At 74.5% G+C, this 48,396-nt stretch carries 42 protein-coding genes and 1 pseudogene (1 of these 43 only partly in view); 20 read left to right on the top strand and 23 right to left on the bottom strand.

Annotated elements, in window-relative coordinates:
• From KDL28_RS18020 to KDL28_RS18000, 5 genes and pseudogenes are all read left to right on the top strand, one after another.
• Positions 1-408 (top strand): annotated as a pseudogene (locus KDL28_RS18020) (hypothetical protein); the annotation flags it as partial.
• A gap of 350 nt (positions 409-758) precedes the next feature.
• Positions 759-1,670, top strand: a complete 912-nt coding sequence (locus KDL28_RS18015; RefSeq protein WP_252440079.1) for an IniB N-terminal domain-containing protein — start codon at positions 759-761, stop codon at positions 1,668-1,670.
• 167 nt (positions 1,671-1,837) lie between these two features.
• Positions 1,838-3,676, top strand: a complete 1,839-nt coding sequence (locus KDL28_RS18010) for a dynamin family protein (protein ID WP_252440077.1) — start codon at positions 1,838-1,840, stop codon at positions 3,674-3,676.
• Positions 3,673-5,172 (top strand): dynamin family protein, encoded by a 1,500-nt coding sequence (locus KDL28_RS18005; protein ID WP_252440075.1) that lies wholly within the window; start codon positions 3,673-3,675, stop codon positions 5,170-5,172. The genes KDL28_RS18010 and KDL28_RS18005 overlap by 4 nt, the downstream gene beginning before the upstream one ends.
• Before the next feature lie 139 nt (positions 5,173-5,311).
• Complete coding sequence (locus KDL28_RS18000) at positions 5,312-6,448, top strand: S1 family peptidase (RefSeq protein WP_252440073.1); 1,137 nt, start codon at positions 5,312-5,314, stop codon at positions 6,446-6,448.
• Positions 6,449-6,466: 18 nt separating this feature from the next.
• On the opposite strand, the gene KDL28_RS17995 is transcribed toward KDL28_RS18000, so the two are convergent.
• Complete coding sequence (locus KDL28_RS17995; RefSeq protein ID WP_252440071.1) at positions 6,467-6,841, bottom strand: MerR family transcriptional regulator; 375 nt, start codon at positions 6,839-6,841, stop codon at positions 6,467-6,469.
• Positions 6,842-6,933: 92 nt separating this feature from the next.
• Here KDL28_RS17995 and KDL28_RS17990 point away from each other — a divergent pair, with 92 nt between their 5' ends.
• Positions 6,934-7,893 (top strand): NAD(P)-dependent oxidoreductase, encoded by a 960-nt coding sequence (locus KDL28_RS17990; RefSeq protein ID WP_252440069.1) that lies wholly within the window; start codon positions 6,934-6,936, stop codon positions 7,891-7,893.
• On the opposite strand, the gene KDL28_RS17985 is transcribed toward KDL28_RS17990, so the two are convergent.
• The 3 genes from KDL28_RS17985 to KDL28_RS17975 form a co-directional block, all read right to left on the bottom strand.
• The gene (locus tag KDL28_RS17985; RefSeq protein WP_252440135.1) at positions 7,839-8,735 is read right to left on the bottom strand and encodes an META domain-containing protein; all 897 of its coding nucleotides are present in this window, start codon (positions 8,733-8,735) and stop codon (positions 7,839-7,841) included. The genes KDL28_RS17990 and KDL28_RS17985 overlap by 55 nt on opposite strands.
• An 82-nt stretch (positions 8,736-8,817) precedes the next feature.
• Positions 8,818-11,544, bottom strand: coding sequence for a helix-turn-helix transcriptional regulator (locus tag KDL28_RS17980; RefSeq protein WP_252440067.1), 2,727 nt, complete (start codon positions 11,542-11,544; stop codon positions 8,818-8,820).
• 127 nt (positions 11,545-11,671) lie between these two features.
• A complete protein-coding gene (locus KDL28_RS17975; RefSeq protein ID WP_252440065.1) occupies positions 11,672-12,715 on the bottom strand; it encodes a peptidoglycan recognition protein family protein in 1,044 nt (347 codons plus the stop codon).
• 246 nt (positions 12,716-12,961) lie between these two features.
• On the opposite strand from KDL28_RS17975, the gene KDL28_RS17970 reads away from it, so the two are divergent.
• Positions 12,962-14,794 (top strand): acyl-CoA dehydrogenase, encoded by a 1,833-nt coding sequence (locus KDL28_RS17970; protein WP_252440063.1) that lies wholly within the window; start codon positions 12,962-12,964, stop codon positions 14,792-14,794.
• A 1,028-nt stretch (positions 14,795-15,822) separates the two neighbouring features.
• On the opposite strand, the gene KDL28_RS17965 is transcribed toward KDL28_RS17970, so the two are convergent.
• The 5 genes from KDL28_RS17965 to KDL28_RS17945 form a co-directional block, all read right to left on the bottom strand.
• Positions 15,823-16,248, bottom strand: a complete 426-nt coding sequence (locus KDL28_RS17965) for a CBS domain-containing protein (RefSeq protein ID WP_252440061.1) — start codon at positions 16,246-16,248, stop codon at positions 15,823-15,825.
• A 113-nt stretch (positions 16,249-16,361) separates the two neighbouring features.
• Positions 16,362-19,091 carry a VanW family protein gene (locus KDL28_RS41550; RefSeq protein WP_308216023.1) on the bottom strand — a complete coding sequence of 910 codons (2,730 nt, stop codon included), beginning with the start codon at positions 19,089-19,091 and terminating at the stop codon, positions 16,362-16,364.
• Positions 19,092-19,210: 119 nt separating this feature from the next.
• Positions 19,211-19,528: a GroES family chaperonin gene (locus KDL28_RS17955; RefSeq protein WP_252440059.1), complete on the bottom strand. Its 318-nt coding sequence runs from the start codon at positions 19,526-19,528 to the stop codon at positions 19,211-19,213.
• Between the two features lie 243 nt (positions 19,529-19,771).
• Positions 19,772-20,962, bottom strand: a complete 1,191-nt coding sequence (locus KDL28_RS17950; RefSeq protein WP_252440057.1) for a DUF8462 domain-containing protein — start codon at positions 20,960-20,962, stop codon at positions 19,772-19,774.
• A 125-nt stretch (positions 20,963-21,087) separates the two neighbouring features.
• Positions 21,088-21,918, bottom strand: coding sequence for a DUF1206 domain-containing protein (locus KDL28_RS17945; RefSeq protein WP_252440055.1), 831 nt, complete (start codon positions 21,916-21,918; stop codon positions 21,088-21,090).
• 131 nt (positions 21,919-22,049) lie between these two features.
• Between KDL28_RS17945 and KDL28_RS17940 the strand changes: the two genes are divergently transcribed.
• Positions 22,050-22,679 carry an SIMPL domain-containing protein gene (locus KDL28_RS17940; protein WP_252440054.1) on the top strand — a complete coding sequence of 210 codons (630 nt, stop codon included), beginning with the start codon at positions 22,050-22,052 and terminating at the stop codon, positions 22,677-22,679.
• 96 nt (positions 22,680-22,775) lie between these two features.
• Positions 22,776-23,303, top strand: coding sequence for an Rv1733c family protein (locus tag KDL28_RS17935; RefSeq protein WP_252440052.1), 528 nt, complete (start codon positions 22,776-22,778; stop codon positions 23,301-23,303).
• A 6-nt stretch (positions 23,304-23,309) separates the two neighbouring features.
• On the opposite strand, the gene KDL28_RS17930 is transcribed toward KDL28_RS17935, so the two are convergent.
• From KDL28_RS17930 to KDL28_RS41545, 5 genes are all read right to left on the bottom strand, one after another.
• Positions 23,310-23,807 (bottom strand): FxsA family protein, encoded by a 498-nt coding sequence (locus KDL28_RS17930; protein ID WP_252440050.1) that lies wholly within the window; start codon positions 23,805-23,807, stop codon positions 23,310-23,312.
• A 183-nt stretch (positions 23,808-23,990) separates the two neighbouring features.
• The gene (locus KDL28_RS17925; protein WP_256502017.1) at positions 23,991-25,343 is read right to left on the bottom strand and encodes a dihydrolipoamide acetyltransferase family protein; all 1,353 of its coding nucleotides are present in this window, start codon (positions 25,341-25,343) and stop codon (positions 23,991-23,993) included.
• 23 nt (positions 25,344-25,366) lie between these two features.
• Entirely contained in the window at positions 25,367-26,347 is a 981-nt protein-coding gene (locus KDL28_RS17920; protein ID WP_308216022.1) for an alpha-ketoacid dehydrogenase subunit beta, read from the bottom strand.
• On the bottom strand, positions 26,344-27,516 hold the full coding sequence (gene pdhA, locus KDL28_RS17915) for a pyruvate dehydrogenase (acetyl-transferring) E1 component subunit alpha (RefSeq protein ID WP_252440127.1): 1,173 nt from the start codon (positions 27,514-27,516) through the stop codon (positions 26,344-26,346). Before pdhA ends, KDL28_RS17920 begins: the two co-directional genes overlap by 4 nt.
• A 274-nt stretch (positions 27,517-27,790) precedes the next feature.
• Complete coding sequence (locus KDL28_RS41545; RefSeq protein WP_308216021.1) at positions 27,791-28,168, bottom strand: antitoxin; 378 nt, start codon at positions 28,166-28,168, stop codon at positions 27,791-27,793.
• Between the two features lie 258 nt (positions 28,169-28,426).
• Here KDL28_RS41545 and KDL28_RS17905 point away from each other — a divergent pair, with 258 nt between their 5' ends.
• From KDL28_RS17905 to KDL28_RS17895, 3 genes are read left to right on the top strand one after another with little or no spacing between them, the layout of a single operon-like run.
• Positions 28,427-29,197, top strand: a complete 771-nt coding sequence (locus KDL28_RS17905) for a transporter substrate-binding domain-containing protein (RefSeq protein ID WP_252440048.1) — start codon at positions 28,427-28,429, stop codon at positions 29,195-29,197.
• 20 nt (positions 29,198-29,217) lie between these two features.
• Positions 29,218-30,024 (top strand): amino acid ABC transporter permease, encoded by an 807-nt coding sequence (locus tag KDL28_RS17900; protein WP_252440046.1) that lies wholly within the window; start codon positions 29,218-29,220, stop codon positions 30,022-30,024.
• A complete protein-coding gene (locus KDL28_RS17895) occupies positions 30,021-30,791 on the top strand; it encodes an amino acid ABC transporter ATP-binding protein (RefSeq protein ID WP_308216020.1) in 771 nt (256 codons plus the stop codon). The genes KDL28_RS17900 and KDL28_RS17895 overlap by 4 nt, the downstream gene beginning before the upstream one ends.
• Before the next feature lie 12 nt (positions 30,792-30,803).
• Here KDL28_RS17895 and KDL28_RS17890 read toward each other — a convergent pair whose 3' ends face one another.
• Complete coding sequence (locus KDL28_RS17890) at positions 30,804-31,886, bottom strand: glycosyltransferase (RefSeq protein WP_252440044.1); 1,083 nt, start codon at positions 31,884-31,886, stop codon at positions 30,804-30,806.
• Positions 31,887-32,037: 151 nt separating this feature from the next.
• Here KDL28_RS17890 and KDL28_RS17885 point away from each other — a divergent pair, with 151 nt between their 5' ends.
• Complete coding sequence (locus tag KDL28_RS17885; RefSeq protein ID WP_252440042.1) at positions 32,038-32,532, top strand: hypothetical protein; 495 nt, start codon at positions 32,038-32,040, stop codon at positions 32,530-32,532.
• Positions 32,533-32,551: 19 nt separating this feature from the next.
• Here KDL28_RS17885 and KDL28_RS17880 read toward each other — a convergent pair whose 3' ends face one another.
• A complete protein-coding gene (locus KDL28_RS17880; protein ID WP_252440040.1) occupies positions 32,552-33,139 on the bottom strand; it encodes a peroxidase-related enzyme in 588 nt (195 codons plus the stop codon).
• A 38-nt stretch (positions 33,140-33,177) separates the two neighbouring features.
• Here KDL28_RS17880 and KDL28_RS42410 point away from each other — a divergent pair, with 38 nt between their 5' ends.
• On the top strand, positions 33,178-33,477 hold the full coding sequence (locus KDL28_RS42410) for a DUF3024 domain-containing protein (protein ID WP_443698375.1): 300 nt from the start codon (positions 33,178-33,180) through the stop codon (positions 33,475-33,477).
• Between the two features lie 13 nt (positions 33,478-33,490).
• On the opposite strand, the gene KDL28_RS17870 is transcribed toward KDL28_RS42410, so the two are convergent.
• Complete coding sequence (locus KDL28_RS17870) at positions 33,491-35,323, bottom strand: hypothetical protein (protein ID WP_252440036.1); 1,833 nt, start codon at positions 35,321-35,323, stop codon at positions 33,491-33,493.
• Between the two features lie 262 nt (positions 35,324-35,585).
• On the bottom strand, positions 35,586-37,412 hold the full coding sequence (locus KDL28_RS17865; RefSeq protein WP_252440034.1) for a phosphoenolpyruvate carboxykinase (GTP): 1,827 nt from the start codon (positions 37,410-37,412) through the stop codon (positions 35,586-35,588).
• 460 nt (positions 37,413-37,872) lie between these two features.
• On the opposite strand from KDL28_RS17865, the gene KDL28_RS17860 reads away from it, so the two are divergent.
• Positions 37,873-38,499, top strand: a complete 627-nt coding sequence (locus KDL28_RS17860) for a hypothetical protein (RefSeq protein ID WP_252440032.1) — start codon at positions 37,873-37,875, stop codon at positions 38,497-38,499.
• 15 nt (positions 38,500-38,514) lie between these two features.
• On the opposite strand, the gene KDL28_RS17855 is transcribed toward KDL28_RS17860, so the two are convergent.
• The 4 genes from KDL28_RS17855 to KDL28_RS17840 form a co-directional block, all read right to left on the bottom strand.
• Positions 38,515-38,826, bottom strand: a complete 312-nt coding sequence (locus KDL28_RS17855) for a hypothetical protein (RefSeq protein ID WP_252440030.1) — start codon at positions 38,824-38,826, stop codon at positions 38,515-38,517.
• A 218-nt stretch (positions 38,827-39,044) separates the two neighbouring features.
• The gene (locus KDL28_RS17850; protein WP_252440028.1) at positions 39,045-39,926 is read right to left on the bottom strand and encodes an alpha/beta fold hydrolase; all 882 of its coding nucleotides are present in this window, start codon (positions 39,924-39,926) and stop codon (positions 39,045-39,047) included.
• A 133-nt stretch (positions 39,927-40,059) separates the two neighbouring features.
• The gene (locus KDL28_RS17845; RefSeq protein ID WP_252440026.1) at positions 40,060-41,481 is read right to left on the bottom strand and encodes a metallopeptidase TldD-related protein; all 1,422 of its coding nucleotides are present in this window, start codon (positions 41,479-41,481) and stop codon (positions 40,060-40,062) included.
• Complete coding sequence (locus KDL28_RS17840; protein WP_252440024.1) at positions 41,478-43,004, bottom strand: TldD/PmbA family protein; 1,527 nt, start codon at positions 43,002-43,004, stop codon at positions 41,478-41,480. The genes KDL28_RS17845 and KDL28_RS17840 overlap by 4 nt, the downstream gene beginning before the upstream one ends.
• A gap of 469 nt (positions 43,005-43,473) precedes the next feature.
• On the opposite strand from KDL28_RS17840, the gene KDL28_RS17835 reads away from it, so the two are divergent.
• From KDL28_RS17835 to KDL28_RS17815, 5 genes are all read left to right on the top strand, one after another.
• Positions 43,474-44,331 (top strand): glycosyltransferase family 2 protein, encoded by an 858-nt coding sequence (locus tag KDL28_RS17835; protein WP_252440022.1) that lies wholly within the window; start codon positions 43,474-43,476, stop codon positions 44,329-44,331.
• 49 nt (positions 44,332-44,380) lie between these two features.
• A complete protein-coding gene (locus tag KDL28_RS17830; protein WP_252440020.1) occupies positions 44,381-45,535 on the top strand; it encodes a glycosyltransferase family 2 protein in 1,155 nt (384 codons plus the stop codon).
• Positions 45,528-46,262, top strand: coding sequence for a tRNA (guanosine(46)-N7)-methyltransferase TrmB (gene trmB, locus KDL28_RS17825; protein WP_252440018.1), 735 nt, complete (start codon positions 45,528-45,530; stop codon positions 46,260-46,262). Before KDL28_RS17830 ends, trmB begins: the two co-directional genes overlap by 8 nt.
• A gap of 120 nt (positions 46,263-46,382) precedes the next feature.
• Complete coding sequence (locus tag KDL28_RS17820; protein WP_372497006.1) at positions 46,383-47,543, top strand: nitric oxide synthase oxygenase; 1,161 nt, start codon at positions 46,383-46,385, stop codon at positions 47,541-47,543.
• A 270-nt stretch (positions 47,544-47,813) separates the two neighbouring features.
• Positions 47,814-48,284, top strand: a complete 471-nt coding sequence (locus tag KDL28_RS17815) for a hypothetical protein (protein WP_252440016.1) — start codon at positions 47,814-47,816, stop codon at positions 48,282-48,284.
• A 39-nt stretch (positions 48,285-48,323) separates the two neighbouring features.
• On the opposite strand, the gene KDL28_RS17810 is transcribed toward KDL28_RS17815, so the two are convergent.
• Positions 48,324-48,396 carry the end of a DUF6545 domain-containing protein gene (locus tag KDL28_RS17810; RefSeq protein WP_252440014.1) on the bottom strand. The gene runs 1,136 nt beyond the window's last position, so only the last 73 of its 1,209 coding nucleotides appear in the window; the start codon falls outside the window, past its right edge; the stop codon is at positions 48,324-48,326.

Here is a 48,396-nt window from a genome sequence, read left to right as displayed (position 1 = left end):
AACGTCCGCGGCGACGGCAACATCGTCGGCGACGACAACGACGGCAACCTCGTCGGCGACGGAGACGGCAACGTGGTCGGCGACGACAACCAGGCCGTCACCGGCGACGGCAACACCACCTCGTTCGGCTCCGGCGACGCCACCAGCGTCGACGTCGGCGGCGACTTCAGCGCCGACGACGGCTCCTCGATCGCCATCGGCGGCAACTCGCAGGTCGACAACAGCGACAACTCGGTGAACGACTCGTTCAACGACCAGAGCGACAACTCGGTCAACGACTCGTTCAACAACGACACCGACGTGGACGTCGACATCGACGACTCGTTCCAGGACAACAGCGACAACTCCACGGACGACTCGTTCAACGACAACAGCTCCAACTCCGTGGACAACTCGTTCACCTCCTGACCCACCGGGCGCACCCGCGTCGGCCCCGTCCTCCCGTGCGGAGGGCGGGGCCGACGCGCGTCCGGAGCCGGACGGCGCCACGCCCACCCACCGGGACCCGTCCGGGTGATCCGCCGCTCGCCGCAGGCCACCTGACCTGCGACGTCCACAGACCACCCCGGAACACCCCGCAGCTGCGGGCGGCGCGATCCCCCGATCCCCCTACGATCGCGCCCCAGCACCCCGAAGCACCGCGGTGAGCGGACTCTGGCCGATCCCCGATGGCCCGGGGCACCGCCCGCCCTAGCTTTGTCACCACGACGCCGGGACCGCCTCCCGGCACCAGGTAGCGACACACCTAGGAGAACGCGATGACCACCTCGACCTCGCTGATCGAGTTCCTGCTCAGCCTGCTGCGCGACCCCGACGCCCTGGCCGCCTACCAGGACGACCCCGAGGGCTACCTGGCCTCCTGCGGCCTCGAGGGCATCTCGCCCGCCGAGGTGCACGACGCGCTGGTGCTCATCGAGGACAACCAGGAGGCGGACTTCAGCCGCGACTACAACACCGGCGGCAACCAGCAGGTGCACGTCCCGCCGCCGCCCCCCGCGCCGGCGCCGGCCCCCGGCCAGTCCGAGCACGAGGCCGCCATCCAGTACATCAACAACTACGTCACCAACAACTTCATCGACGACCGCGACACCATCACCGACAACTCGATCAACCAGCAGATCGACACCGGTGGCGGCGACTTCGACCAGGACATCGACGTCGACTCGGTCGTGGCCTCCGGCGACGGCGCGGTGGCCGCGGGCGACGACATCTCCGGCTCCACCATCGTGACCGGCGACGACAACCAGGTCGGCGACGGAAACGTCCGCGGCGACGGCAACATCGTCGGCGACGACAACGACGGCAACCTCGTCGGCGACGGAGACGGCAACGTGGTCGGCGACGACAACCAGGCCGTCACCGGCGACGGCAACACCACCTCGTTCGGCTCCGGCGACGCCACCAGCGTCGACGTCGGCGGCGACTTCAGCGCCGACGACGGCTCCTCGATCGCCATCGGCGGCGACTCGACCGTGGACAACACCGACAACTCGGTGAACGACTCGTTCAACGACCAGAGCGACAACTCGGTCAACGACTCGTTCAACACCGAGACCGATGTGGACGTCGACGTCGAGGACTCGTTCCAGGACAACTCCGACAACTCGGTCGAGGACTCGGGCAACGACAACAGCGAGAACAGCATCGACAACTCGACCACCTTCAGCTGAGCACCATCTACGAGGCGCTCCGCCACGCGGGGTAACCTGCCGTGGATGCGACTGTCGGCCCCGCCAACCCGGGAGTTCCCGCGGTGGCGGGGCCGGCTGCGTCGCCGGCCCGGGGAGCGCGTCGCGGGCCCGGTCCGCGGCGCCGAGCGTGAGGAGGCGGGGACGCCGTGGCGGTTCCGGCAGCGGTCGAGCTCGTCGACCTCGCCCTGAAGGCGACCGCCGCGTACGGGCGCCCCGACCTCGGCAGTCGGCTCGAGCACACGCGCAAGCGGCTGATCGACCCCGACGTCCGGGTGCTCATCGTCGGCGAGTTCAAGCAGGGCAAGAGCCAGCTGGTCAACGCGCTGGTGAACGCCCCGGTCTGCCCGGTCGACGACGACATCTCCACCGCCGTGCCGACGGTCGTCAAGCACGCCGAGACCGCCGTCGCGTGGGTGGTCCGCGAGCCGGAGGGCGAGGGCACGCCGCAGCGCACCGAGGTCCCGGTGGGCAAGCTGGCCGAGCACGTGTCCGAGGGCGGCAACCCGGGCAACCGCAGCCGGTTGAGCTACGCCGAGGTGGGGCTGCCCCGCAAGCTGCTGGCCGGCGGGCTGGTCCTGGTCGACACCCCCGGTGTCGGCGGGCTGGCCTCGGCGCACGGCGCGGCCACGATGTCGGCGCTGCCCAGCGCGGACGCCGTGCTGCTGGTCTCCGACGCCGCCCAGGAGTACACCGGCCCGGAGCTGGAGTTCCTGCGCTCGGCGATGGCGCTGTGCCCGAACGTGGCCTGCGTGCTCACCAAGACCGACCTCTACCCGCACTGGCGGCGGATCCGGGAGCTCAACGAGGGCCACCTGCGCACCGCCGGGATCGAGGCCGACATCCTGCCGATCTCCTCGGCGCTGCGGCTGCACGCGGCGAAGACCCAGGACAAGGAGCTGATGGAGGAGTCCGGGTTCACCGAGCTCATCCAGTTCCTGCTGCGCCGGGTGGTGGCCCGCGCCGACGACCTGGACCGCCGCTCGACCAGCCAGGACGTGCTCGCCGTCGCCGACCAGCTCAACACCGAGTTCAAGTCCGAGCTGGCCGCCCAGGAGAACCCCGAGCGCGCCGCGGCGCTGGTCTCGGAGCTGCAGCGGGCCAAGGCCCGGGCCGACGAGCTCAAGCAGCGCACGTCGCGCTGGCAGATCACCCTCAACGACGGGGTGGCCGACCTGCAGTCCGACATCGACTACGACCTGCGCGACCGGCTCCGCGCGACCGGCCGGGAGGCCGAGGAGCTGATCGACGCGGCCGACCCGGCCGACATCTGGGAGCAGTTCTCCGAGTGGCTGCACCAGCAGGTGGCCGCGGCGGCCTCGGCCAACTTCGTGTGGGCGGCCGAGCGGGCCCGCTTCCTGGCCGGGCAGGTGGCCGAGCACTTCGCCGAGGGCGCCGACATCCCGCTGCCGGACCTGCGCTTCGACCAGTCGCAGAGCATCGCGGGCAAGGTCGAGGCGCTGGCCAAGCCGGAGGTCGAGAAGTTCGGGGTCGGGCAGAAGCTGTTCACCGGCATGCGCGGCGGCTACGGCGGCATGCTGATGATCGGCATGGCGACCACGGTGGCCGGCCTCGGCCTGCTCAACCCGGTCTCGCTGGGCGCCGGCCTCCTGTTCGGCGGCAAGACCGTCCGCGACGAGCGCAAGCGCCTGCTGGCCAAGCGCAAGAGCGACGCCAAGCAGGCCGTCCGCAGGCACATCGACGAGGTGACGTTCCAGGTGGGCAAGGGCTCGCGGGACATGCTGCGGCGCACCCAGCGCTCGCTGCGCGACCACTTCTCCAGCCTGGCCGACGAGGTCAGCACCTCGCTCGCGCAGTCGGTGATGGCCGCGCAGAACGCCGTGAAGACCGACACCAGCCAGCGGGAGCGGCGCATCCGCGACCTCAAGGCCGAGATCGCCCGGCTCGACGCGATGGCCGAACGCGCCCGCAAGCTGGCCGCGGGCGTCAAGCCGCAGGCCGCGGTTCCGGTGGGGAAGGCTTCGTGACCCACCCCCCGATGTCGCACGCCGCCCCGCCGCTCGGCTCCGTCGTCCGGATGCTGCTGCGCCGCACGATCGACACCTACCGCGACAGCCCGCAGGCCGCGGGCTGGCTGGAGCACAACCTGTCCCGGTTCGACGAGCCGCTGCGCGTCGCCATCGCCGGGAAGGTGAAGGCAGGCAAGTCCACGCTGCTCAACGCCCTGGTCGGGGAGCAGATCGCGCCCACCGACGCCGGCGAGTGCACGCGCATCGTCACCTGGTACCGCGACGCCCAGGTGCCCAAGGTGATGATGTTCCCGCGGTCGGCGCCGCCCCGGCAGCTGACGATCTCGCGCGGTTCCGGCGGGCTCAGCTTCGACCTGCAGGGCACGCCCGTGGAGCAGGTCGACAAGCTCGACGTGCAGTGGCCGTCGCAGAGCCTGCGCACCCAGACGCTGATCGACACGCCCGGCATCGCCTCGCTCTCCCGGGACGCCTCGGCCCGCGCCGGCGCCTTCCTGGCCCCGGACGACTCCCCGAGCCAGGCCGACGCCGTCATCTACCTGATGCGCCACCTGCACGCCACCGACGTGCGGTTCCTGGAGTCGTTCTACGACCAGGGCGTGGCCAAGGCGACCCCGATCAACACCATCGCGGTGCTGTCGCGGGCCGACGAGATCGGCGTCGGCAGGCTCGACGCGCTCAGCTCGGCGCGCCGGATCGCCCGCCGCTACCGGGCCGACGAGAAGATCCGCGGGCTGTGCCAGACGGTGGTCGCGGTGGCCGGGCTGCTCGCCGAGACCGGGCGCACCATGCGCCAGGACGAGTTCGCCGCGCTGACCCAGCTGTCCGCGCTGCCCCGCGCCGAGATCGACGCCATGCTGCTGTCGGCCGACCGCTTCTCGCGCACCGATCCCGACAGCACCGACGTCCCCGACCGCGAGGCCAGGGCGAAGCTGATGGAGCGGTTCGGGCTGTTCGGGGTGCGGCTGTCCACCACGCTCATCCGCCAGGGCATGACCGACCCGACGGCCATCTCCACCGAGCTGGTCAAGCGCAGCGGGCTCGACGACCTGCGCACCGTGCTGAGCACCCAGTTCGCCGAGCGGCGCGACCTGCTCAAGGCGCGCTCCGCGCTGCTGGCGATCGACCTCGTGCTCACCCGCGAGCCGCGCCCGGCGTCGGCACCGCTGGCGGCGGAGGTCGAGCGGATCCTGGCCGGCGCGCACGAGTTCGCCGAGCTGCGGCTGCTCTCCACGCTGCGCTCGGGGACGGTCAAGCTGGCCCCCGACGTGCTCGCCGAGGCCGAGCGCCTGCTCGGCGCCGACGGCGGCTCCGCGGCGGCGCGGCTGGGGCTCGACCCCGGCACCGGCCCGGACGAGCTGCGCGCGGCCGCGCTGGACGCCGCGACCCGGTGGAAGCGCCGCTCGGAGAGCCCGATGTCGGGCCGCGCGGTCGCCGACGTGGCCCGGCTCGTGGTCCGCAGCTGCGAGGGCGTGCTGGCCGGTCTGCAGCGCTGAGGCCCGCCGCTCGAACGGCGCAGCCGATCGGCTCGATCGTGGCCTTGTGGGGCCACCGGCCGTGCGGCACCGTCGTCCGGGGCCCTCGGCCCCCCGGCCCTCCTGGGGGCCGTGCGGCACGCTCCCCGGGAGAACGACCATGACCCACCGCTCCGCGCTGCGCGCGGTCGCAGCCGCGGCGCTCGGCCTGCTGCTCACCACCGCGGGCGCCACCTCGGCCGCCGCCGAACCGGCCGCGCCCGACCCGCTGAACCGGGCGCTGCAGCAGGAGCTCGGCGTGTCGGCCGCCCGGGTCGACGAGCTCCTGGCCGCGGAGTCCGCGGCCGCCGCGGCCGTCCCGGGCTGGCGCGACCGGCTCGGGGCCGCCTACGGCGGCGCCTGGGTGCGGGACGGCGCGCTCGTCGTCGCCACCACCGACCCGGCCTCGACCGCCGTCATCGAGGCCGGCGGAGCCCGGCCGCGGCTCGCCGCGCACTCCGCAGGCGAGCTGGACGCCGTCCAGGCGAAGCTGGACGCCGCCGCGACCGCCGTGGCCGAAGCCGTCGGCACCTGGTACGTCGACCCGGTCACCAGCTCGGTGGTCGTGACCACGACCGACCGGGCCGCGGCCGAGTCGTTCGTCGCCGCGGCCGGGGCCGCCGCCGACCCCGTGCGAATCGAGGTGGTTGCCGACACCCCCGAGCCCTTCGCCGCCCTCGTCGGCGGCGCGGCGATCCTCGCGGTGGCCGGCGGGCGCTGCTCGATCGGGTTCTCCGCCACCTCGACCGCCGGCACCGCCTTCGTCGTCACCGCGGGGCACTGCACCGAGGTCGGCGGCGACTGGACCGGCGCCGACGGCGTGGTCATCGGCCCGTCCGCGGCCACCGACTTCCCCGGCGACGACTTCGGCGCCGTCCGGGTCGCCGACACCGCCGCCTGGACCCCCACCGCCGAGATCGCCGGTTCCCTCCCGGTGACCGGGTCGCGGGAGGCCGCGATCGGCGCCTCGATCTGCCGCTCCGGCTCGACCACCGGGCTGCGCTGCGGGACGGTCTTCTCCCACAACGCCACGGTCAACTACGGCCGCGGCGACGTCGTGCGCGGCCTGACCGGCACCACCGCCTGCGCCGAACCCGGCGACTCCGGCGGCTCGTTCGTCGCCGGCACGCAGGCGCAGGGGATGACGTCGGGCGGTTCGGGGGACTGCCGGATGGCGGGGCTGACGTACTTCCAGCCCGTGAACGAGGCGCTGGGCCGGTACGGGCTCGACCTGGTCACCGCGGCCCCGCAAGCCTAGAACAGGGCAGGAACCCCGTCAGTCCGTCGCCGGTGCGGCCGCGGCCCGCTCGGTGACCTCGATGTAGTGCCGCAACGCCCGCCGGGACGCCGAGAGCGCGTCGATGCGGTCGTCGAGCCCGCGCAGCCGCACGCGGAGCGTGTCCAGCAGCTCGGGGCAGGGCTCCAGGTCCGGTCCGTCGCCGGTGGCGCAGGGCAGGACGACCGCGATGTCCTCCGTGGAGAGCCCCGCCTCCAGCAGCCCGCGGATCTGCAGCACCACCAGCTCGGCGTCCTCGCCGTACTCGCGGTAGCCGTTGGCGCCCCGCTCGGCCCGCAGCAGGCCCTTGGCCTCGTAGTAGCGCAGCAGGTGGGCACCGACGCCGGTGCGCCTGCTGAGGTCGCCGATCAGCACCGCGACCCCCTGGGGTTGACCTTCACACCGGTATCAACGTCGACGATCCTGCCACGGCTGCCGCCGCCACCGGAACGACACGGGAGCATGCGATGCACGACGTGGACACGACCACCCCCAGCAGCGTCACCGTCCTGGGACTCGGGCTGATGGGACGCGCCCTGGCCGGCGCGTTCCTGGACGCCGACCTGCGCACCACGGTGTGGAACCGCACAGCCGCGAGAGCCGATCCGCCGGCCGGGGCGCTGCGGGCGGGCTCCGCCCGGGAGGCCGCGGCGGCGAGCCCGTTGGTGGTGGTCTGCGTGACCGACCACGACGCCGCCCGCGCGGTGGTCGAGCCGCTGGCCGACGTCCTCGCCGGGCGGGTGCTGGTGAACCTCAGCTCGGGCACGTCCGACCAGGGCCGGGAGCTCGCGGCGTGGGCGGCCGCGCACGGCATCGGGTTCCTCGACGGGGTGATCTCGGTGGCGCCCGCCGCGATCGGCGGGCCGGAGGCGGTGGTCCTCTACAGCGGCTCGCGCGCCGCCTTCGACGCCCACGAGCCGGTGCTGCGCAGGCTGGGCGGGGGCACCGGGTACGTCGGGGAGGACGCCGGCTCCGCCGCGCTCTACGAGATGGCGACGCTGAGCCTGATGTGGGGCACCCTCAACGGCTTCCTGCACGGCGCGGCGCTGCTCGGCGCGGCCGGGGTCGACGCGGTGTCCTTCGCCCCGGTCGCCGACCGGGCGGTGGCCACGACGGCGGGTTGGCTCGCGGGCTTCGCCGGGCAGATCGACGCGGGCGACTACCCGGCCGACGGCTCCCCGATCGACGTCCACCTGGCGGCGATGGGGCACCTGGTGCGGGAGAGCGAGGCCCGTGGCGTGGACGCCGAGCTGCCGAGGCTGTGGCGGGCCGTCGCCGAGGAGGCGGTCGCCCGGGGCCGCGGCGGGGAGGGCTACGCGGCGCTGGTCGACCGGTACCGCCCGGGCGCGCGGGGACGCGGCCCCGCCGGGGCTCAGCCGCCGGTCGGCGGGTCGATCGGGCCGGTGCCCGCCGCGGACGCGCGGTAGTAGCGGCCGAGCGGGGCGCCGTCGGCGTCGAGCAGCACGAGGTCGGGGCCGTCGAGTGCGACCCGGCGGGCCAGCTCCACCTGGGTGGCCACGTCGACGTTGCCCTCGCAGCCGATCAGGGTGCGGAGCTGGGGCGCGGTGGCCAGGAACCCGCCGTCGGCCCCGACCAGCCAGCTCCCGTCGGCGGCGTTGCAGCCGTCCGAACCGGTCCAGGTGCCGGCCTCCTCGAAGGTCAGGAAGGCCGGGGAGGTGGCGCCGCGCGGGAACCAGTGGCCGAGCAGTTCGGGGGCGGTCAGCGGGACGAGCGGCGCGGGGACCGGGGCCGCCGGCGCGGTGCGCCGCCGCTCGGCCGGGTCGGGCTCGCGGTCGGGGTCGACCATGTCCGCCGGCTGCGGCAGCGGCCGGGTCGCCGACCGGTCGGGCAGCAGCCGGGCGACGGGCGCGCCGGAGCGGTCCAGCAGCACCCGGGCGTCGCCGTCGACCCGGAACCCGGCCGCCGCGGCCAGCCACCGCGGCGTCGGGTCGGCCGGATCGATGTGCGCGCTGCCCCCGGCGGCGCCGATGCGCGCCAGGAAGCGACCGGTCGGGTCGGCCCGCCAGGTGCCGGTCAGCGTCCGGACGCCCTCCCGCACCTCGATGGCGCGCGGGTCGATGAGCACCCGGTGGTCGGTGCCCTCGAGCAGCCACCGGCCGGGCAGCGCGGCCGGGTCGGTGTCGGTGGCGTCGACGGGCGCGCCGGTGGGGGTCCGGGCGGCGGCCACGGTCAGCGCCGGGGCGGCGCCCGCGCAGCCGGCCGGCAGGGTCAGCGCGGCGAGCAGGATCAACAGCGGGAGGCGCGGCATGCCCGGGAGACGGACGGGGGGCACCCGCCGGTTGGGCGGCGCGGCGAACCCGCCCCCCGGTTCACCCGCGCGGCGCACCCGGTCAACCCTCGCCGCTGCCCACGATCTGGCGCAGGTGCGCGAACAGCTCGCCGCGGCTGCCCGAGCCGAGGCGCTGGCGCATGCGGGCCACGTGGTGCTCGACCGTCTTCGCCGAGATGAACAGCTGCTCGCCGATCTGCTTGTAGGTCATCCCCTCCAGCACCAGCGCCGCCACCTCGCGCTCGCGGTCGCTGAGCGGGCCCTCGCCCTCCGGCGCCGCGTCGACCGGCTCGGACCGCGCCGGACCGGGCACCGGCCCGGGGCCCGCCTGGTCGGCGACGTCGCCGCCGGTGGGCGCCGGGCGGGTCGGCGGGCCGCTGCTCTGCAGGGCGCGGGCACAGCCGAGCAGGTCGCTCATCGCCTTGCGGTCGCGCGTGCGGATGGCGGCCTGGCCGGCCAGCTTGCCGCCGTCCCAGGTGAGCCCGACGGCGTGCAGGCCGCGGGCGGCCGCCTCGACGCCCTCCGCGTCGACCTCGGAGGCCAGCAGCCGCACCCAGTGCGGTGCGGCCGCGGCCATCGCGGCCGCGTAGCGGCTGCCCCCGGCGGCGGCCTGCACGGCCGCGGCGTGCTGGGCCGCGGCCTCGGCGTCCTCGGCGAGGATCGCGGCCTGCAGCGCCGACCAGTGCAGCGACGCCGCCCACAGGGCCGGGTTGCCGAGGCGGTCGAGCAGCGCGGCGGCCTCGTCGAGGTGCGGGCGGACCCAGCTGGCCTCGCGCAGCCGGGTGGCCGCGATCGACAGCTCGCCCAGCTGCTGCAGGACGAAGAGGTCGACGGGGTGCCGCACGATCGCCTCCCTGGCCCGGCTCCATGCCGGCATGAGCGAGGCCAGGTCGCCGGTGCGGCGGGCCAGCGCCACCTCCAGGGCCGCGGCCAGGAACTCGTCGCGCGGCTCCAGGTCGGTCCCGCAGGCGGTCAGCGCGGCCCGGGCGGCGGGCGTGGCCCCGCGCATCAGCGCGATCCACCCCAGCAGCAGCCGGTGGCGCAGCACCGCGGACCGGCCGCCCAGCTCCACCCGCACCGCCCGGTCGAGCACCGACTGCGCGACGTCCAGCTCGCCGCAGTGCACCGCGACCAGCGCGGCCAGCGCGGCCGGTGTGTCGGGCAGCAGCGGGGCCCGGTGGCTGGACTCCAGCAACGACGCGGCCCGGGTGAGCTGGGACAGGGCGGCGGTCGGCGAACCGGCCACCGAGTCGTAGACGCCCTGCGCCATCAGCTCCTCGGCCCCGGCGAGCAGGGTCGGCGGGCGCGTCGGGCGCCCGGGTGCCGGGACCGGGCCGCGCAGCACCTCGCGGGCCTCCTCCAGCGCCCCGGTGCCGATCAGCGCGGGCACGGCCGACACGGCCGCGCTGCCCATCGAGGCGCTGCCCAGCCAGCGGTAGACCTCGGCGCTGCGGGCCAGCATCCCGCGCCGGGCCAGCACCGCGGCCGCCACCGTCCCGGCGCGCACGACGTCGGCCGGGGCGACGTCGTCGGCGGCGGAGAGCACCAGGTCGGCCTGGGTGAGCGCGAGGTCGAGGTCGCCCTGCAGCACGGCGACCTCGGCCCGCCTGCCGGCCAGGTCGACCGCCGGGGCGCCGGCCGCGACCGCGGCCTCCAGCAGCTCCCCAGCGCCCGGCGCGCCGGTGCGCACCGCCTCCTCGGCGGCCGCGGAGTAGACCTCGGCGACCCGGGCCCCGGCGGCCCCGGTGCCCAGCAGGCCGCGGGCCACGGCCAGCAGGCTGCCGCCCCGGTTGAGCTCGATCTCGGCCAGCGCCCGGCGCACCTCCAGCTGGGCGGCGGGCGGGGTGCGGGTGAGCACAGCGGTGGACACCAGCGGGATGGCCCGGCCCTCCATGGTGAGCAGCCCGGCCGCCCTGGCCCGTTCCAGCAGGGCGTCGAGCCGGGCCCCGCCCTCCTCCTCGGGCAGCCCGAGCAGCGGGACCAGCACCTCGGTCTCCAGCGGTGCGCCCAGCGCGACGGCGAGCAGCAGGTCGGCCACGTCCTGGCCCTCGCCCTGCACGGCGTAGCCGAGCTGCACCAGCAGGCCGGCAGGCGGATCGGCGGAGAGCCCGCGGGCCCGGTCGCCCGGCTGGTCGGCCAGGGCCTCCAGCAGCCGGTCGACCAGCGCGGGCATCCCGGCCGTGCGGTGGTGGACGCGCCGGGCGAGCTCGTCGGTGGCGACCCGCTCGAGGCCGCGCTCGGCGAGCAGCCGGACGGCGCGCGCGGCCACGCCCCGCTCGTCGAGCTCGGCGAGCACGACCGGCGGACGGGCGGCGGCCAGCGCGACGCCCAGCGCCGCCGACCCCACTGGCCGGGGCCACGGGCGGTGCGCGACGACCATGTGCCCCTCGCGGCCGGTGGCCAGCCGGGTCAGCCGGGCGAGGGTGTCGGGGTCGAGCAGGTGGGCGTCGTCGACCAGCAGCGCGGTGCCGGCGGGCAGGGCGTCCAGGTCGGGGCCGGGCACCTCGCGCCGGACGGTCGTCCCGGCGACCTGGAACGCCGCGGCCAGCACGTCCAGCAGCACGGTCTTGCCGGTGCCCCCGGAGCCGACGACGTCGACGCGGCGCAGCGCGGCCGACCCGGCGACGGCCTCGCGGACCAGCCGCTGGGCGAGCGGGGAACCGGCGACGGCGGCCTCGGGGCCCGCCGGTGCGCTCGACTGCGGCCGGGCGTCGGACGCGGTGCGCGGCGGGACCTGCGCTGGACCGTGCGGGGTCCGCCCGTGGACCACTCCGGACGGTCGCGACATGATCGACACCCCGTTCTCGCTCGCGCAGGCCGGCTACCGCGCTGCTGAGAGGACAGAGCCGGGCCGCGCGCCGAGCGTACTAAACGTGGTGCGTGTCACTCTGCGGGTGTTGATCCTGAGAGGGTGATCAGCGGGGCGGGTCGGCGACCGGCGCCATCGGCGCGCCACCGGTGCCGAGCAGGCGCTGCCACGTGGGCAGGTCCGGTTGCGCCGGGACCGGCCCGGGACGGGCCTCGACCAGCACCCGGACCGCCGCGCGGACGTCCGGGTCGCCCGCTCTCCGGGTGGCGGTGGTGGCGAGCACCGGCCAGGACTCGCCGCCGAGCAGGCCGTTGACCTCCTCGGCCCCGGTGCCGGTCTGGAACGCCCGCACCGCGCGGTCGGTGGCGGGGTCGAAGACGCCGGTCGGCGCGGCCTCGGCGATCCCGGCGGCGCGCAGCAGGTGCTGGGCCGCCAGCACCTCCGGGCCGGTGTCGCCGCCGCGCAGCAGCGGCCAGGTCGCCCTGGCCGCGTGGGCGCCCTCCACCCGGCGGCCGAGCAGCCCGGCGACCTCGTCGCGCAGGATCGGCAGCAGGCCGTAGAGCCGGTCCCCCGGGCAGGCGGTGTTCTTGAAGTCGCGGTGCCCGACGATCTCGATGGGGTTGATGCGGTAACGGGCGCAGATGTAGGCGCAGGTCTGGCGCAGCCGCTCCCACAGCAGCGGCGGCGGGTCGGTGTCGGTGTAGGTGCCCTCGTTCTCGATGCCGATCGCCACGACGTTCTGCCCCGTGCAGTGGCTCCCCTCGACGACGGACGTGCCGCCGTCGAGGAGTTCGACGCTGCGGTGGCGGCCCTCCATGACCCACCCGCCGCGGCTGATCGTGAAGTGCTGGCCGGTGTCGGTCCAACCCCGCCGGTCCATGTGGAAGGCCTGGATGGACCGGGCCAGACCGGCCGCGGCCTCCGGGCTGTGGTCGGCGGTGTTCGGGGTGGCCGTGTGGTGCACGAGGATCCGCACCGCGCGCCGGCGGTGGACGGTCGGGGGCGCGGCGGGCGGGCGGGCGCCCCACTCGGCGCAGCCGGCGAACGGCGGGCGCTCGGCGGTGGCCCGCGCCGTGCCGGCCCCCAGCGCCATGCCCCCGACCGTGAACAGGCCCGTCACCCCGCCGGCCAGCAGCGTGCGACGCGACAACCCCGGGGCTCCCTCCTCGTCGACACCCACGGTGGCCCCTCTCCGAACGCCGTCCCACCGCCGAACCCGGCCGAGGGCATGTGCAGGAGGATCGAGCGCGCCGGATGCGCCCACCACGCGTGCCGCCGGAACGGGTGACCCCCGGGCCGGGGGGAGTCGGTGGGCGGTTCACCTTGTCGGGGTTACCGGCGAGTAATAGACTCGGTTACCGACGGGTAGGCCGAGGCGCGCGAGGAGCACGACGACATGGGCCACTTCAGGAGCAACCTCCGCGACCTCGAGTTCACCCTCTTCGAGGTGTTCCGCGTGCAGGACCGGCTGGGCACCGCCCCCTTCGAGGACGTCGACCTCGACACCGCGCGCAGCGTGCTCACCGAGCTGAACGCCCTGGCCACCGGCCCGCTGGCGGAGTCCTTCGCCGACGCCGACCGCAACCCGCCGGTCTTCGACCCGGCCACCCACTCGGTCGTGCTGCCCGAGTCGCTCAAGGCCTCCTACCGCGCCCTGTGGGACGGCGAGTGGTGGCGCCTCAGCCTCCCCGCCGCGCTCGGCGGGCTCGGCGTGCCGCCCAGCGTCCAGTGGGCGGCGGCCGAGCTGGTGCTCGGGTCCAACCCCGCGGTGTTCATGTACATGGCCGGCCCGAACTTCGCCGCCGTCATCCACGACCGCGGCACCGAGCTGCAGCGGCACTGGGCCCAGCTGATGATCGACAAGGGCTGGGGCGCCACCATGGTGCTCACCGAGCCCGACGCGGGCTCCGACGTCGGCGCCGGGCGCACCCGGGCGACCCTCCAGCCCGACGGCACCTGGCACGTCGAGGGCGTCAAGCGCTTCATCACCTCGGGCGAGCAGGACCTGACCGAGAACATCGTGCACCTGGTGCTGGCCCGCCCCGACGGCGCGCGGCCCGGCACCAAGGGGCTGTCGCTGTTCCTGGTGCCCAAGTTCCACTTCGACCCGCAGACCGGCGAGCTGGGCGAGCGCAACGGCGCCTACGTCACCGGCGTCGAGCACAAGATGGGCCTCAAGGCCTCCACCACCTGCGAGCTGACCTTCGGCCAGCACGGCACCCCCGCCGTCGGGTACCTGCTGGGCGAGGTGCACGACGGCATCGCGCAGATGTTCGACGTCATCGAGTACGCCCGGATGATGGTGGGCACCAAGGCCATCGGCACCCTCTCGGCCGGCTACCTGGCCGCCCTGGAGTACGCCAAGCAGCGCGTGCAGGGCGCGGACATGGTCGCGATGATGGACAAGTCCGCGCCGCGGGTCACCATCACCCACCACCCCGACGTGCGCCGCAGCCTCATGCTGCAGAAGTCCTACGCCGAGGGCCTGCGCGCCCTGTACACCTACGCGGCCACCGTCCAGGACGAGATCCGCATCGGCCAGGCCGCCGGGCAGGACGTCACGACCGCCGAGCGCGTCAACGACCTGCTGCTGCCGATCGTCAAGGGCGTCGGCTCGGAGCGCGCCAGCGAGCTGCTGCTGCAGTCGCTGCAGACCCTCGGCGGCTCCGGCTACCTGCAGGACCACCCCGTCGAGCAGTACATCCGCGACGCCAAGATCGACTCGCTGTACGAGGGCACCACCGCCATCCAGTCCCTCGACTTCCTGTTCCGCAAGGTCGTCCGCGACAACGGCCAGGCACTGGGCCACGTCACCGCCGAGATCACCACCTTCCTGGCCGCCGAGACCGGCAACGGCAGGCTCAAGGAGGAGCGGGCGCTGCTGGCCACCGCCCTGGCCGACGTGCAGGGCATGTTCGGCGCCGTCACCGGCTTCCTGGCCGGCTCCCTGGAGGACCCGACCAACGTCTACAAGGCGGGCCAGCACAGCGTCCGACTGCTCATGGCCGTGGGCGACCTGCTCGTCGGCTGGCTCCTCCTGCGCCAGGCCGACGTGGCCCTGGCCGCCCTCGGCGACCCCACCTCCGCCCGCGACCAGTCCTTCTACGAGGGCAAGGTCGGCGCCGCACGGTTCTTCGCCCGCACGGTGCTGCCCCAGCTCACCGCCCAGCGCACGATCATCGAGAACGCCGACAACGCCCTGATGGAGCTGCCCGAAGCAGCCTTCTGACGCCCACCGGGCTGTCGAGCGAGTGGTCCCCTCGCCCAACCGATCCCGCCCGTCCTCGAGCGAATGGCGCGCTCGCGCAAGAGGGTGGGCCGAACGCGCCACTCGCTCGCTCGCGGCCCTGCCCTGCCCTGCCCTGCCCTGCCCTGCCCTGCCCTGCCCTGCCCAACGAGAGTGACTCTCGCACCGCTCAGCGCAACGAAAGTCGCGCTCGTTCCACGGGACGCAACGAGAGCCGCGCTCGCTCCACCGAGCGCAACGAAAGCCGCGCTCGCTCCCCGCCCGATGCGGCGCGCAGCGCCGCGAGGCGAGGAGCCCCCAGGCGCGCCAGCGCCCCCACTCCTCTCCCGAGGCCCCTGCTGTCACGTCGGCACGCTCAGACGTGCACGCCCGGAAGGCCCCCGCACCCTCCGCTCCCAACCGCAGCGCGCTCCATGCCAACCGTGCGGGGGTCTTCCGGGCGTGCAACCCTGGGCGGGTCGACGTGACGGCAGGGGCCGAGCCCCTGCTTGATCCGAGGTCGCCCGCCGCGCAGGCGCGCTCTTCACCTGTCCGAGAGCTGAGCCTCGGGCTGGGCGCGCCACCCGCCAACGCTGCGGCCTACTGCGCCTCCGGCGGCGCCTCCGCGGCGAGCGACCTCAGCTCCAGCAGGGGGTGGGAAGTGCTCCCGGGGCGGGGTGGGCGCTGCGCGCCCCGCCGGGCTCGGCCCGGCTCGCGGCGCTGCACGCCGCCTCGCCCGGACGAGCGCGGCTTTCGTTGCGCCCGGTCGAGCGAGCGCGACTCTCGTCCCACCCGGCGAGCGAGTGGCGCGGCGGCCCAGTCTCCTAGGGCGAGCGCGCCGTTCGCTCAACCAGGGCGGGAGAGGTCGGGGGGGCGCGTTCGGCCTGCGTCGTTGGGCGAAGGCGCCACTCGCTCAACCGGGGCGGACGCGGCCCGGGTCGGCGGAGCGAGCGCGACTCTCGTTGCGCCTCGTGGAGCGAACGCGACTTTCGTCCCGCCCCGCCGGGCGGATGGCGCGAGGGGTGGACTGACTACGTCGAGATGTAGGACTGCAGCTGCTCGCGCTCGGACTCGAGCTGGTCGATGCGGGCCTTGACCAGGTCGCCGATGCTGACGATGCCGATGAGTTCGCCGTCCTGCAGGACCGGTAGGTGCCGGAAGCGGCCGGTGGTCATGATGCGGGCCAGGTCGACGACGGCGTCGCCGGGTGAGCAGGTGGTGACCGAGGTCGACATGATGTCGCGCACCGGGCCGGAGAGGAGGTCGGCGCCGCCGGTGTGGAGTCGGCGCACCACGTCCCGTTCGGACACGATGCCGACCAGGGTGCCGTCCTCGACGACCGGGAGGGCGCCCACGTTGTGGGTGGCCAGCTCGGCGATCAGGGAGCCGACGGTGGCCTCCGGTGGGATCGTGGCCACGTCACTGCCCTTGTTCCGCAGCACGTCTGCGATGCGCATGCCCGAACCCCTTAGCTTCGTCGCCACTGGTCGGTTCGAGAGTACGAAGCGTGACGCCCGGCCGGTAGTGCTGACGCACGACCGGGGCGGGTGGCCGCCCCGGTCGGAGCAGCTCAGCCGCCGCAGACGACGATCGGGACCGGGTTGTACTTCACGGTGCGGTTCTCGGTGCGGACCTCGCCCGTGGAGATCTCCTTGAGGGTGCGGGTGTCGGTGATGGTGAAGCCGGGTGCGCCGTTGCTGGCCACGCACTGCTCCCCGGCCGGCACGGTCACCGTCGACGGGCTGGTCGGGTTGGTCCGCGGCCCCGGGGTGGAGGTGACCTCGTAGCGCTTGGTGCCGTAGAGCCGCACCGTGAGCGTGGTCGGGGTCCACTCGGTCTGGATGAGCACGCCGGTCGGGTTGTCGTTGCGGAACTTCATGTCGATCGAGCCCTCGAACACCGTCGCCTCGCGGCCGGCCGGGTAGCGGCTGATGTAGAAGCTGTGCTCCTTGTGCTCGACGTCGACCATGCCGGCGAAGTAGGCGGCGTTGTAGAGGGTGGTGGCGACCTGGGAGACGCCGCCGCCGATGCCGCGGCCCGCGCGGCCGTTGTCGATGATGCCGGCCTCGACGTAGCCGTTGGAGGCGTCGCGGGGGGTGGTGGCCGCGTTGAGGCTGAACGTCTCGCCGGGCTGGACCACCATCCCGTTGATGACCTCGGCGGCGCGCTTGATGTTGCGCCCGGAGTCCTGGGCGAACCCACCGGTCTGGAACTCGCCGATGACCCCGCTGATGCCCAGGCCGCTGAGCTCGTCGGTGGTGAGCTCGGCCGGCTTGTCGGCGTAGACCGCGGTGATCTCGCGCTCGCCCTCGCCGGTGAGCACGGGAAGCAGGTCCTTCAGCGTGGCCGGGTAGTCGACCCCGCGGCCGTCCTTGGACGGGCTGACGATCGGCTGGCCGGTGGAGAAGTCGAGCGAGGCGTCCTTGCCGGGCGTCTCCGACGCGGCCAGCTGCGGGGTCAGCTCCTCGATCAGCAGTTCCTGGTTGAGCTCGGGCACCAGCCGGCCGGGCTCGCCGCGGAACGACAGCGCCGAGGCGATCACCTCCGGCTCCAGCGTGCCCTCGGTGCCCGCCTCGCCGACCACGGTGACCGGCGCGGAGACCGCGGGCTCGGCGACCTCGGCGATGGCCCGCTCGACGTCGGCGGGCGTGGTGACCGGCTCCTGCACGTCCAGCGGCAGCGCGATGGGCCCGGGCAGCACCCAGTCGGTGCGCAGCTGCTCGACCGCGGCCGGCACGTCGAGGTGCTGGCCGGGGACGGGCTGGACCGCGACGGGGGTGGTGTCGTCGAACTCGACGCCGCCCTCCACCGGCTCCTTGTCCATGATCGGCGAGAGCTCCTCGACGGCCGAGGTCAGCGCCGCGTCGTCGACGGTGCTGACCACGTCGAGCTCGCGCTCGGTGAAGAAGGAGGTGATCCGGGTGATCGGGTTGAGCGGCTGCGAGCCGACCTGGTCGAGCGTGCCCTGCCAGTCGACGCTCAGCCCGGCCTTCGCCGGGTCGATCTCGCTGGAGGCGTCGCCCAGGGTCACCGCGATGGGCCGGGTGGTGCGCGGCTCGATCTCGGCGCGCAGCCGCTGCTCGGCCTCCGCCAGGCCGAGGCCGCCGATCTCCTGGCCGGCCACGGTGACGCCGCGCGGCACGGAGCCGGAGCTGAGCGCCAGGTCGCCGGCGTAGAGGGCGGCGAGCACCCCGACGGCGACGGCGATCGGGAGGAGCAGCTTGCGCTTGCGGCGCGGCGAGCCACCGCTGCCGGAGCCGCCGCCCCGACCGCCGTACGGGCCGTCGGGGTCGTCCGGGTCGCTGTAGCCGTCGCCGTAGTCGTAGTCGCCGGCGGGTCCGGCGGCGGGGGCGAAGACGGTGGGGCGCGCGGCGGCCGGGGCGAGCGCGGTCGGCTCCTCGTCGCGGGGTGGGGCGGCGGCCGCGGTCGGGCGCTGCAGCCGCTGGGTCGGGGCGTCGACACCGGTCGGGCCGGGGTCGGCCGGTCGCCGCATGGCGGTGGTGGCCTGGTCGCCGACGGGCTCGGGGCGCGACCCGAGCGGGCGGGCCGCGGCCCCCGCACCGGCCGCGCGCACGGCGACGGTGGGGGACTCGTCGGCCGGGGGCCGGTTGCCGGTGCCCGGGTTCGCCGGCCGGTCGGCGCCCGGACGGGCCGTCGGCGGGACGACGGCGGTGCGCTCGTTCGCGGCCCCCGCGGCGGGTGACCACTCGGTGGGACGATCGGTGGGACGGTCGGTGGCCGGGACGGCGGTGGTGCGGGCGTCGGCCGGCGGGGCGGGCGCGGGGTCCGCGGTGCGCGCGGCCGGCCGATCGGTCGGGCTGCCGGTCGGGCTGGCGGGCGGGTCGTCGGCCGGGCTGCCGGTCGCGGGGCGGTCCGCCTCGGCCGCGACGGGCTCGGGGCGCGCGGGCGGGCGCGGTGTGCGCACGGTGGGGCTCTCGTCGGCCTGCTGCTCGGGGGCCGCCGGTGCCTCGGCCCGCGGCGACGGCTCGAACAGCGCCGCGCCACCCGGGGTGCCGCGCGAGCGCGTCCAGTCCTCGCTGGCCGGCACCCGGGACGGGATGCGCTGCGGGAGCGGAGCCGGGGACGGGACCTCGGGCTCGGCGGGGGCCTCGGCGGCGGCGGGCGCCGCCGGTGCGGCACCGTTCGCACTCGACGCGTCGGCGGCGGCCTCCTCGGTCACCCCGGTGGGCTCGACGGGCTCGGCGGCACCGTCCTGCGCGGTGGCCGGCGCATCGCGCTCGACGCGACCGTCCTCCGCGGCGTCCACGGGCGCGGTGCCACCGTCGCCGCGCTCTGTCACGTCCGGCTCCGGACGGGCCGTCGCCTCACCGGGCGCGGACTGACGCTCGGGCATGAAGTCCAGTTCCCCTCACCGCTCGTCGCCGGGCCGCGTGGCCCGGTCGGCACACCCGCACGTCGTCACAGGTAGAGACCCGTGCCGTGCTCGGTCTGCTCGGTGGCGACGGCGTGCAGCTCGCGCTCTCGCAGCACGAGGTAGGTCTCCCCCCGGACGTCGACCTCGTACTGGTCGTCGCGCGCGAACAGCACCCGGTCGCCGACCTTCACCGTGCGGACGTAGTTCCCGACGCCGGACACCTCGCCCCAGAGCAGACGCTTCGCGATCTCGGCGGTCGCCGGGATCACGATGCCGGCGCCGCTGCGGCGCTCGCCGGTGGCATCCGGCTTGACCATCACGCGGTCGTGCAGCATCTGGATCTCGAGCTTGGGGTCCTGCATCGAAGTGATGCTACGACCTCCTCCGGACCGGCCCTGACCGGCCTAGTGGCCCGTCCAGCGAGGTTCGCCGGGCATCTCGGCGGCCCTTGCTGGACCGACCGTGGAAACGAAGAGCCCCGCGGTGCTGTCAGGTCGGGGGTCCGACAGCGCCGCGGGGCTGTACTGGGATTCGCGTGGAGCCGGGGATCCGTTACGTGCTCCGGCCCGCCGCGCCGGATTCACCCGTTCGGCCCACCATGCGACTCATCCCTGCGCAAGCAGGTAGCGCCCGAAGTGCGGCACCGTGAAGGCGATCTGGCCGCGCTGCGCGGAGAAGACCAGGCCCTTCTTCATCAGGCTGTCCCTGGCCGGGGAGAGCGATGAGGCCCGCCGCTGCAGGTGCTCGGCGATGCCCGAGGTGTTCACCGGCTCGTCGCGGCCCTCGGTCAGCTCGGCCATGGCCCGCAGGTACTCGCGCTCGGCCGGGGTGGCCCGCTCGAAGCGCGAGCCGAAGAAGCCGACGGCCAGCTCCGCCTCGGCCTCCGGGGCGGCCATCTTGACGTCGGCCGGTCCGATGGGGCTGCGCGGCGCGGCGTCCCAGGCCGCCTTCCCGTAGGCCTGCACGAAGTACGGGTAGCCGCCGGAGGCCTCGTAGAGCAGGTCCAGCGCGTCGGAGTCGAACGAGGCCTCCTCCCGCTCGGCCGGGGCGAGCAGGGCGAAGTCGGCGTCCGCGCGGTCGAGCTGGCCGATGCGCACGTACCTGAACAGCCGCTCGGAGTAGGACTTGGACGCCGAGAGGACCGCGGGCAGGTGCGGCAGCCCGGCCCCGACGACCACCAGCGGCGCGCGCGACTGGGACAGCTCGTGGCAGGCCGCGCACAGCGCGGAGATGTCGTCGGCGCGCAGGTCCTGCATCTCGTCGATGAGGATGGCCACGCCGGCCTCCACGTCGGCGGCGAGGCTCGCGACCTCGGTGAACAGCTCGACCAGGTCGATCTCGATGTCGCCGGAGTCGGCCCGGCCGCTGCGCACGGCCACGTCGATCCCGGGCTGCCAGCGGTCGCGCAGCTTGGCCCCGTCCGGGGCGGAGCGCAGGGCGAAGGCCTTGAGCACGCCGAGCACCTCGTCGACGCGGTCGGCGTCGGGGTGGCGCACGGCGAGGTCGCGGATGGCCCGGTGCAGCGCCGCCGACAGCGGGCGGCGCAGGTCGGCGTCGGGGCGGGCCTCGATCTTGCCCGCGCCCCAGCCCGCCCGCACGCTCATCGACCGCAGCTCGCCGAGCAGCACGGTCTTGCCGACGCCCCGCAGGCCGGTGAGCACCAGGCTGCGCTCGGGGCGCCCGCGGGCGACCCGTTCGAGCACGATCTCGAAGGCGTCGAGCTCGCGGTCGCGGCCGGCCAGCTCGGGCGGGCGCTGGCCCGCCCCGGGCGCGAACGGGTTGCGTACCGGATCCACGCATCGGACGGTATCGGCGAATCTTGCCCCGACCGTATAACCGGCTATCGAGCGCGATGGCGTGTCGTCGATCGGTCCTTATCGATCACTATCGGATCTTTACTAGAAAGCGAGATAGAGACCGATCACGCGCGCCGGGTGGCCGCGTCGGCCACGCAGAACAGCCCGAACGCGCCGAACCCCACGGCCACCACGATCAGCAGCCACGCCCCGAGCCACGTCGCGCCCAGGGCGTACAGCGCCGCGTCGAGCCCGCCGGCCCGGTCCGGGTCGGCCCACAGCGCCGCCCCGCCGGCCAGCAGGCCGATCACCGCAAGGGCCAGCGCCCGGGACAGGTGCCCGAGCACCCCCAGCCACTCGATGGCGCGGCGCGCGGTCCGGCCGAGGCGGCGCACGTCCAGGTCGCCCATGAACGTCCGGCGCACGCCGGTGTAGGTCATCATCCCGGCCAGCACCAGGATCACCACGGCGACCGTACCGAGCAGCAGCCGCCCGGCGGGCAGCGCGAGCAGGCCGGCCGCCAGCGACTGGGCGGTGGTCTGGCGGGCCGGGCCGTGGTCGACCAGCGAGTCGACGATGAGCACCGCGAGCCCGCCGGTGGCGATCGACTTGGCCACCGCGCCGCTGCGCTTGCGGAGGCGCTCGCCCCCGCGCACCCAGCGGAAGCCGATGGCCGCCGCGGTGACCTGCCACAGCGCGAAGGCGATCAGGCCGACGGCCAGCAGGGCGAGCGCCAGGGTGCCGCCGGGCGTGTCGGCGATGGTGGCGACGGCGCCCTGCGGGTCGGGCGGGGCGTCCGGGATGCCGAACGCGACGGCCAGCGCGAGCCAGGCGACCAGCACGTGCACCACGCCGTAGCCGACCAGGCCGATCCGGCCGAGGGTGTCGACGACCTGCCCGGGGGCGTCGGAGCGCCCCTCTCGGACGAGGCGGCGCAGGCTGACCAGGGGAGTCACCCCAGCGCAGTACCCCGACACCGGTCATCGCATTCTCTATGACTTTCTTGCTCAAATGCGAGAAACCAGGATACGAGTCGATCGACGCGGATCTGCCGGGTGCGGACCCCCGCATCTGGTTTCCTGGCGGCATGGGCGGACCGGAGATCGTGACCGAGGGCTCGGGCTGGCACGAGCAGACCGCCGACCGGGCCGACGTCGACCTCACCTACACGGCATCGGCCCGCACCCGCGCCGACGCGGTGCGCGAGCTGGGCAGGCAGGTGGCCGCGGCCGAGCCGCACCTCGGGCACCGGGCCGTGCAGGTGCGCCACCGCAGGCTGTGGGTGCACAACGAGTGGCGGGGCAGGCGGGTCGTCGGCTGCCGGGCAGGCCAGGAGATCTCCCTGCGGCTCACCGACGTGGCAGCGCTGGAGGAGGTGCTCTCCGCGCTGATCGGCACCGAGCCCTCCGGGCTGAACGGCCCGCGGTGGCTGCTGGACGACCGGGCCTCGGCGCTGCGCGAGGCGCAGCGGCGCGCCGTCGAGGACGCGCGGCACCGGGCCGAGGGCTACGCCGAGGCGCTGGGCGGTCGGATCGGGGCACTGCTGCTGCTGTCCGAGGCCGCCGAGCACGGCCCGGTGGCCTACCGGGCGATGGACATGGCCGAGTCCGGCGGCGCCGGGGGCGGTCCCGACGTCCGCGACCTCGGCCTGGAGCCGGAGCCCGTGCGGGTCTCCGCGCGGTGCACGACCCGTTGGACGTTGATCACAGAGAGTTGATCTTTCGCTGCTTTCTTGAACGCGCTGTAACGAATTACTGCATCCATCGGATGAGTGAACGTGGAAGGTATGACACCACGTCCCCCGAACAGACCAGTGCCGCTACTGCGAGCGACTGATCACGCCCGTGCCCTGCTGCGCCGGGCGCAGCTCGCGCTGGCCGTGCTGGCCGTCCTCATCGCCGTGCCGGTGGGCGTGCTGGCCGGCGCCTCCCGCGCCGACGCCCCCGCTCCCCACCACGACACGGCCCGGGCCGAGCTGCTCGAGCCCGCGCTGCCCGCTGAGGCGGCCGTGGCCGGCGACCTGGTGCCCGTCGAGGCCCACTGGCTCGGCCCGCGCGGAGAGCTGCACTGGGGCACGCTGCGCGCGCCCGCCGGCCTGCCCGCGGGCGCCTCGGTGACGGTCGCGCTGGACGACAGCGGCGCGATCGTGCCGCCCCCGCCGCCGGTGGCCGGCCCGACCGCGACCGGTCTGGCCGCCGGGCTCGGCACGCTCGCCATCTGCTGGAGCGTGCTCGCGCTGGCCGGCGCGATCTGGCGGGCCCGCCTGGCCGCCCGCGACAACCGCGCGCTGACCCGCGAGTGGGCCCGCGTGGAGCCGGTCTGGAGCAGGCGCCGGGTCTGAGGCCGCTCAGGCGGAGCGGCGCTCCTCCGGCACGATCGAGCCCTCGATGACCAGCGGGCCGCCCCGGACGTCGGGCGCGGGACGCGGCGCACCGTCGTCGACGAGGCCGCCGTCGACGACCGTGTGGCCCGACCGCATGCGCGCCCTGCGCAGCTCCGGGGCCCGCGCCTCGGCCGCGCGCACCATCCGCGCCCGCACCAGCGAGCGCGTGGGCGGGAACAGCAGCAGCAGGCCGGCGACGTCGGTGACCAGTCCGGGCACGAACAGCAGCACGCCGCCCGCGGCGACCAGCATGCCGTCGGTGAGCTCCTGGTGCGCCACGCGCCGCTCGGACACCGCCCGGCCCAGCGCCTGCGCCGCCCGCAGCCCCTCCCGGCGGGCCAGCCAGAAGCCCAGCACCGAGCCGGCGAGGAGCACCGCCAGCGTCCACGCCAGACCGGTCACCGACCCCAGCGCGACCAGCGCCACGATCTCGACCACCAGGTACAGCAGCACGAACGGCATGACCGGACAACGAACGAGCGGGCCCGTGTGCTCCCCGCCGCGCATCACGACTCGGTGTCACCCGCCGCACACCGCTGCTCGGCCGCACGCGACTCCCCCACCCGTGGCGGGAAAGCCACGTCAAGGACGTCTGCGGTCCTCGACGTGGCCTTCCCGTCATGCGAGGCGGATGGGGGTGAGGGGCTACCAGGTGAGGGCCAGGCCGGGGTCGCTGAGCAGTGCCCCGACGTCGGCCAGGAACCGCGAGCCCTGCTCGCCGTCGACGAGCCGGTGGTCGAACGACAGCGCCAGCTGGCACACCGTCCGCACGGCCAGCTCGCCGTCGACCACCCAGGGCGCCGGCTTGATCGCGCCGACGGCCAGGATCGCGGCCTCGCCCGGGTTGAGGATCGGGGTACCGGTGTCGACGCCGAAGACGCCGACGTTGGTGATGGTGAACGTGCCGCCGACCAGGTCGGCCGGGGGCGTCTTCCCCGACCGGGCCGTGGCGGTGAGCTCGCCCAGCGCCACCGCCAGCTCGCGCAGGCCGAGCGCGTCGGCGTCGCGGATCTTCGGCACCATCAGCCCGCGCGGGGTGGCCGCGGCGATCCCCAGCTGGACCCGGTCGTAGTAGACGATCTCGCCGGCGGCCTCGTCCCAGTGCGCGTTGACCGCCGGGGTGCGCCGCGCGGCCAGGCACACCGCCTTGGCCACGAAGGCCAGCGGGGTGAGCGGCACGTCGGCGTACTCGCGGCTGCGGCGCAGCCGGTCGCGCAGCCGCATCGTCGCGGTGACGTCCACCGCGAGGAACTCGGTGACGTGCGGCGCGGTGAAGGCGCTGCTGACCATGGCGGCCGCGGTGGCCCGGCGGACCCCGCGGATCGGCTCGCGGCGCTCGCCGCCGCCCGGGCGGGGCGCGGCGACCGGGGCCGGCGCGGGCTCCGCGGCCGGTTCGCCGGCGGACTCGGCGTGCGCCCGCACGTCCTCCCGGGTGATCACGCCGTCCGCCCCGGTCGGGGTGACCCGGCGCAGGTCGACGCCCAGGTCGCGGGCCAGCTTGCGGACCGGCGGCTTGGCCAGCGGGACGGTGCCGCCGACGGCGGCCCCGTTGGTCGCGGCGGTGGACGCGGCGGGCGGGTCCGGCTGGGCGCGGGGTGCCGGCGCCGCGGGCTGCGCGGGCTCCGGAGGCGGCGGCGCGGCGGGCGGCTCCCCGCCCGCGGGCCGGCGCTTGCGACGGGTCACCGAACCCGGGCGCGCCCCGTAGCCGACGAGGTTGGCCACCCGGCCGTCCGCCCCGACCTCCCCGATCTTCGCGCCGGCCGCCTCCGGGGCGGCCTCGGCCGTCTCGATGGTCACGATCGGCGCCCCGACGTCGACCGTCTGCCCCGGCTCGGCCAGCAGCTCGCCGATCGTGCCCGCGTACGGGCAGGGCAGCTCGACGGCCGCCTTCGCCGTCTCGATCTCCACGATGACCTGGTTGACGGTGACGGTGTCGCCCGGGGCGACGTGCCAGGTGACGATCTCGGCCTCGGTCAGGCCCTCGCCGACGTCGGGCATGGCGAACTCGCGACGCACCCCGATCACCAGGCCAGCGAGCGGTCGACGGCGTCGAGCACCCGGTCGAGGTCGGGAAGGTAGTCGTCCTCGCACTTGGCCGGCGGGTACGGGGTGTCGAACCCGGTCACCCGCAGCACCGGCGCCTCCAGCGAGTGGAAGCACTCCTCCTGCACGCGCGCGGCCACCTCGGCGGCCACCGACACCTCCGACGGCGCCTCGGACACCACCACCAGGTGCCCTGTCCGGCGCACCGACTCGACCACCGGGGCGAGGTCGAGCGGGGACAGCGTGCGCAGGTCGATCACCTCGAGGTCGCGCGCCGGGTCGTCGTCCGCGGCCGCGACCGCCGCCTCCAGGCAGGTGGTGACCATCGGGCCGTAGGTGGCCAGCGTGAGCGTGCTGCCCGGCCGCACGACGCGGGCGGCGAACAGCGGCGCGGGCTCGGCGTCGGTGTCGACCTCGGCCTTCTCCCAGTAGCGCCGCTTGGGCTCGAAGAAGATGACCGGGTCGTCGCAGGCGATGGCCTGCTGCAGCATCCAGTAGGCGTCGGCCGGGTTCGAGCAGGCCACCACCTTGAGCCCGGCGACGTGCGCGAACAGCGCCTCCGGCGACTCGCTGTGGTGCTCGACCGCGCCGATCCCACCGCCGAACGGGATGCGCACCACCACCGGCATCGGGATCCGGCCCTGCGAGCGGAAGTGCAGCTTGGCCAGCTGGGAGACGATCTGGTCGTAGCCGGGGAAGACGAACCCGTCGAACTGGATCTCGCAGACCGGCCGGAACCCGCGGATGGCCAGCCCGACCGCGGTGCCGATGATCCCGGACTCGGCCAGCGGCGTGTCCAGCACGCGCTGCTCGCCGAAGTCCTTCTGCAGCCCGTCGGTGACCCGGAAGACACCCCCGAGCTTGCCCACGTCCTCGCCCATGACCAGGACCTTCGGGTCGCGCTCCATGGCCGCGCGCAGGCCCTCGTTGAGGGCCTTGGACAGCGTCAGCTTCGTCACCGGCCGGCCTCCTCGAAGGACGCGTGGTACGCCAGGAAGGCCTCCCGCTGGGCGTCGACCTGCGCCGAGCCCTCCGCGTAGACCTGGGAGAACATCCGGTCGGGTGCGGGCTGGGGCAGCTCGACGCAGAACCTGCGGAACCGCGCGGCCAGCTCGTCGGACTCGGCCTGCACCGCGTCGAAGTGGTCCTGGCCGACGCCGTGCTCGCGGACCAGGTTGACCCGGACCCGTTCGATCGGGTCCTTCAGCTTCCACAGCTCCAGCTCGTCGGCCAGCCGGTAGCGGGTGGGGTCGTCGGAGGTCGTGTGCGCGTCCATCCGGTAGGTGAACGCCTCCACCAGCACCGGACCGTTGCCCGAGCGGCACTCCTCCAGCGCCCAGCGCGTGACGGCCAGACAGGCCAGCACGTCGTTGCCGTCGACCCGGATGCCGGGGAAGCCGTAGCCCGCGGCCCGCCGGTACAGCGGGACGCGGCTCTGCCGCTCGGTGGGCTCGGAGATGGCCCACTGGTTGTTCTGGCAGTAGAAGACGACCGGGGCGTCGTACACCGCGGCCCAGACGAAGCCCTCGTGCACGTCGCCCTGGCTGGTGGCGCCGTCGCCGAAGAAGCAGATGGTGGCCTCGTTGCCGGCCGGGTCCTCGCCGCCGACCCGGCCCTCGAACCGCTGGCCCATGGCGTAGCCGGTGGCGTTGAGCACCTGGTTGCCGATGACGATCGTGTAGAGGTGGAACCCGTGCTCGCGCGGGTCCCACGCGCCGTGGTCGGTGCCGCGGAAGATCCCCAGCAGCTCGGTCGGGTCGACGCCGCGGGTCCAGGCGATGCCGTGCTCGCGGTAGGACGGGAAGGCCATGTCCTGCGGCTGCATCGCGCGGCCCGCGCCGATCTGCGCGGCCTCCTGGCCCAGCAGTGGCACCCAGATCCCGAGCTGGCCCTGGCGCTGCAGGGCGTTGGCCTCCCGGTCGAAGCGGCGGACCAGTGCCATGTCGCGGTGCAGCGCCTTCAGGGCGTCCGCGTCGACGTCGGTGACGTAGCGGTCGAACTCGGGGTTCGCGACCCGCTGCCCCTCCGGGGTCATCAGCTGGACGAAGTCGTCGCCGGAGTCGGTGGCCCGCAGGCCGGCCAGCACCTGCTCGCGGGTCGGGGCCGGGACCGGTGGGGCCCCGGCGATCTCGACGGTGGGTGGGGTCCGGTCGGGTGGGACGGACACGCTTCCTCCTCGTGCTCTCCGACCCGTGACCGGTTCGTGGCGGTACGGGCCGCGCCGGACGCCGCTCCGCGCACCGTCCCGGGTGGGGGCGGCCACGACCCGGCGCTCGGCGCCATCCTGGCACGAGGCGGTGCCCGTCGGCACCGCAGCGCGCGCTCCGGGCACGCGGCGGGGGAGGCCGCGCCACCTATCGTGGGGGCGCCGCCCGCCGCGGTCAGTGCTGGCGGGTCCGGCCCTAGTGGGACGGGCCGGGGCCCGGCTTCGGCGCCGAGGTGGGCCCGGGGTTGGGCGCCGAGGCGGACGTGCGCGTGGTCGGGGCGTCCGGCGACGGGACGGTGGCCGAGGACGGCTGCGGGGCGCTGTAGCCCGCCGCGCCCTGCGGGTAGCCGTTCGCGGCGGAGTGCCCGCCACCCGAGCCGGGCACGCCGGCCACGCTCTTCACCTTCTGGGCCGCACCGCTGATCTGGGCGGTGTACTTGCCCTTGGTCTGCTTGTCGACGAAGGCCGCGGCCTGGTCCAGGTACTTGCCCGCCTTGTCCGGGTTCTTCCTCGCGTAGCGGCGGCCGGCCTCGGCGGCCGCGGCGAGCGTGGCGAGCTTGCGCATCAGGGGCATCTGGGTCTCCCTCGGTGATCGCGGCGTCGCGGGTCGTGCGCCGCTCTTGTTCCCTCTGTACCCGGGATCGCCCGCCGCGTCACCTGACGCGGCTCCCGAAATATCCTCTTCACATCACGCTGTGTGATGTCACTCAACGGTGACCCCAGTCGGGGCGCCGTCGGGGAGGCCACGTGGCAGCATCCCCGCATACCGACCGTCGCCGACCCGGAGGTCCGCGTGCCCCCCCGATCTCGCACACTCACGAGCGCCGTCGCCATGGCCGCCACCGCGGCCGTACTGGCCGGCTGCGGAAACAGCCCCGACAGCGGTCAGGCCCCGGCCGCCGAGGGCGGTGTCCAGCTGGTCGCCGAGGGGAAGCTGACCACCTGCACGCACCTGCCCTACGAACCCTTCCAGTTCAACGAGGGCGGCACCATCGTCGGCTTCGACGTCGAGATAGTCGACCTCGTCGCGACCAAGCTGGGCGTCACCCAGGAGATCATCGACACGCCCTTCGAGGGTATCCAGTCCGGTGAGGACCTCAACATCGGCAAGTGCGACGTCGCCGCCGCCGCGATGACCATCAACGAGGTCCGCCAGCAGAACTTCGACTTCTCCGAGCCGTACTTCGACGCCACCCAGGCGCTGCTGGTCAGGGCCGACGCCGGCATCACCAGCGCCGAGCAGCTGGCCGGCAAGCGGGTCGGGGTGCAGAACTCCACCACCGGCCAGGAGTGGGCGCAGTCCAACCTGCCCAACTCCGAGCTGGTCGTGTACGAGGACCTCGGGCTGCTCACCACCGCGGCCCAGACCAGCCAGGTCGACGCGGCGATCAACGACAACGGCCCGCTGCTCGACTTCGCCAAGAAGAACCCCGAGATGGCCGTGACCGCTGAGTTCGACACCGACGAGCAGTACGGCATCGGCGTGCGCAAGGGCAACACGGCGATGCTGCAGGCCGTCAACGAGGCCCTCACCGCGGCCCGCTCCGACGGCACCTACGACCGGATCTACGAGAAGTGGTTCGGCAAGGCCCCCGGGGCCTGACCCCGTAGGGACCTCCTCGCATGGCACTCACCCGTCGTCAGCGGACCCGCCTGGGTCGGGGCGCGCAGTACGCGATCGCCGTCGCGGTCGCGCTGCTGCTCGCCCTGACCGCGGACTGGCCCACCATCGCCCGCGCCTTCTTCGACGTGGGGGTGGCCGCGAGCCTGTTCCCCGACGTCATCCTGATCGCGTTGCGCAACACGCTCCTGTTCACCGCGCTCGGGTTCGTCGTGGCGCTGGCGCTCGGGCTGGTGCTGGCCCTGATGCGGCTGTCATCGGTCCGGGTGTACCGGCTGGCCGCCGGCGCCTACATCGAGTTCTTCCGCGGGCTGCCGGCGCTGCTGGTGTTCATCGCGATCGGGTTCGGCGTGCCGCTGGCGTTCGGGACCATCCTCGACCGGCTCGTCTCCATCACCCTGGCGCTGGGGATCGTCGGCTCGGCCTACATCGCCGAGACGATCCGCGCGGGCATCCAGTCGGTTCCGCGCGGGCAGGTCGAGGCGGCCCGCTCGCTGGGCATGTCCCCCACCCGCACGATGATCTTCATCGTGATCCCGCAGGCCTTCCGGATCGTGCTGCCCCCGCTGACCAACGAGCTGATCCTGCTGACCAAGGACTCCTCGCTGGCGTTCCTGCTGGGCACCACGCTCGAGCAGCAGGAGCTGGCCCAGTTCGGCCGCGCGGCGCTCAACCAGGCCCGCAGCCTGACCCCCATCCTGGTCGTCGGGCTGTGCTACCTGATCATCACGATCCCGCTGTCGTACCTGGCCCGGCGCCTGGAGCGGAAGTACGGCAGCGCCGGGATGCCGAAGGGGGCGGAGGTGTGAGCGAGCCGGTGGCCGACGACGTCGTCATCTCGATCCGCGACCTGCACAAGTCGTTCGGCAGCAACGAGGTGCTGCGCGGCATCGACCTGGACGTGGTGCGCGGCGAAGTGGTCTGCATCATCGGGCCGTCCGGCTCGGGCAAGTCGACGCTGCTGCGCTGCGTCAACCTGCTGGAGGTGCCCAGCGGCGGCACCGTGACGGTCGACGGGACCGAGATCACCGACCCGGACTGCGAGATCGACGACGCCCGCCGCACCATGGGCATGGTCTTCCAGCAGTTCAACCTGTTCACCAACCTGGACGTGCTGGGCAACCTCACCATCGCCCCCCGCCGGGTGCTGCGCCGCAACCGGGCCCACGCCGAGGAGATCGCGCGGGCGAACCTGGCCCGGGTGGGCCTGTCGGAGAAGGAGAGCTCCTTCCCCGGCCAGCTCTCGGGTGGCCAGCAGCAGCGGGTGGCCATCGCCAGGGCGCTGACGATGGAGCCCACGGTGATGCTGTTCGACGAGCCGACCTCGGCGCTCGACCCCGAGCTCGTCGGCGACGTCCTCGACGTCATGCGCTCGCTCGCCGAGGAGGGCATGACGATGCTGGTGGTCACCCACGAGATCCAGTTCGCCCGCGAGGTGGCCGATCGGGTGCTGTTCATCGACGGCGGGGTGATCGTCGAGCAGGGCCGGCCGGAGGCGGTCATCACCGACCCGCAGCAGGAGCGCACGCGCAACTTCCTGGCCCGGGTGCTGCACCCCGGCCAGAAGACCGCCTGACCAGCCGGCGGGTCAGGCCGTCAGGTGCGCCGCCTCCCGCGGCACCGGTGGCGCGATCGGCGCCCCCCACAGCAGTGGCTCCAGGCGGCGGGCCAGCGCGTCGATGTCGAAGTGGGTGCGCGCGATCGCCTCGTTGTGGTCGAGCAGACCCGGGTCCGGGTCGGCCAGCCAGGCCAGCAGCGGGCCGGGGTCGTCGGCGTCGAACCACCGGAAGCCGAACGCGGCCAGCTCCCTGGCCACCGGGAACGCCCCCACCGCGATCGGCTTGCGGTGCAGCGCCGCCTCGATCAGCGGCAGCCCGAAGCCCTCCCACGTCGACGGCAGCACCACCGCGTCGCAGGCCGCGTAGGCCCCGGCCGTCCGCACGCCGAAGGGCAGCCGCCTGCGCACCGGCACCCGCCCCGCGGCCAGCACCGCGGCCAGCTCGCCCTGGTAGCCGTCCTCGGCCGGCCCGGTCAGCCAGTAGGTGCCCCCGACGGCGGCGGTGAGCGCCAGCCCGACGTCGATGCCCTTGCGGGCGATCGCCCGCGTCGGCTGCAGCACCAGCGGCCCCTCGCCCACCTTCAGCCTGCGCCGCACGGCGTCGCGCTGCTCGGGGCAGGGCCGCTCGTCGAAGCCGTGGTGGACGGTGGTCGCCGCGATGCCGCGCCGGGCCAGCAGGGCGTGCCGGGCCAGCTCGTTGATCGTCACGTGCCGCCACGCCGGGTCGTCGGGCGGCCAGGTGGTCAGCTCGGCGTACTGCGGGCGCTCCCAGGGCAGGTCGTGGTGGCGCAGCAGCGCGGGTCGGCCGCGCAGGTAGTCGGCGACGGCCTCGCCGACCGCCTGGTTCATCGGCAGTGAGCAGAGGTTGTCGACGATGACGAGGTCGACGCCATCGAGGACGGCGGCGAGGTCGCCGCGCCGCGGCGGCCGGGGGCTCTCCAGGGCCAGGGTACGCACCAGCAGGTCGGGGCGCCCGTCGCCGGCCACGGTGCGCACCCGCATGCCCAGCCTGCGCAGGGCCCGCACCCACTGCGCGGCGGTGACCGACACCCCGTCCGCCATGCCGAGCCGGTAGGAGACGACTGCCGCGCGGCGGCCGAACACGGTGGACATGCCCAGATGGTGACCGGGCCGCGTGACGCGAGGATTACGCGCAGGTTCCGCGGAGCCGCCGGCGGCCACGCTGCGCGACCGGGTCTACCCAGGATTGGGGAGATCCGCCGCGTCGCCGCAACGAAGGGCCCGTACCCGCCGATCGACGGACGTGCCCCGACTCCCCGCGCTCGCCCTGCTCGCCGCTTCGCTGATCGCCGTGGGCGGCTGCGGGGCGCCGGACGAGCCCCGCACCACGTCCCTCTCGGCGACCTCCGGCCTCACGACGACCACCGCGCCCACCACCGTCGCGCCGCCCACGACGACCACCGCCGCCCCGCCGACGACGACCCCCGCCGCCCCCCGGACGACGACGAGCCCGGCCCGCGCCACGACGACCGCGCCGCGCGCCGAGCCGGTCCGCGCCGTGCAGCCGGCCGCCCCGGAGCCCGCGCCCCGACCCGAGCCGGAGCCCGCGCCGGAGCCGGCCAAGGCCGCGAGCGGCTGCAACGACAACTACGACCCGTGCGTCCCCGACGACCCGAAGGACGTCGACTGCGAGGGCGGCTCGGGCAACGGCCCGTCCTACGTGGCCGGCCCGGTCCGGGTCACCGGCTCGGACGTCTACGACCTGGACCGCGACGCCGACGGCCTCGCCTGCGAGTGACCGTCCCCCGTCGAGCGGGTCAGTCGCGGGGGATGCGGCCCATCAGGAAGAACTCCGGGTTGGGGCGCAGGGCGGTCAGGTGGGCGAGCCGGTTCGACATGGCGAACAGGGCGGTGATCGCGCCGATGTCCCAGATCTCGTCGTCGGTGAGCCCCGCGGCGCGGGCGTCGTCGAGCTCGGCCTCGGTCAGCGCCGAGGACTCGGTGGCGATCAGCAGGGCCAGGTCGACGATGGCCCGCTGCCGGCGGTCGAGCTCGACGCCGTACGGGTTGGTGGCGACGCGATCGGCGATCTCCGGGTCCTTGGCCCGCACCCGCAGGATGGCCCCGTGCGCGACGACGCAGTAGGTGCAGTGGTTGGCGCCGGAGGTGGCCACCACGATGAGCTCGCGCTCGGCCTTGGTGAGCCCGTCGGACTTCTCCATGAGCGCGTCGTGGTAGTCCAGGAAGGCCCGCAGCTCGGCGGGACGGCGGGCGAGCGCCCGGAAGACGTTGGGGACGAAGCCGGACTTGTCGGCCACGGCCTGGATCCGCACGCGCAGGTCATCGGGCATGTCCTCCAGCTCGACGTGTCCGAACCGGCTGATCGGCAGCTGTGCAGCGCTCATGAGTCGACGTTAGCCCCGCGAACGGGGACCATGCTGTCGTGGTCGTTCCCGAGGAGATCCGTCACCGGCTGTCACAGTGGTGCACTGCGCGCATCCCGGACGAGGAGCGCCGACAACGCCAGATCGGGTACACGATCTCAGGCGACGAGGTGACCATCCTCGACCGCCGCGCGCCCACCTACCCCGAGCTGAACACGGCCTGGTCGTCCACCCCGATGGCGATGCTGCGGTCGGAGAACGGGGCGTGGACGCTCTACCGGCCCGTCGGCGACGACGGCTGGCAGGGAGTGGCGTCCGGGACCGACCCGCTGGCCCTGCTCGACGGCGCCCGCGACTGAGCGGGCGGCGGGTTCAGGCGCGGACCCGGTCGGCGGCCCCGTCGACCACCGGGGCCGCGGCGCGGCGCAGGACGCCGAGCAGGTCGGCGGCGGGTTCGACGGGTCCGGTGGGGGCGCCGGTGGCGACCAGGCGCGGCGCCACGGCGGCCAGCAGCAGGCGCTCCATGCCCAGCCCGCCGGCCCGGTGCACGACGACGACGTCGGCGCTGTCGGGCGGGGGGAGCGCGGCCAGCAGCCGCTCGGTGGCGATGAACGCGACCAGCCCGAACGGCCCGGGGGTCGCGTCCGGGTCGTCGTCCGGGCCGGCCCACGCCTCGGCCAGGCGCGGGGCGGCACCGGCCAGGGTGGCCAGCAGGGCCCGGCAGCGGGTCTCGTCGCGGATCTCGCGGCGGGCGGCCCCGAACGCGGCGACGGCGTCGGCGTACCCGGCGGCGTCGCGCTCGCGCAGCGCGGCGACGGCGCGCACGTGCTCGGGGGTGATCGCCCGGACGGGGGTGCGGCCGGCGAGGTCGTCGGCCATCCGGTCGAGGCGCCCGCAGGTCTGCAGCACGGCCCCGCGCTCCTGCACCGCCAGGATGGCGGCCGCGGTGCGCAGGGCGGAGTCGAGGTCGGGCACCGCCATCGGCGACTGCGGGGCCAGGAACAGCAGGTCGTGGCGCAGCGCGCAGACCGCCCGGGCGGCCCCGACCACCGCTTCCAGCTCCCCGGCCAGCTCGACGAGCTCGGCCTCGGTCCGCGGCGGGGCGATGCCCAGCCCGGTGCAGAGCTCGTCGACCCGGCGCAGCCGGGCCGCGGTGCCCAGGTGCGCGAGCACCCGGCGGACGTCGGCGGCGGACTCGGGGCGCCGGCCGCCGACGTCGAGGCGGGCCAGCAGCGGGTCGACCTCGCGCTGGGCGGCCGGGCGGAAGTAGGCCCGGGCGCGGCCCCCGCCGTCGAGGTAGCCCAGGAACCGGCGCAGCAGGTCGGCGGCGTCCTCGGGCAGCCGGCCCGTGACGGTGACCGGAGGGCCGGGGCGGGCCGCCTCGAGCTCGCGGACGGCGGCGGCGGCGTCGGTCAGCAGGTCGTCGACCGCGCCGTGGGTGTTGTGCACGAGATCGGGCAGCAGCCGCCACGCCCACGGGTGCCGGTCGCGCGGGGGCAGCGCGGCCACCGCCCCGGTCACCGCGGCGGCCAGCGCGACGACCGCGGCCCGCCGGGTGGGGTCGAGGTCGTCGAGCAGCGCGGGGAGCCTCTCGGTGCCCTCCGCGGGCGGGGCCGTGGACACCCGGGTGACCAGCGCGCACAGCTCGGCGACCGCCTCCGGCGGGGGCACCGCCTCCGGCGGGGGCAGCTCCTGGTCGGCGCGGGCGCGCCGGGCCGGGGTGGCGCCGGCCAGCAGCCTGCGCAGCTCGCGCAGCTCGGCGGGGGCAAGGGCCGGGATGCGGTCGAGCGAGCGCCGGGCGGCGTCGGGGGGCAGCGCGTCGCGCACGGCGCTGAGCGCCGCGGCGTCGGTGGCGGTGACCACGACCCGGTGCCCGTCGGCCACGAGCGCGGCCACCGCCGCGGCGACCGAGGCCGGGTCGTCGCGGTCGAGGACGGCGAGCGGGGTGGCCCGCATGGCCTCGACCAGCGGGACGGGTTCGTCCGACGGGCGGCGCGGGGGCGGCAGCTCGGTCACCGAGGCGGCCAGTGCCTCGGCCAGCCTTCGCAACCCGGGCGGCGGCGCCCCGGCCGCGATGACCCGGCGGACCTCCGCGTGGGCCAGCGCGGTGTTCCGGTCGGAACCGGCCGCGGCGAGCCGGTCGACGAAGGCCGCCAGCTCGGCGCGGTCGCTCGCGGTGGGGTCCGTCGCTGCGGTCTCCGGCACGCGTCCACCCTCCCGGGAATCCCTCGTCGGACCGTCGTCGGTCACCCTTGGTATCGGGGTGATCTACGGAATGTTGCCTCCCGGGAGGGTGGTCGGCAATCGCGCTGCGGTCGGACGCCCGCGGCACGCGACGTCCGGTCGGCCCCAGCGGTCGGGCCGCTTGCCGGGCGGTGGTCGTACCTCGGACAGTGGAGGGGGGACAGCGCCGAACAGCCCGGAACGGCCGCCGAGCGGTCGGCCGGGGTCGCGGGGCGGGCGTCGGTTACAGGCCCAGGCGGAGCTTGAGCCCCTCCAGCTCGTCGCGCATGGCGGTGGGCAGGCGGTCGCCGACGACCTCGAACCACTCCTCGATCAGCGGGATCTCGGCCTTCCACTCCTCGACGTCGACGGCCAGCGCGGCCTCGACGTCCGCGATGGGGGTGTCCAGCTCGGTGAGGTCCATCTGCTCGGCGGTGGGCACGTAGCCGATGGCGGTCTCGGTGGCCGAGGCCGTGCCCTCCATCCGCTCGATGCACCACTTGAGCACGCGGCTGTTCTCGCCGAAGCCGGGCCACAGGAAGCGGCCGTCCTCGCCGCGCCGGAACCAGTTGACGTAGAAGATCTTGGGCAGCTTGTCGGCGTCGGCGCCCTTGCCGACGTTCACCCAGTGCTGGAAGTAGTCGCCGACGTTGTAGCCCAGGAACGGCAGCATCGCCATCGGGTCGCGGCGGACCTGGCCGAGCCCGCCCTTGGCGGCGGCGGTCTTCTCGCTGGACATGGTCGCGCCCATGAAGGTGCCGTGCTGCCAGTCGCGGGCCTCGGTGACCAGCGGGACGGTCGTCTTGCGCCGGCCGCCGAACAGGATCGCCGAGATCGGCACGCCCTGCGGGTCCTCCCACTCCGGGGCCACGACCGGGCACTGCGAGATCGGCGTGGTGTAGCGGGAGTTGGGGTGCGCGGCCGGGAAGTCCGAGTCGGGCGTCCAGTCCTGCCCGGTCCAGGACGTGAGGTGCTGCGGATCGCCCTCCAGGCCCTCCCACCACACGTCGCCGTCGTCGGTCAGCGCGACGTTGGTGAACAGGGAGTTGCCCTGCTCGATGGTGCGCATCGCGTTGGGGTTGGTCTTCCAGTTCGTGCCCGGGGCGACGCCGAAGAAGCCGAACTCGGGGTTGACCGCGTAGAGCCTGCCGTCCTCGCCGAACCGCATCCAGGCGATGTCGTCGCCCACGGTCTCCGCGCGCCAGCCGGGGATGGTCGGCTGCAGCATCGCCAGGTTCGTCTTGCCGCAGGCCGACGGGAACGCCGCCGCGACGTAGTAGGCCTCGTCCGCGGGGCTGATCAGCTTGAGGATCAGCATGTGCTCGGCGAGCCAGCCCTCGTCGTGGGCCATGGCCGAGGCGATGCGCAGCGCGTAGCACTTCTTGCCCAGCAGCGCGTTGCCGCCGTAGCCGGAGCCGTAGCTCCAGATCTCCCGGGTCTCCGGGAAGTGGGTGATGTACTTGGTGTCGCTGCACGGCCAGGCGACGTCCTGCTGGCCGGGCTCGAGCGGGGCGCCCACCGAGTGCAGGGCGGGCACGAACCGGTCGCCCGCGGGGCCGTCGAGCAGCGGCAGCACCGGGGCGCCCATCCGGGTCATGATCTTCATCGAGCACACGACGTACTCGGAGTCGGTGATCTCGACGCCGAGGAAGGGCTGCTCGGCGTCGAGCGGGCCCATGCAGAACGGGATGACGTACATCGTCCGGCCGCGCATGCACCCGCGGTACAGCTCGGTCATGATGGACTTCATCTCGGCCGGGTCCATCCAGTTGTTGGTGGGACCGGCGCCGGCCTCGTCGACCGAACAGATGAAGGTGCGTTCCTCCACGCGTGCCACGTCATCGGGATCGGAGGCGGCGTAGAACGAGTTGGGCTTCTTCTCCTCGTTCAGTTTCACGAACGTGCCGGCCTCGACCAAGCGGCTGGTCATCCGGTCCCACTCGGCGTCGGACCCGTCGCACCAGACGACGTTGTCGGGGGTGGTGAGCTCAGCGACCTCCCGCACCCAGGAGAGCAGGCGAGCGTTCTGCACGGGCGCATCGTCGATTCCTGGCACGGTCATCGCTGTCATATCGTCCTCGCTCCTCGCCGGTTACCCGGCCCCCGGAAATGCTGCGCACACCCGCGGCCGATCGGTCCGGGTGTGCTGGTGGAAAGGTGTTGTTCGAAGGTACCCGGGACGCGGGGCGAGCTACACCGCTGATGCTGTCGGTCGCCTCACAAGACCGATCATGTAATCGATTCAGAACCGATGTAAGCGCTTTCGCTGTGGCGCCGCCCACGCCCGTCGCCGGTGGCGTGCACCACCTGTGTGACCTGCGTGTTGCGCATGGCGAACGGCCCGCGGCAGGGGCCCGCGGCAGGGGCCCGCGACGGTCCCCGGCGACCGGGTGACGAGACCCGGTCGACCCCGCTCCGAAGCGTTACGCTGATCTCGCCGCTTCGAGTAGGGGACGCTGCAGCCGGGTACCCGCGCCCGCCGGGTCGAGCAGCACCGCTCTCGCCCGTTCCGAGCCTCCAGGGGGAGCCCGATGAACGACACCGCCCAGAACGTCCTCCTGCTCGTCATATCGATCGGGCTGACGTTCCTGGTCGCGCGCCTGCTGGTGCGGGCGGGAGAGCCGTTCCTCCAGGAGGTGTTCCAGGACACCAAGGTGAGCCACTCGGTCAACATGCTGCTGTCGGTGCTGTTCATCCTGGTCACCGGCGGCGTGCTGCTGATCACCTCCACCGTCGACGTCGACACCGGCGACCTGTTCACCACGCTGGTGCTCAAGCTCGGCGTCGTGCTGGTGATCCTGGGCATCGCCTACGGCATCTCGCTGCTGGTGCTCATCCGGGTCCGCGAGCGCAGGCGCGCCGACCAGATCTCCGAGCAGGTCTCCGAGCGCCTGGCCGACCGCGGCGTCACCGCCGCCCCGCAGGCGAGCCCGCTGACGATCAAGAGCGCGCCGCCGCTCCCGCCGACCGCGCCCCCGGCCCAGCCGGCCGCCGCCGCGCAGCCGGCCGCGACCCCGCCGCCGTCCCCGGCACCGACCGCGGCGCCCGCTGCCGCGGCGCCCGCTGCCGCACCCACCGCGGCACCCACCGCGGCACCGACGGCGGCCACCCCCACGGCGACGGCGCCCGCCAACCCGGCCCCGCCCGCCCAGCCCTGAGCGCTGGCGCCCCGCTCAGCGGAAGGCGCCCGCCATCGGTCGGGCCACCATGGGCGGGCCGGCGATCACCGGTACCGGCACCGGCAGCCGGTGCACGGTGACGTTCCAGTAGCGGAAGTCCGGGTCGGCGTCGCGCCAGGCGTCGGCCAACCGGGTCGCGGCGTCGGCGGTCACCCGCCGGCGCGGCCGCGGGCGCATCCGGCAGCGCTCGCGGACCTCCCGGTCCAGCGCGTGCCAGGCGTCCGACGCCGTCGTGTGCACGCTGAGCATCGGTCCGCTGTCGTCGCCGACCAGCAGCGTGTACGCGCTCACCACCTCGTAGGGCACGGGTCCCGACCCCCTTCGCCGCCAACTCACGCCGGCCTTCGTTCCCGCACGATCGGTCCGCGACGACGCCGGCGCGTTCGGACAGTCAACGCGATCACGCCGGTCGGGTGACGCACCGGCGCGCCGCCGTGCGCCGAGTGGCACGGTGTGCGCGCACAGTCGCCGCGTCGGATCGCTCCGCGGTCGGTCGGTCCCCACGAACGGTGACCGCCGGGGGATCAGGACGGCGCCGGGGCCGGCGCGGTGGCCAGGAAATCGACGACCTCGTCGACGACGACGTCGAGGTGGGTCTCCAGCAGGAAGTGCCCGCCGCCTGCGACGAGCCGGATCCGCGCGTCGGGCAGGTCGCGGGCGAAGGCCAGGGCCCCGGCCGGCAGGAAGATCTCGTCGCCCGCGCCCCAGACGGCCAGCAGCGGCACCCGGCTGGTCCGGAAGTACTCGTGCACGGCGGGGTAGAGCGGCGGGTTGGTGGCGTAGTCGCGCATCAGGCGCACCTGGACCCGGTCGTTGCCGGGGCGGCTCACGCCGGCGTGGTCGAGGGTCCAGGTGTCCGGGTCGACCAGGTCGGGCTCGGCCACGCCGTGCAGGTACTGCCAGCGGATGGCGTCCAGGGCGAGCGCGCCGCGCACCCCGGCCTCGGTCGACGGGCCGGGCGCGGCCCAGAACTCCCGGATCGGCGCCCAGAAGCCGGGGTCGAAGCCGTCCTCGTAGGCGTTGCCGCTCTGGGTGATGATCGCCCGCACCGCCCCGGGGTGGCGCAGCGCGAGCCGCCACCCGACCGGTGCGCCGTAGTCCTGCACGTAGAGCGCGTAGCGGTCGACGCCGAGGGCGCCCAGGAGCTCCCCGGTGACCTCGGCGAGGGCGTCGAAGGTGTAGTCGAACTCCTCGACGTCCGGGGCGTCGGAGTGGCCGAAGCCGAGCATGTCCGGGGCGATCACGCGGTAGCGCCGCGCCAGCGCCGGGATCAGCCCGCGGAACATCCGCGAGCTGGTGGGGAACCCGTGCAGCAGCACGACGGCGGGGGCGGCCGGGTCGCCCGCCTCCCGGTAGAAGACGCGGTGCCCGCGGACGGTGGCGGTGCGGTGGTGGACCGGAACCATGACTAACCCCTTCGACGGCTTGATGTGGTTACACAGTCGCAACCGGACTGCTAACCTGTCAAGCACGTCGAACGGGTTAGAGGGGGCGGGCGGCGCGGACCCGGGGGGCGACGTGCCGAACCACCGGCGGCGCTCAGCGCCCCAGCGACACCGAGGACATGTTCAGGTCGGGCACCCGGATCGGCGGCATGGCGGTGCGGGTGAACCAGTCCTTCCACTCCCTGGGCAGCGTGCGCTCGGTCGCCCCGACCTCCGGCGCGCGGCGCAGGACGTCGAGCGGCGAGTGGTTGAACCGGAAGTTGTGGTCGACCTCGCCGACCACCTCGCCGCCCTCGACCAGGTACACGCCGTCGCGGGTGAGCCCGGTGAGCAGCAGCGTGGCCGGGTCGACCGCCCGGATGTACCAGAGGCAGGTCAGCAGCAGGCCGCGCCCGGTGCCGGCGACCATCTCCGCCGTGCTGGCCGTCGATCCCCCGGTGAGCAGCAGGTTGTCGCCCGCGGGGGTGAACGCCGTGCCGAACTCGGCGGCCTCGGCCCGCGAGTAGGCCAGCTCGCCGATCACCCCGTCCTTGACCCACTCCACCCGGCGGGTCGGCGCGCCGTTGTCGAACACGCTGATCCCCTCGCCCGAGCGGGAGGCGGTCAGGAACGGCTCGTACTCCAGGCCGGGCGCGGCCGGGTCGCAGGCCATCGTCAGCGGGAGGTCGGTGAGCCGCTCGCCGGTGCGCGGGCCGTCCGGACCGGCCAGCGCGCTGCGCCCCTCGTGCGCCGGGCGGCCGTCCATCGACCAGGCCAGGTAGATCATCAGGTCGGCGACGGCCGAGGGCGGCAGCACCGTCTCGTACCGGCCCGGCGCCAGGGTCAGCTTGCGCCGGCCCCACTCCAGGCGCCGCGCCGCCTCCGCGGCCAGCCCGATCACGTCGACGTCGGTGAAGTCGGCGGTGGAGGCGCCGGTCCAGGCCGACCCGGACAGGTCCGGCGTCTTGGCGTTCAGCTCGATGGACCCGGTCGGCTGCACCCAGCGCCTGCGCAGGCCGGTCGAGGTGCCCAGCCAGGTGGTGGTCAGCTCGTGGCTGGCGAAGCCGTACTGGCGCTGCGGCCCGGCCAGCACCTCGGCCAGCCCGGCGGCCAGCGGCCCGAACACCCCGATCGAGGTCTCCGCGCCCGCCTCCGCCCAGCCCGGGTCGTCGCCGGTCGGCTCGGGCAGCGGGAGGGCGTCCTCGGCGGGGCCCGCGTCGCGCGCCGTCGCCTCGGCCGCCGCCACCAGCTCCTCCAGCTGGGCGACGGCGGTGACCGCGGCACTGGAGCTGGCCACCCCGGCCGCGACGCCGCCGTCCACCGCCACGAACGCGATCACCGTGACCCGGCCGGACGTGGTGTGCCCGTTGGTCGTCATCGTCGAGTTCGCCCAGCGCAGCACGGCCTCGCTGGTCTCGCGCACGAGCACCGCGCACCCGTGCAACCGGGTGCCCGCGGCCAGCGCGCGCTCGACGACGTCCTGGGCCCGCCAGCGCTGGGCCGCCCCGCTCGATGCCGCGATCGCCGCCTCGGTCACTGCCCCTCCTCCTGGGTGTTCAGCACGGAGATCCCGCGGAAGCGGGCAGCCGGGCAGCCGTGGCTGACCGGGGCCTCCTGGCCCGGCTGGGCCTTGCCGCAGTTCATGGCCCCGCCCAGGCGCCACGTCGACGGGCCGCCCACCGCGTCCATCGCGCCCCAGAAGTCGGTGGTGGTGGCCTGGTAGGCGACGTCGCGCAGCTGGCCGGCCAGCCGGCCGCCCTCGATGCGGAAGAACCGCTGCCCGGTGAACTGGAAGTTGTAGCGCTGCATGTCGATCGACCACGACTTGTCGCCGACGACGTAGATGCCGCGCTCGACGCCGGCGATCAGCTCGTCGGTGCCGGTGTCGCGGGCCGGGTCGGGGCGCAGCGAGACGTTCGCCATCCGCTGCAGCGGCACGTGGTGGGGGGAGTCGGCGAAGGCGCAGCCGTTGCTGCGCTCCAGGCCGAGCCGGGGCGCGAACGTGCGGTCGAGCTGGTAGCCGACGAGCACGCCGTCGCGCACGAGGTCCCATTCGGTGGTCGCCACGCCGTCGTCGTCGTAGCCGATGGTGGACAGGCCGTGCGGGACGGTCCGGTCGCCGGTGACGTGCATGTGCTCGGAGCCGTAGCGCAGCGTGCCGAGCTGGTCGGGGGTGGCGAAGCTGGTGCCGGCGTAGGCGGCCTCGTAGCCGATCGCCCGGTCGTACTCGGTGGCGTGGCCGATCGACTCGTGGATGGTCAGCCACAGGTTGGTCGGGTCGATCACCAGGTCGTAGGGCCCGGCGGCCACGCTGGGCGCCTTGGCCTTCTCGGCCAGCAGCTCGGGGATCTCGCGCAGCTCGGCGTCCCAGTCCCAGCCCTCGCCGGTCAGGTACTCCCAGCCGCGCCCGACCGGCGGGGCCAGCGAGGCCATCGACTCGAACCCGCCCGCCGCCCGGTCGACGGCGGTCGCGGTGATCGCCGGGGCGACCCGCACCCGCTGCTGGACGGTCGAGGTGCCCGCCATGTCGGCGTAGAACTTGCACTCCCTGACCTGGGCCACCCCGGCGTGCACGTGGTCGACGCCGTCGCTGGCCAGCAGCCGCTGGGACCGCTCGACCAGCAGCTCCACCTTCTCCCGGGTCGGCACGAGCAGCGGGTCGACGTCGTAGTCCGACACCCACACCGCGTCGACGTGCACGGGCTCGTCGGCCCGTTCCACCCGCTCGACGGCCACCGGGGCCAGCGTCCGGGCCACCTCGACGGCCCGCGCGGCCGTCGCCGCGGCCCGCCGCGGGGTCAGCTCGACGTGCGAGGCGAACCCCCACACCCCGTCCACGACGACCCGCACGGCCAGCCCGACCGTCGTGGAGTCGCCGATGCCGGTGACCCGCCCGTCGCGCAGGTCGATCGACTGGTTGACGATCCGCTCGACGCGCAGGTCGGCGTGCGAGGCGCCGAGCTCGCGGGCCCGCCCGAGCGCGGCGTCGGCCAGCGCGGCGAGCGGTAGGGCGCGGAACTGCGGATCGATCCGGTCGGCCGGATCGGCGACGGGGGCCATGCCCGCAACGTAACCCGCGGCGCCGGGTTCGCCGTGGATCACTGCGCGGCGTGCCGACCCGCCGCCGGTCCGGCCGGACCCCGGCCTCGGCGACCGGCGCCGCGGCGTCGAGCGTGACCGGGCGGCGGTCGGTTCGGCACGGTGAGGATGCGGTTCGTCACGCCCAGTGGCACCGGGCCGGTCGCTCGGGCCGAGCAGCGCCGTGGAGCCCTCGTTCGACCGCTCGTCGCCGCAACCGACGCGCTCAGATCTTCTCCGAATCGTTCTCGGAACCCGACGCAACCTCAATCCGGGCCGGGCGTCTCCCCATCGTGACGACCTTCCCGCCCTCGGTGGTTCGGGCGCTCCCGAACCCGCACCGGCCCGCCGCGGCCGCGTGCCCCCGGGCCGCCGGCGCGCGGGATGTTCTCGATCATCTGCGGCACGGGACCGGTTCCGGTCCGGTGCCGCGGAGCCCCCAGGAGGACGTGTGAGCACCCTTACGCCCGACCGCCCGGCCCTCTCCACGCAGGCGCTGGCCGCGCCGCCGCACGTGGAGACCCGACCGCGGCAGTACCCGCAACCGACGCGCACCCCGTTCCCGACGGTGTCGGTGGTGGTCCCGGTGCGCAACGAGGCGCGCAACCTGGAGATCGTGCTGCCGGCCATCGCCGCGGTGCGCCCGGCCGTGCACGAGATCATCGTCGTGGACGGCAACTCCACCGACGGCTCGCTGGAGGCGGCCCGCCGCGTGCTGCCCTGGGTCCGCACGATCACCCAGACCCGCAAGGGCAAGGGCAACGCCATGGCCTGCGGGTTCGCCGCCGCCACCGGCGACGTCATCGTGATGTTCGACGCCGACGGCTCGGCCGACCCGGCCGAGATCCCGGCGTTCGTCTCGGCGCTGGTCGCCGGGGCCGACTTCGCCAAGGGCAGCCGGTTCACCACCGGCGGCGGCAGCGACGACATCACCCTGCTGCGCCGCGGCGGCAACGCCGGGCTCAACGGGGTGGCCAACGCGCTGTTCGGCACGTCGTACACCGACCTGTGCTACGGCTACAACGCCTTCTGGGCCGACCTGCTGCCGATCCTCGACCTGCCCGCCATCGACGCGGCGGCCCCCGCCGACGGCATGCTCTGGGGCGACGGGTTCGAGATCGAGACCGTGCTCAACTGCCGCGTCGCCGCGGCGGGGCTGCGCATCACCGAGGTGCCGTCCATCGAGCGGCTGCGGGTCTTCGGCGACTCCAACCTGCGCACCTTCGCGGACGGCACGCGGGTCCTGCGTACGCTGCTGGCCGAGCACCGGCGGGCCGACCGCCGGTCGTCCGTCCGCCGCTCCCGCTGAGCCCACCGCCGAGCACCGGGACCGAGCAGCCGACCCGGAGGAGAACCCCGTGACCACCGCCCCCGCCGTCACGGCGAGCGTCGTGATCTGCGTCTACACCGAGAAGCGGTGGAACGACATCGTCGACGCGGTCGCCTCGGTCCAGGACCAGACCGTCACCCCGCCGCACCGGCTGATCGAGACGCTCGTCGTCGTCGACCACAACGAGGCGCTGCTGGAGCGGGCCAGGGCGCGGTTCACCGACCCGGGCGTGCGGGTGCTGCCCAACGCCAACAAGCAGGGCCTGTCCGGGGCGCGCAACACGGCGGTCGCCGAGACCACCGGAGACATCGTGGTCTTCCTCGACGACGACGCGTCGGCCCGGCCCGGCTGGCTGGACGCCCTGCTGGCCCCCTACGCCGACCCGACCGTCGCGGGCGTCGGCGGTGTCGCGCACCCGCGCTGGCCGACCAACCGCCCGCGCGTGCTGCCCGGCGAGGCCCCCTACGACCCGGACGCCACCGGCGAGCTGGACTGGATCGTCGGCTGCACCTACACCGGCCAGCCGCGCAAGCAGGCCGAGGTGCGCAACGTCATGGGCTGCAACATGTCGTTCCGCCGGGAGGTGTTCGACCGGGTCGGCGGGTTCGCCGAGGACATCGGCCGGATCGGCAAGAACCCGCTGGGCTGCGAGGAGACCGAGCTCTGCATCCGGGCCCACCAGGCCTACCGCCGGGCCGGGGAGAAGATCCGCATCCTGTTCGAGCCGGCCGCGGTGGTCGACCACCGGGTCAGCTCCGACCGCGTCGAGTGGTCCTACCTGCGCAGGCGCAGCTGGTCGGAGGGCCTGTCCAAGGCCGCCGTGTCGAAGATGGTCGGCGCGGGCGACGGGCTGTCCACCGAGCGCAGCTACGTGGCGAAGGTGCTCCCGTCGGCGGTGCTGCGCGAGCTGAAGGAGGGCCGGGTGTCCTCGGCCGCCGCGGTGGTCACCGCGCTCGCCTTCACCAGCGCGGGCTACGTGCGCGGCAAGCTGCCCGGCGCCACCGCGGGCGTGCGGATGCCCGGCGACCCGCAGGCCGGCCTCGGCCCCCTCACACCGCCGCCCGCCTCGGGCACCGGCCAGAACATCGCCGCCCAGTCACCGACCGCGGCGAACCCGTCCGCCGAGCCGGTTCGCGTCCCGCAGCCCGACCAGGTCGCGCCCAGCCCGAACACCGGTGCCTGAGAGCCGCCCGCCGCTCGACGACCCCCAGGACCCCGCCGCCCGGCCGCCCCGGGCCGTCACCAGCTTCGTCCACCACCGGGCCCGGCTGACCGAGGGCCAGCAGCGGGCCTGGGACCGCTGGTGGCCCGTGCGCGGGCACGAGGTGGCCGACCTGGTGTCGGGCGCCCGGCCCTACGACCCGGCGGCGTGGTTCGGCCGCTCCGCCCCGCTGGTCATGGAGATCGGCTCCGGGATGGGGGAGTCGACCGCGGCGATGGCCGCCGCCGAGCCCGGCACCGACCACCTGGCGGTGGAGGTGTTCGAGCCGGGCATCGCCCAGCTGCTGATGCGGGTGGCCGAGGCGGGGCTGACCAACCTCGTCGTGCTGCGCGGCGACGCGGTGGTGCTGCTGCGCGAGCGCGTGCCGAGCGGCTCGCTCGACGGTGTGCGGATCTTCTTCCCGGATCCGTGGCCCAAGCGGCGCCACCGCAAGCGCCGGCTCGTGCAGCCCGATCTCGTGGCCGTGCTGGCCGACCGGATCCGCCCGGGCGGCACCCTGCACCTGGCCACCGACTGGGCCGACTACGCCGTCCAGATGCTCGACGTGTGCGGCGCCGAGCCCCGGTTGCGCCCCGCCACCGCCGACGGCTGGCTGCCGCGCCCGTCCTGGCGCCCGGTGACCAAGTTCGAGGCGCGGGCCCGCGTCGAGGGCCGCGAGGTGCGTGACCTGCTCTACTACAAGGAGTAACGATACATCGCCTGAATAGCGCATCTCGCGATGCGACGTTCTTTCGTCACCCTGGGTAGGAAGGACTCCTCCCGGTGATCACCGGGGGCCGGCGGACGAAAGGCAGAGGTACGGGTGACGATCGTCGTACGGGACTCCGAGGTCCCCGCTCCCCGCGACTGCCACTCCCACTCCACCGACAGCGGTCCAGCGCCCGGCCGCCCGGTCGACCCGGCCGAGGCCGAGGAGTTCCTCACCCAGTTGCACGCCGAGACCGGCCGCCCCGTGCGCAGGCGGCTGCACGAGGTCCTCACCGAGATCGACCGCACGGGCACCTACACCCACACGCCCGAGGAGCTCGTCTTCGGCGCCAGGGTGGCCTGGCGCAACGCGGCCCGCTGCATCGGCAGGCTGTACTGGAACAGCCTGCGCGTCCGCGACCTCAGGCACGTGCGCGATCCCGCCGACGTGGCCGCGGAGTGCGTCACCCACCTTCGCGAGGCGGGCCGGGGCGGGCGGATCCGCTCCACCCTGACGGTGTTCGCCCCCAGCACGCCGGACGCCAGTGGTCCGCGCATCCACAACGAGCAACTCATCCGCTACGCGGGCCACCGGCTGGCGGACGGCGGGGTGCGCGGCGACGCGCGCAACGCCGCCCTCACCGACCGCGCCGTGGGGCTGGGGTGGCGGCGCCCCGACCCGCCCGGCCGCTTCGACGTGCTGCCGCTGCTCGTCTCGGTCGACGGCGGTGTGCCGGAGCTGTTCGAGCTGCCCGACGACGCCGTGCTGGAGGTCGAGCTGACCCACCCCGAGCTCGACTGGTTCGCCGACCTGGCGCTGCGCTGGCACGCCGTACCGGCGATCAGCGCCATGCCACTGGTCGTGGGCGGGGTGACCTACCCGGCCGCGCCGTTCAACGGCTGGTACATGGCCACCGAGATCGGCGCCCGCAACCTGGTCGACCCCGACCGCTACGACCTGCTCCCGGCCGTCGCCGCCGGGATGGGGCTGGACACCGGTTCCCCCCGCACGCTCTGGCGCGACCGCGCGGCGCTGGAGGTGCTGCGGGCCGTCCAGCACTCGTTCGACGCCGCCGGGGTCACCATCACCGACCACCACACCGAGTCCGAGCGCTTCCTGGTGCACGTGGACAAGGAGGAGCGCGCGGGACGGTCCTGCCCCGCGGACTGGAGCTGGATCGTGCCGCCGGTCTCGGGCGGCCTCACCCCGGTCTTCCACCGCTACTACGACGTCCCGCAGCCCGGGACCCGGCCCGCCTACCTCACGCGCGAGGGTGAGTGAACGCGCAGCACGTCGCATCAACTCTCACGTAGTCGCCGTTCGACTCACGAGACAGACCGCTTGTCGCGCAACAGCGGCCGATCGGCGTAGAATACTGGGCTGAAACGTCGAGCGTGCCGGTGTGACGACCAGTCGGCCCGCGACGCACGTCACTCCCGGGATGAGCTTTGACCGCAGGGAACCGACCGTTCGACCAACCCAGATGTATGGCGGGCCCGCCGGCTTGTAGCGTCCTCCCCGGGACACCGACGCAGGAGGGACCAGCCGGCGATGGCCACCGACAAGCAGTCCGACGGCTTGGCTAAGACCCTGACACAGCTGTTCGAGCTCTTCCCCAACCCCGCCACCAAGCGCCCGTACACGTTCGAGGAGGCGGCCGACCAGATCAACAAGCGGGCCGCAGAGCTCCCCGACGACGAGCGCAAGACGCGCACCATCTCCAGCACCTACATCTGGCAGCTCACCCGGGGCAAGCGCAACAACCCGACCGTGGGCCACCTCAACTCGCTGGCCGACCTGTTCAACATCAGCCTCAGCCAGCTGATCGACGCCATCGGCCCGGCCGACAACGCGCAGGCCCGCGAGGACCTCCAGGTGATCGCGGCCATGCGGTCCGCGGGCGTCCTGGAGATCATGCACCGCGTGCGCGGCATGCCGGAGGATTCCCGGCGCACGCTGCTGGCCGTGCTGGAGCACGCCCAGCTCAGCGGTCCGAGCGACTCGCCGGCCACCCGGAGCTGACCCGTCGCGGTCCCCTTTCCGCCGGGGTGAAGGACCCGGCTACGCGGTGCGCAGCTGGCGACGGCAGTCGTCGGGGAAGCACTCGGCGAGGAACTCGTCGATGAGCGGGTCG

It is taken from the genome of Pseudonocardia humida (genome assembly GCF_023898865.1).
Taxonomy (GTDB): domain Bacteria; phylum Actinomycetota; class Actinomycetes; order Mycobacteriales; family Pseudonocardiaceae; genus Pseudonocardia; species Pseudonocardia humida.
This window is presented reverse-complemented; position numbering and strand designations above follow the sequence as displayed.

Bases quoted from the DNA above. Each gene is read 5' to 3' on its own strand.
- KDL28_RS17940 (WP_252440054.1), top strand. From the start codon at position 22,050: ATGGGCGGACCGGAGATCGTGACCGAGGGCTCGGGCTGGCACGAGCAG.
- KDL28_RS41545 (WP_308216021.1), bottom strand. From the start codon at position 28,168: ATGCCCCTGATGCGCAAGCTCGCCACGCTCGCCGCGGCCGCCGAGGCC.
- KDL28_RS17980 (WP_252440067.1), bottom strand. From the start codon at position 11,544: ATGTCGCGACCGTCCGGAGTGGTCCACGGGCGGACCCCGCACGGTCCA.
- KDL28_RS17815 (WP_252440016.1), top strand. From the start codon at position 47,814: ATGGCCACCGACAAGCAGTCCGACGGCTTGGCTAAGACCCTGACACAG.
- KDL28_RS18000 (WP_252440073.1), top strand. From the start codon at position 5,312: ATGACCCACCGCTCCGCGCTGCGCGCGGTCGCAGCCGCGGCGCTCGGC.
- KDL28_RS17860 (WP_252440032.1), top strand. From the start codon at position 37,873: ATGAACGACACCGCCCAGAACGTCCTCCTGCTCGTCATATCGATCGGG.
- KDL28_RS17955 (WP_252440059.1), bottom strand. From the start codon at position 19,528: ATGCAGGACCCCAAGCTCGAGATCCAGATGCTGCACGACCGCGTGATG.
- KDL28_RS17850 (WP_252440028.1), bottom strand. From the start codon at position 39,926: ATGGTTCCGGTCCACCACCGCACCGCCACCGTCCGCGGGCACCGCGTC.
- KDL28_RS17985 (WP_252440135.1), bottom strand. From the start codon at position 8,735: ATGCCGCGCCTCCCGCTGTTGATCCTGCTCGCCGCGCTGACCCTGCCG.
- KDL28_RS17865 (WP_252440034.1), bottom strand. From the start codon at position 37,412: ATGACAGCGATGACCGTGCCAGGAATCGACGATGCGCCCGTGCAGAAC.
- KDL28_RS17990 (WP_252440069.1), top strand. From the start codon at position 6,934: ATGCACGACGTGGACACGACCACCCCCAGCAGCGTCACCGTCCTGGGA.
- KDL28_RS17840 (WP_252440024.1), bottom strand. From the start codon at position 43,004: ATGGCCCCCGTCGCCGATCCGGCCGACCGGATCGATCCGCAGTTCCGC.
- KDL28_RS17930 (WP_252440050.1), bottom strand. From the start codon at position 23,807: ATGCCGTTCGTGCTGCTGTACCTGGTGGTCGAGATCGTGGCGCTGGTC.
- KDL28_RS17970 (WP_252440063.1), top strand. From the start codon at position 12,962: ATGGGCCACTTCAGGAGCAACCTCCGCGACCTCGAGTTCACCCTCTTC.
- KDL28_RS17965 (WP_252440061.1), bottom strand. From the start codon at position 16,248: ATGCGCATCGCAGACGTGCTGCGGAACAAGGGCAGTGACGTGGCCACG.
- KDL28_RS17890 (WP_252440044.1), bottom strand. From the start codon at position 31,886: ATGTCCACCGTGTTCGGCCGCCGCGCGGCAGTCGTCTCCTACCGGCTC.
- KDL28_RS17880 (WP_252440040.1), bottom strand. From the start codon at position 33,139: ATGAGCGCTGCACAGCTGCCGATCAGCCGGTTCGGACACGTCGAGCTG.
- KDL28_RS17900 (WP_252440046.1), top strand. From the start codon at position 29,218: ATGGCACTCACCCGTCGTCAGCGGACCCGCCTGGGTCGGGGCGCGCAG.
- KDL28_RS18015 (WP_252440079.1), top strand. From the start codon at position 759: ATGACCACCTCGACCTCGCTGATCGAGTTCCTGCTCAGCCTGCTGCGC.
- KDL28_RS17925 (WP_256502017.1), bottom strand. From the start codon at position 25,343: ATGCCCGACGTCGGCGAGGGCCTGACCGAGGCCGAGATCGTCACCTGG.
- KDL28_RS17905 (WP_252440048.1), top strand. From the start codon at position 28,427: ATGGCCGCCACCGCGGCCGTACTGGCCGGCTGCGGAAACAGCCCCGAC.